The following is a 52,929-nucleotide window of genomic DNA, read 5'->3' on the forward strand; positions in this document are numbered from 1 at the left end:
GATGAAGATCACGTCGCCGTGGTCGATGCCCTGCGCCGCGTCGGTGGTGAAGTCCAGCCGGCCACTCTCGTGGTTGCGCTTGACCATCGGCGAGAGGCCCGGCTCGTAGATCGGCACCTCGCCGTTCCTAAGCCGCAAGACCTTGCCCGCGTCGACGTCCACGCACAGGACGTGGTTGCCCATCTCCGCGAGACAGGTGCCGGTGACCAGGCCCACGTAGCCGGTGCCGAACAGGGTGACATTCATCCGGACGATCGCTCCAGAACAAAACGATCGCGGATTCTAACAGGCGCCATTCGTAACGACTGCAAAAAAGAAAGGGCGCGGATCGCTCCGCGCCCTTCAGATCCAGCCGTGTGACGGGGCTTACTTGCCCGCCTCGTCCTGACCACCGGTCGGGGTCGGGCCGGTCTTCACCAGGGTGACGTCGAAGATGATTGTGGCGTTCGGCGGGAAGCCGTTCTGCGGCTGCGCGCCGTAGGCCAGGTTCGACGGGATGTAGAGCATGTAGTGCGCGCCGGTCTTCATCAGTTCCAGGCCCTCGCGGAAGCCCGGGATCACGCCCTGCAGCGGGATCGAGGCCGGCCCCTTGTCGTGGTCGGCCGAGGCGTCGAACTTCTCGCCATTGATGAAGGTGCCCACGTAGTTCACCTGCACGGTGTCGTTCGGGCCCGGACGCGCGCCGGTACCCTCGCTGATCACCTTGTACTGCAGGCCCGAGGCGGTGGTCTTCACGCCCGGCGCCGTCTTGTTCTTGGCGAGGAAGGCTTCACCCTTGGTCTTGTTCTCGGAGGCGACCTTCTCGTACTGGGCCTTGGCCTTGGCCTGCAGCTTGGCGACAAAGGCGTCGCGCACGGTCTTGGCTTCGGCCTCGCTCATCGTCGGCTTCTGGCCCGACAGCGCCGACTGCACGGCGCGGGCGACCGTCGCCGGATCGACTTCCTCGCGCACCAGCGGCGGCAGCTGGCTGGCGAGGTCCCAACCGACCACATAGCTGGCCTTGGTCTTGTCGACCGTGCCAGCGGCGCCCGACTTGGCGGACTGGGCGTGGACCCCCGCGGTCATGCCCAGCGCAACGGCCAGGGTGGCCGCCGTCAGCGTGGGACGCAGAAAATGCTTCATCGAAGAAACTCCCTCGTGTATGGATATGCCGGCAATGCGGCCGGGCCTCCCCGATGGAGGCAGGCGGGGCATTGTGAGGCGCGTCGAGCGGTCTTGGCAACGACACCGGCTGTCGACCGTCATGGTTTGGAAAGGTTCCCTTCACTCGCCCTGCGACGGCCGCTCCAGCGTGTCGCGCAGGGCGGCCTGCAGCCTGGCGTGCATCTTCACCAGCGCACGCCACAGCACAGCCGACAACAGCACCCCCGCCACCAGCAGCACGATCGCCACGCCTCGCGGCGGCAGGATCGCCGAGCCGAGCACGCTCACCAGCAGACCGAGCGCCAGCAGCGTGCCCAGCGGTATGAGTCGTGCCAGCAAGCTGCGTATGGCGTGCGTGTAGCCACCGGCAAACTGCTCGCGGATGCCCAGCTCCGCCAGCAGCATGCCCAGCGCCTCGGCCTTGCGGTAGATGGCGATCAGCATAGGCAGCGACAGGAACAGCGCCACGGCAAAGATCAGCGAATGCCTCGCTTCCCGCCCGACACCGAAGGTGGAGAACCACGACCAGTTGTGCGCATTGACGTAGGCGCCGATCACGAAAAGCGTGACCACCAGCACCACGTTGACGCCGATGTGCCACAGCAGGCGGCGCAGCATGGCCGCGATCATCGCGTTCTGCTCCACCGGCCGCAGGCTCCCCAGCCAGTTCGCGTAGCTGTTCAGCAGCAACCGCAGCGGGCCGGGCGTGATGCGTCGCATGCCATTGACGATGCCATCGGCGTTGCCGACCAGGTAAGGCGACGCGGCCATGCACACTACCGATACCGCCACCGCGGTGGGATAGACGAAATCGCTGATCACGCCCAGCGAAGCGCCGAGCGTTGCGATGACGAACGAGAACTCGCCGATCTGCGCCATGCTCAGGCCAGTCCGGATGGATGAGCGAACCTCCTGCCCCACCGCGACCATGCCCATGCCGACCGTCAGCGTCTTGCCGGCCATCACCACCACGGCCACGCCCAGCGCGGGCAAAACGTATTGCCAGAGCAGCGCCGGATCGATCTTCAGGCCGATGGCGACGAAGAACAGCGCGGCGAACATGTCCCGCAACGGCTCGACCAGCCGCATCACGCGGTGCGCGTTGCGCGCCTCGGCGATCACCGCGCCGGCCAGGAACGCGCCGAGCGCCACGCTGAAACCCAGCCAGGCGGCGAAGAGGCTGGCACCGAAGCACACGCCCAACGCACTTACCAGCAGCGTCTCGTCCCGACCGAAACCGGCCACGTAGTCGATCAGCCGTGGCAACAGAAGCAGGCCAAGGATCATGCCCGCAACCACGAACAACCCGACCTGTCCCACCACGGTAAGTGCGGTTCCGGCTTCCATGGCGCCGCCGATCGCCACCGCGCTGAGGACCGTGAGGATCACGATCGCCAGCACGTCTTCGGCCACCAGGATGCCGACCACCCGCTGCGCGAAGGGCAAGTGCCGCAGGCCGCCTTCGGCCAGGGTGCGCGTGGCGACCATGGTGGAAGACAGCGAGATCAGCGCACCGAGGAACAGCGCGTCCATCCGGTTCCAGCCGAGCGCCTCGCCTACGCCCGTGCCGATCCAGAGCATCAGGCCGACCTCGATCACCGCGACCATCAGCACGCCCATGCCGACCTCGCGCAGCTTGCGCACGCTGAACTCGAGCCCGAGCGTGAACATCAGAAGCACTACGCCAAGATTGGAAATGTCGTCGATCGCGCGCGGGTCGCCGACCAGCACGCCGGGGGTATGCGGCCCGATCAGCACACCAGCGAGGATGTAGCCGAGCAGCACGGGCTGGCGAAGGCGCTGGAACAGCACCGTGGTGGCGCCCGCGACGATCATCACCATGGCGAGGTCGCGGATGAAACCGATCTCGTGCATGCATGCTCCGGCGAGTGTGGCCGTCCAGCTTACGTCACAACGCGAGCGCGTCCACCGGCGCAAACGCGCGTGACGGACACGCGCAAAATGTTCCAAAAAAAGCTTGACGGATTCGCGAACCCTGCCTATTCTTTCGGGCTTCCAGCGGCGGGGCCATAGCTCAGCTGGGAGAGCGCCTGCATGGCATGCAGGAGGTCGGCGGTTCGATCCCGCCTGGCTCCACCAACCTAATCCGTCCCCATCGTCTAGAGGCCTAGGACATCACCCTTTCACGGTGGCGACCGGGGTTCGAATCCCCGTGGGGACGCCAAGGTTGGTCTCGCACTTTGTGTAGCTGGAAGACAACGCGGAGCGGTAGTTCAGTCGGTTAGAATGCTGGCCTGTCACGCCGGAGGTCGCGGGTTCGAGTCCCGTCCGCTCCGCCATTAATGAGAAACCCGCCACGTGCGGGTTTTTTGTTGGGATTTATTCGTGCGCCCGTCCCTGAGCGCAACAGCAAAAGCGGCCATCCATGCCGCGCTCTCTTCGCAACGGCTTCGCCCTTGCACGGGCTCCGGTCAACCGTCCGTTTCGATTTGCTCGAGCGTTCCGGCGGAATGCCCCTGCTCGGCCAGGTACTCCAGCCAGCGCGACAGGAACCCGTTCATGCGCAGCCGGTGCTGCAGCACCGTGTGCGCCTCCGGGAACGGTCCGAGCACCTGCCACAGATGCCGCCCCGGATGGCAGTGCAACGCCTCGGCCACGTGCGCATCGGTGTACATGCGAAGTTGCGCCGACGGGGTCGGATGGCCGGTGTTCGCATCGACGAAGCCGTAGGTCAGTTCCAGCTCCAGGGTGTACGGATGGCGCTCCTGCACGTGCATGTGCACGTCCAGTCCGTCGTCCACGCTCGAGCGATAGCGCCCAGGCGCCAGCGTCTGCGGCGCGAAAAGGTGCGCCAGGCGGTGGTAGTTCTCCGCGTACAGGCCCATCAGGAACTCGAAGCGTCCCGGGAGCAAGGCGGAGCGGTTGTCCAGTACGGCACTCATTGAGCCTGCATATACCTCAAAACATGGTGCGCTCGATACCGAAGCGCTCGAAGATCTTGCTGGCGATCTCTTCGATCGAGACGTGGGTGGTGTTGAGCGACGAAATGCCCGACTGGCGCATCAGCCGGTCGGCCTGCTCCAGCTCCCAGCGACACTGCTGCACGGTGGCGTAGCGGCTGCCGGGCCGCCGCTGTTCACGGATCTGCGCCAGCCGCTGCGGGTCGATGGTGAGGCCGAACAGGCGATCCTTGTACGGCCTGAGCCGCTTGGGGAGTTCGAGCTTGTCCAGGTCGTCGTCGGTCAGGGGGTAGTTGGCGGCTTTGACGCCGTAATGCAAGGCCATGTACAGGCAGGTCGGCGTCTTGCCCGAGCGCGACACGCCGATGAGGATCAGATCGGCCTGGGCGTAGTCCACGTCCACGCCGTCGTCGTGTGCCAGCGCGTAGTTCGTGGCGTCGATGCGCGCTTCGTACTTGTCCGAGTCCACCATGCCGTGCGAGCGGTTGACCATGCCCGAGCGCTTGGCTCCCAGCTCCTCCTCCAACGGCCCGATGAAGGGGGCGAACACGTCCAGCATCAGCGCACCGCTGGCCGCCACGATCTCGCACAGGCCGCGGTCGGCCATGGTGTTGACCACGATCGGCCGCTCACCGGTTTGCGCGTAGCGGGTCTTGATCCGCAGCGCAGCGGCCTCGGCCTTATGCGGATCGTCCACGAACGGCAGGCGATGCTTGTCGAACTGGATGCCCTCGAACTGCGCAAGGATGGAGTTGCCGATCGTCTCCGCCGTAATACCAGTGGAGTCGGAGATGAAAAAAACCGTACGTTGCATGCCTGCCATCCATTTGTCCTCGGGGCCTGGCCTGGCACCTTAGCGCAAGCGCCAAAGCCTGTCCCTGCTTGACTCCGCGCTGACTGGTATGCAGTTGGCGCGGCATCGTGAACAAATGGTCTTCTTGTGCCGTGCACCATCGAAAGCGGACAATACCAGTCCTTTGCGGCCCGATTTCGGCGCGGCGCAGCGTATTACCCAAGCTTTACTAAGGAGATTCCCTTGAACGACCTGGTGCTTTGGCTGGACAACCTGCGCATGACCGACCTGGGCAAGGTCGGCGGCAAGAACGCCTCCCTCGGCGAGATGATCGGCAACCTCGCCAAGCTCGGCGTATCGGTGCCCGGCGGCTTCGCCACCACGGCCGAGGCGTTCCAGCAATACCTGGACAAGAGCGGCGTCGCCAAGCGCATCCGCGCCCGGCTCGATGGCCTGGACGTGGAAGACGTCGAGGCGCTGACCGCCGCCGGCAAGGAGATCCGCAGCTGGGTCACCGAGACCCCGCTGCCGCAGGACCTCGACCAGGCGATCCGGGATGCCTACGCGAAGCTTTGCAAGGACGCCGGCGCGGACAACATTGCCGTCGCCGTGCGCTCCTCGGCCACCGCCGAGGACCTGCCGGACGCTTCCTTCGCCGGCCAGCAGGAGACCTTCCTCAACGTGGTCGGCATCGACGACGTGCTGCACAAGGTCAAGGAAGTCTTCGCCTCGCTCTACAACGACCGCGCGATCGCCTACCGCGTGCACCAGGGTTTCAAGCACGAGGACGTGTTCCTCTCCGCCGGCGTGCAGCTGATGGTGCGCTCGGACATCGGCGCCTCCGGCGTGCTGTTCACACTCGACACCGAGTCGGGCTTCCGCGACGTGGTGTTCGTCACCGGCTCCTACGGCCTGGGCGAAATGGTCGTGCAGGGCGCGGTCAACCCGGACGAGTTCTATGTCTTCAAGCCCACGCTGAAGGCCGGCAAGCCCGCCCTGCTCCGCCGCAGCCTCGGCGCCAAGCAGCAGCGCATGGTCTATTCGGACCAGCCCGGCGAGCGCGTACGCATCGAGGAGACGCCGGCCGAGCTGCGCAACAAGTTCTGCATCTCCGACGAGGACGTGCAGGAGCTGGCCAAGCAGGCGCTGGTGATCGAGCAGCACTACGGCCGCCCGATGGACATCGAGTGGGCCAAGGACGGCAACACCGGCAAGCTCTACATCGTCCAGGCGCGTCCGGAGACGGTGAAGTCGCGCGCGCACGCTACCCAGCTGGAGCGCTTCCAGCTCAACGAGAAAGGCAAGGTACTGGCCGAGGGCCGCGCCATCGGCCAGAAGATCGGCTCGGGCAAGGCCCGCGTGGTCAAGTCGATCAGCCAGATGCACGAGTTCCAGAACGGCGACGTATTGGTCGCGGACATGACCGATCCCGACTGGGAGCCGATCATGAAGCGCGCCGCGGCCATCGTGACCAACCGCGGTGGCCGTACCTGCCACGCGGCGATCATCGCGCGCGAGCTTGGCGTGCCCGCCGTGGTGGGCACCGGCAACGCGCTGCAGTCGATTCCCGACGGCGCGGAAGTGACCGTGTCCTGTGCCGAGGGCGATACCGGCACGATCTACGAAGGCAAGCTCGCCTTCGACCGCATCACCGCCGACTTGGGCGCCATGCCCGAAGCGCCGCTCAAGATCATGATGAACGTCGCCAACCCCGAGCGGGCGTTCGACTTCGGCATGCTGCCCAACGCCGGCATCGGCCTGGCCCGCCTGGAGATGATCATCGCCAGCCACATCGGCGTGCATCCGAAGGCGCTGCTCGAATACAACCGCCAGGACGCCGAGACCAAGGCGAAGATCGACGAGCGCATGGCCGGCTACGCCGACCCGGTGAGCTTCTATGTCGACCGCCTGGCCGAAGGCATCGCCACCATCGCCGCCTCGGTGTACCCGAAGCCGGTGATCGTGCGCCTGTCCGACTTCAAGTCCAACGAATACGCCGGCCTCATCGGCGGCTCGCGCTACGAGCCGCATGAGGAGAACCCGATGATCGGCTACCGCGGCGCCAGCCGCTACGTCGATGCGGGCTTCGCCGAGTCCTTCGCGCTGGAATGCAAGGCGGTCAAGAAGGTCCGCGAGACCATGGGCCTCACCAACGTGTGGGTGATGATCCCGTTCGTGCGCACCCTGGGCGAAGGTCGCAAGGTGATCGAGGTGCTGGAGAAGAACGGCCTGAAGAAGGGCGAAGGCGAGCTCAAGGTCATCATGATGTGCGAGGTACCGTCCAACGCCCTGCTCGCCGACGAGTTCCTGGAGATCTTCGACGGCTTCTCGATCGGCTCCAACGACCTGACCCAGCTCACCCTCGGCCTGGACCGCGACTCGGGCATCGTCGCCAGCCTGTTCGACGAGCGCGACCCGGCAGTCAAGAAGCTGCTCGCCATGGCGATCAAGACCGCCCGCGAGAAGGGCAAGTACGTCGGTATCTGCGGCCAGGGTCCGAGCGACCACCCGGACCTGGCCGAATGGCTGATGGACCAGGGCATCGAATCGGTCTCGCTCAACCCTGACACCGTGGTGGATACCTGGCTGCGGCTGGCCAAGAAGAAAGCCGGCTGAGGTCGGAGCAGGCGTGCCGGGAGCGCTTGTCAGGACTCCCGGCTCCACGTAAAATCGCCGGCTCGCGTCGACCCGCGGACCTTTTCGGAGAGGTGGCAGAGTGGTCGAATGTACCTGACTCGAAATCAGGCGTACGTGTAAGCGTACCGTGGGTTCGAATCCCACCCTCTCCGCCAGTAAAGACAAACGCCCCCCTCGTGGGGCGTTTTGTTTTTCCGGCGTTGCTTTTGCGAAGCGCGGGGCCGTGGCATGCTGCGTGGCGCTCGCACCTTCAGGCACCCCATGATCGAGTTCGGACACGGTACCCACGTCGGCCTGCGCCGCGCGCGCAACGAGGACACCTATTACGCCGATCCGGCGCTGGGCCTGTTCCTGGTCGCCGACGGCATGGGCGGGCACCAGCATGGCGAGGTCGCCTCGGCGCTCGTGCGCGATGCCATCGTCGAGCAGGTCGTGCGCGGGCGTGGACTGGTGGAGGCAGTGCGCGGCGCGGGCGAGCGGTTGTTCCGGCACTCCAGCGCCACGGCGGACCAGTTCCCGATGGGCACGACGGTGGCGGCGCTGTGGCTGGCTGGCGGCCGCTACGAGGTGGCCTGGGTCGGCGACAGCCGCATCTATCTGTGGCAGGGCGGCGCGCTGCGCCAGGTCAGCCACGACCATTCGCTGGTGCAGGAACTGGTCGCGGCCGGCCAGCTCGACCCTGCGCTGGCCGATAGACATCCGCAGCGCAACGTGCTGACGCAGGCGCTGGGCGTGACCGCGACCGGGCAACTCCATATCGGCATGGCGAGAGGATCGGCCGAGCCAGGCAGCCGCTTCGTGCTGTGTAGCGACGGATTGACCGAAAGCCTGACCGACGCCGCCATCGCCCGCATCGTGGGGCGTACCGACCTGGCTGCACAGGAATGTGTCGATCACCTGCTGCTGGCCGCGCTGGATGGCAGCGCGGACGACAACATTACGGTGATCCTGGCGCGCGTCAGCTAGCGCCGCGCGCAAACACCCCGGTAGCGACATCGCGCGCGCCTGCGGCCATGCGACTGGTCTTGGCCAGTCCATCTGGACACGTTCGTTGCAGGAGCGCCCGTGGCGCGAACGCCATGCTGCATCGGAATGCCGAGATCACGCCCAAGCGCTCCCGCGAAAAAGGCGGCTTTCCCATACGCCCCGGAAGAGCGGACAAGACGCGCGGCGACGATCAAGCTTCGGCCAGCGCCGGCTCGGGCTGCTCCAGGCGACGCCACACGCTGCCGCCCTGGGCGGCCTTGTCCAGCGCATCCAGCCGGCTTTCGTGGGCGGCCACTTCTTCGGCATCCGCGCGCAGCACGCGCGGGCGACGCAGCAAGGTGACCGGCGCCAGCACGGCCGCGCCGGCTTCCTCGTTGGCGCCTTCGAACGCCAGATCGAGCGCGACCTGGCCGGAGGTCATGTACAGGTAGACGTCGGCCAGCAGCTGGGCGTCGATCAGGCCGCCGTGCAGGTCGCGCGCGGAGTTGTCCACGCCCAGGCGCTTGCACAGCGCATCCAGGCTGTTGCGCTGGCCGGGGTAGCGCTCGCGCGCCATCGCCAGCGTGTCGATCACGCGGCAGCGGTCGGCAATGCAGCCCAGGTGTGCGCCCACGCGCGCCAGCTCTGCATCGAGAAAGCCGACGTCGAAGCTCGCATTGTGGATGATCAGCTCGGCATCGCCGATGAACTCGAGGAACTCGTGCACGACCTCGGCAAAACGCGGCTTGTCCAGCAGGAACTCGTCCTCGATGCCGGTGACCTGCCGCGCGCCCTCGTCGATCGCACGCTCGGGGTTGAGGTAGGTCTGCCAGTGCCGGCCGCTGGGGCGGCGCTCGATGAGTTCCACGCAGGCGATTTCGATCAACCGGTGACCCTGTCGCACTTCCAGGCCGGTGGTCTCGGTATCCAGAACGATCTGTCTCATGCCCTGCCCCTGTGGCGCTCGGCCTGCTCGCGCGCGGCGCTGTCGACGCGTTCGTTTTCCACGTGGCCCGTGTGGCCGCGCACCCACGCCCAGCGTACCTGATGCGGCGCCTTGGCCGCTGCCAACCGCTCCCACAGATCCTGGTTCTTCACCGGCTTCTTGTCGGACGTGCGCCAGCCGTTGGCCACCCACTTCGGCAGCCACTGCTCGATCCCCTGCATCACGTAGCGCGAGTCGGTCGTGAGCACGACCTTGCAGGGACGCGTGAGCGCCTCCAGCGCACTGATCGCGGCCATCAGTTCCATGCGGTTGTTGGTGGTGTCCGGCTCGCCGCCGGAGAACAGGCGTTCGACGCCCTTGGCGCGCAGCAGGGCGGCCCAGCCGCCGGGCCCGGGGTTGCCCAGGCACGCGCCGTCGGTAAACGCTTCGACTTCAGTCATCGTCACTCACGAGAAAATCAGGCGGCGGCGCTGCGGCGCGCGCCCGGCGCCAGCCCGGCGACCGGCGCCGCGGCGATCGCGCGTGGACGCAACCGGATCGGCGCGGCCGCCAGGCGGCGCTTGCGCGCGATCAGCAGGTAGCCGCCGCCGAGCGGGCCGCCGTGGTGCGGCACCACGGCCGAGCTCGGCCACATCGGGCCGACGCGCTGCACGCGTTCGACATTGAGTTCCGCGCCACGCAGCCAATGGCCGATGCGCAGCGGGGATTCGAGGTTCACCCCGCGCTGGCCGCGCCACAGCAGCCAGGGCAGCCAGCCGCTGGCTGGATGCATGCCGGTGAGCGCAAGCATGCCGCCCGGCGCAAGCACGCGGGCCGCCTCGCGCAGCAGAAACTGCGCATCGGGTGCCACTTCCAGTGCATGGCTCAGCAGCACCAGGCCGAAGGCATCGTCGAGGAACGGCAGCGGCTCGTCCAGGCGGGTATGCAGGTCGCCGGTGCCGTGGCCGCCGTTCAGATGCAGGTGGACCCAGCGGTCGAGCATCGGCGCGGCGGGCGGCCGCTCGCGCGCGACGGCCGACACCTGCAATGCGTACGCGCCGGCGCAACGCTGCAGCTCAGGAGCCAGCGCCTGCGCTTCTGCGGCAAGCAGGCCGCGCATCGGCTTGCTTGCGTAGATGTCTTGAGTGCGCTCGGCCATGTCGCGCCCGTCTTGCGGCAAAACCGAAGTGTAGCCGCTGGCGGTCGCAAGCGCGTCACAGGTCGCGGTACCGGCCACCTGTCTGAACACAAATCACACATTTAACGACTCACTAACGAGCCACCCGGATACCGCACTTATAGTCGGGCGGTTCGCGCAAGCCGGATGCCTGCGCCAGTCGATACGAAGACTGCGGAGACCCTCCTTGCACGTCGTACCGTTACCGGCGCTTGCCGACAACTACATCTGGCTGGTGCACGACGACGCCGGTCAGGCGATCGTCGTCGATCCCGGCGAGGCGGGGCCCGTCGAGGCCGCGCTGTCCGCCCGTACGCTGCAGTTGCGGGCGATTCTGCTGACCCATCACCACGGCGACCATGTCGCCGGCGCCGCGGCGCTGCGGGAGCGCCACGGCGCGACCGTCTACGCGCCCCGGGACGAGCGCATCGGTGCCGTCGACCGCCGCGTCGGCGAGGGCGACGTCGTCACGCTGGACCGGCCGCAGGCGCGTTTCCACGTACTCGACGTCCCCGGCCACACCCGCAGCCATATCGCCTATGCCGGCGAGGGCCTGCTGTTCTGCGGCGACACCCTGTTCAGCCTCGGCTGTGGCCACCTGTTCGAAGGCACGCCGGCGCAGATGCTCGCTTCGCTCGAACGGCTGGCCGCGTTGCCGGGCGAGCTGAAGGTCTGCTGCGGACACGAGTACACCCAGGCCAACGGCCGCTTCGCGCGCGAGGTCGACCCGGCCAATCCGGCGTTGGCCGCCCGCTGCGACGAGGCTGCGAAGGCCCGCGCGCAAGGCCGCCCCACGCTTCCCGTGCCGCTGGCCAGCGAACTGGCGTGCAACCCCTTCCTGCGCATCGACAGCGAGCCGCTGACCGACTGGGCCAGCCGGCGGCATGCCGCTGGCAGCCGGGTCGAACGCTTCGCTGCGCTGCGCGCCGCAAAGGATGTCTTCCAAGGATGAAACACGTACTGCGCCCCCTGCCGCTCGCTTTGTCGCTGCTGGTCGCCGCCTGCGCCACCGCGCCGGTCCCCACGACCCCGCCACCCCGCGTGGAGGCGCCCCAGGCCCAGGTACCCGACGTGGCCGCCACACCCGGTGCGGCGCAAGCGCCGGTGACTACTACCAACGTCTGGGAGCGCCTGCGCGGCAGCTTCGCCATGACCGATTGCGCAGCCGACCCGGCGATCGACACCTGGGCCCGCCGCTATACCCGCTCGCCCAAGCGCTTCGAGGCGCAGATGCAGCGCATCCTGCCCCGGCTGGTCTACGTCGAGCAAAGCGCCATGCGTCACGGCGTGCCGGGCGAATTCGCCCTGCTGCCCTGGGTGGAGAGCCACTTCAATCCGGTCGCGCCGCAGAAGAACCGCGCCGCCGGCATGTGGCAGATCATGCCGGGCACGGCACGCCACATGGGTCTGAGCGTCGAGCGCGGTTACGACGCCCGGCTCGACCTGACCGAGTCGACCGACAAGGTCATGGCGTTGCTCAGCCACTACCACGACTATTTCCAGGACTGGCGACTGGCCGACTACGCCTACAACGCCGGCCGCTACGGCATCGATCGCCTGGTCAACCGCGAAGGCGCCCCCGCGGCCGAGCCGGCGGTGCCCACGCTGCCGGTGCGCGCGAGCACCCGCGCGCACCTGGTCAAGCTGATGGCGATCGCCTGTGTCGTGCAGGAGCCCGAGCGCTTCCACGTCACCCTGCCCACGCTCGACACCGATCAACAACTGGTCGCTGTCGAAGTGAACCGGCGGCTATCCCTGAAGACGGTGGCACGCCAGGCAGGGCTGCCGCTGGAGGCGCTGGCCATCATCAACGCCGGCTACCGCAATGGCGTCATCGATACCCGCCACGGCGGCCGTGTACTGTTGCCGCGCCGGCAAGCCAACCAGTTGCGCGCGACGCTGCTGGCGCAGGCCGTCGGCGACCCGAGCGAACGGGTCGCGAGCGTGAGCGCGAAGCCCGCGCTGCCGGACCTGGGCGACGACGACACCCCTGCCACCGGCAAGGCCGAACACATCCCCGGCGCGCCTGCGGCGGATGCCGTGGACCGACCGACCGTGCACGTGGTCCACCGCGGCGACACACTGTTCGACCTGGCCCATCGCTACCATGTGCAGGTCGCGCAGCTGAAGCGCTGGAACCACCTGCGTGGCAATGCGATCCGCATCGGGCAGAAGCTCAAGGTCAGCGCGCCGGATTGAGGCGCGCCACGAGCTAGCGGCGCACTGCGGCGCGGCTCTGCCGCCAGTAGTCCTGCCAGGCCTGGAACATCAGTACGTTCCACAGGTGGGTGTGCCACTTGCGCTCACCCGCGCCGAAGCGCTGCCACACGCGGGCGATCGCCGCCGCGTCGAAGACGCCGTCGGCGGCCAGGCGCTGTGGCGACAGCAGGTCGCCAGCCCATGACTTCAGGTCGCCACGCAGCCACTCTGTCACCGGCGCGCCGAACCCGCGCTTGCCCCGGTAGACCATCGAGGCCGGCAGGTAGCGCAGCAGCACCTTCTTGAGCAGGAACTTGCTGACCCCGTCGCGCAGCTTCAAGTCCAGCGGCAGCGACCAGGCGAACTCCGCCACGCGCCAGTCCAGCAGCGGCGCACGCGCCTCCAGGCTCACCGCCATGCTGGTGCGGTCGACCTTGCACAGCAGGTCGTCGGGCAGGTAGCTGACGAAGTCGGCCAGCATCATCGCATCGGCCGGCGTGCCGGCGCCGTCGAGCGGATCGGCCAGGTGATAGAACGATTCCAGCGCCCGCGCGCCAGGCACCACCGCGGCCGGATCGCGCCAGCGGGCGACGCGGTTGCGATAGACATCGCCGATGCCGCGCGCTCCCATCTCCGCCAGCAAGGCCGCCAGGCCACCGCTGCGTGAGGCTTCGCCCTGCCCTTCGGCGACCCGCGCCAGCGGGCGGCGCAGCGCGGAAGGCACGCGCGACAGCAGGCGCCAGTTGCGCAGCGCGCGCTGGTAACGGCTGTAGCCGAAGAACAGCTCGTCCCCACCATCGCCGGACAGCGCCACGGTGACGCCACCGCGGGCCAGCCTGGCCACCAGCGCGGTCGGTACCTGCGACGCATCGGCAAACGGCTCGTCGAACATCGCGGGCAACCGCGGCACCACTGCCAACGCGTCGGCACCGCTCACGTAAAGCTCGGTGTGGTCGGTGTGCAGGTGTCCGGCCACCTCGCGCGCCAGCGGCGCCTCGTCGTGGTGCGAACCTTCGAAGCCGATACTGAAACTGTGCACGGGCCGCGTGCTCTGGGCCTGCATCATCGAGGTGACGATGGACGAGTCGGTGCCGCCGGAGAGGAACACGCCGACCGGCACGTCCGCGACCATGCGCAGGCCGACCGCATCGCGCAACAACGTATCCAGGCGTTCCTCCGCCTCGGCAGCGGTGCCGCCGAACGGCGCGGCCAGCGCGGCCTGCATGCGCTCGCGCGCATTCCAGAACGGTCGCTGCGCCAGTTCAGGCTGGTGCGCTGCCGCGCCGGCGGCCACGGCCGCGGCGTCAAGACGCAGCAGGCGGCCGGGCATCAGCTTGAACGCGCGTTCGTGGATGCAATGCGGCGCGGGGATGTAGTCCAGCCGCAGCAGCAGCGTCAGCGCATCGCGGTCGACGCCGTTGTCGAAATCCGGGTGGCGCCAGAGCGCCTTCAGCTCCGAACCGAACACCAGCGTATCGCCCGCCCAGCCGTAGTAGAGCGGCTTCTTGCCGACGCGGTCGCGGGCCAGCCACAGGCAGCGCTCGTGGCGATCCCACAGCGCCAGCGCGAACATGCCGTTGCAGCGGCGCAGGCTTTCCTCCACGCCCCAGGCAAGGAAGGCCGCCAGCAGCACCTCGGTGTCGGAGTGGCCGCGGAAGCTCGCGCCGCGCGCCTCCAGTTCGGCGCGCAGCTCGCTGAAGTTGTAGATCTCGCCGTTGTAGGCCAGCACGTAGCGGCCATCGACGGAAGTCATGGGCTGATGCCCCAGCGGCGACAGATCCAGGATACTCAACCGCTGGTGCGCCAGCGCGATGCCGACCTGCGCGTCCACCCAGGTGCCGCTGTCATCCGGCCCGCGGTGCTCAAGCGCCCCGCCCATCGCGCCGGCCAGCGCCGCGAGTTCTTGTTCCTGCCGCGCCGGCGAAGGCAGCAGCAGGCCCGCCAATCCACACATGGTTCCCGCTTCCCGACCGCAAACGCGTCTTATACCGCATCCTCCGCCGCCCCGAAGAACGACGGCTTTCTGCCGGTAAGCCATGGGCGCGAACCGCATCGCACGATCGCGCCCAGGGCGCTCATGACGAGCAGGCCGCCTACCCGGGTTCCTGCCGAGGCAGGCGGGTCGGTGATAAAACAGGCAGTCAGGCCTACTGGAAGGAACACGCCCATGCGATTGCCGCGCCCCTACCGCTTCCTTGCCGCGCTGTTCGGCGGCGTCCTGCTCGCGGGCGCCGCCAGCGCTGCAACGCCCAAACTCGCCGGCCACCCCTGGCTGCTCAAGGCTGACCGCGTGTTCGACGCCCGCAGCGAACAGGCGCACGCGGGCTGGGTGGTGCTCGTGCAAGGCGACAGCATCGCGGCGGTCGGTCCGGCGTCACAGGTGCAGCTGCCGCCCGGCACGCAAACCATCGATCTCCCCGGCACCACCCTGCTGCCCGGGCTGATCGACGCGCACTCGCACATCTTCCTGCACCCGTACAACGAGACCCTGTGGAACGATCAGGTGCTCAAGGAGACCCTGCCCTACCGCACCATCGAGGCGGTCCAGCACGCACACGACACGCTGATGGCCGGCTTCACCGCGCTGCGCGACCTGGGCACCGAAGGCGCCGGCTACGCCGACGTGGATGTCCAGCACGCCATCGATCAGGGCCTGATCCCCGGCCCGCATCTGTTCGTCGCCACCCGCGCGACCATCGCCAGCCACTGCTACGGCCCTGGGCCGATCGGTTTCCGCAGCGACCTGGACCTGCCACAGGGCGGCATCCCGGTCAGTGGCGTGCCGCAGATGATCGACGCCGTGCGTGACCAGGCGGGCCATGGCGCCGACTGGATCAAGATCTACGCCGACTACCACTGCGGCAAGAGCCACGGCTCGGTGCCGACCTTCAGAGAGGAAGAGCTGAAGGCCGGCGTGGAGACCGCCCACTCGCTCGGGCTGCCGGTGTCGGTGCACTCGACCACGCCCGAAGGCATGCGCCGCGCCGTGCTGGCCGGCGTCGACACCATCGAGCACGGCTACGGCGGCACCCGCGAGGTGTTCGAACTGATGAAGCAGCACGGCGTCGCCTACCTGCCCACGCTGGAGGCCGAAGCCGCCTACGCCCAATACTTCCGCGGCTGGAAGCCTGGCCAGCCGCTCGATGCCGACATGCAGCAGTCCGCTCATGCCTTCAGGCTCGCATTGGAGGCCGGCGTCACCATCGGCAACGGCAGCGACGTGGGCGTGTTCAGCCACGGCGACAACTACAAGGAACTTCAGTGGATGGTGCGCGACGGCATGCGCCCGGCGCAGGCCCTGCTCGCTGCCACCGCCGTGGACGCGAAGATCCTTCGCCAACAGGACCGCCTCGGCCAGCTCAAGCCCGGGCTCGAGGCCGACATCATTGCCGTGCAGGGCGACCCTACCGCTGACATCGGCGCCGTTGCCCACGTACCGTTCGTCATGAAGGACGGCGTGATCTACAAGCAGCCCGAATGACGGAAGCGCAGAGCACACGAACCCGAGCAGGCGCTTGAAGGGGCTGGGGTGGGCCATGTTCGCGATCACCGCGACCGGTCCGCTGGCCGCCAGCGCTGCGCCGCCGGCGTTGCGGGCCCATTACGAAGTCACACTCGAAAAGGGACGCAGCACCTGGACCGTCGGCTCGGGATCGAACGTGTCCTCCGGCGTTCCGATCAGCCACGACATCGGCCCCTACCGGGTGGCGCTGCTCCCTCGCCTGGAGGCCACGGGCCGGTACACGCTCAAGGTGTCGGTCGGCCTGATCCCGCGTGGCGCCGATGCCGTTTACGCCCCGGACAGCCGCAGTTTCGCGGGACAGCTGGCGTTCCCCCTCGAGTTCACCACCACATTGGCGGGGACCAAGGTCACCGGGGGGATCATGATCTCCCCAGCGAGGAACGCGGCAACACCTCTGCATTCCCGCTAATGACCGGGCAAAGAAACTTCGGACTGACCTGCGCTTTGTCTTGTCCCTTGGGCTACACGTGGAACACCGGTCGTCCCGGGTTGACTTTGGTCGCCGTCTCGACCTGCCGGTTCGGCTACTGCGTCGCCCCGCCATGGGCCGCGCAAGGTCGCCTCCGCGCGCCCTTGAAGCGGCGTGACCTTCCCGGCGTCTGGGCTGTCCATCGCCTCGCCGGTCAGCTGGGACGGCCGCCTGAAGGGCCGCTATATTCAAGCCCTGATGAGCACGCTCAGGGCTCATTCGAGGCACAAGCGCTCGGCGACCGACCGCCGGGGAATGTGGTTACCGGGACAAGTACGTGAACAAAGCAACGCCTGACCGTTCCCAGCCGCGCTCTGGTCGGACCTATGCAGCGTTCGGTCTGGCGCTCGCAACAACCGTTGTCGCCCTCGTCACCTTGGGCTGGTTGGGAGGCAGGCTGCCGCCGCCTGAGTCGCAGGTGAAATCAGGTGGCCTTGAATTTCTCCACTACCCGCTCTGGCGTAAGGCCAGCGACTGGATCGCCGGACGCAAATACATCCTGCTGACCTTTGACGATGGCCCCTATGGCCATGGGGTCGACGAGAAAATCCTCGCCGTACTGTCCCGGCATGGCGCGCACGCCATTTTTTTCGAAGTTTGCTCGCATGTAACACCGGTCTCCCTGGGTGTGCCCGGAAAGATCGTTGCAACCGGCAACCTGCTAGGCAATCACAGCTACGATCACGCGAATCTCAAACAACTGACCAGTGAGTCTCTTGCTCATGAGGTCCGTGATTGCAGCGACCGGCTGGAAGCAACCTCAGGCGTGCGGCCGACATTCTTTCGCCCTCCGTGGGGAAAAACCTCGGCAGCGGTGGCAGAGGCGGCCAAGCAAAGCGGGATGGTCCAGGTGCTCTGGAATACGAACAGCGGTGACACCTGGCTCAACTCGCCCCGGAAGATCAACGACCTTGCGCTCGACGAAGTCGATCTCGGAGGCAGCGGCTCGATCTTGCTGATGCATTCGAAGCCGTCCACAGCCGAAGCACTCGACGGACTGCTTACCGAAATGCAGCGTCGCGGCTTTATTTTTATCCTGCCCAAAAGCCACCTGGAAACCGCCATCCAAGCGGGATCCCTTGATCGCCCGTCCGGAGCGACTGAAATCCATCCGCAGCAGAGGGCCGGCAGCCTTTGGCGAACCGGCATCCCAACAGGGCAGGTCATTGCGGAGCACCCGAGCGAGGGCGCAGCTATTTGATCCCGACCACCATCGAGTCGGGCCCGACCAGGTGTTCCGTGCGGGTGCTGCGGAAGCCGGCCTCGGTCATCCAGCCCTGGCAGTCGGCGCCGGTGTAGTCGAACCCGCCGGGGGTTTCGATCAGCATGTTCAGGCTCATCAGCAGGCCGAATGCGTTTTCCCGGCGATCGTCGTCGATGATGGACTCGTACACTACCAGCGCGCCGCCCTCGGGCAACGCGTCGTAGGCCTTGCCGATCAGCATGCGTTTGGTCGGCAGGTCCCAGTCGTGCAGGATGTGGCCCATCAACACCACGTCCGCCTTCGGCAACTCCTGGTCGAAAAAGCTGCCCTCCGCGAATGCCACGCGCTGGTCGGCGCCGACCGCGCGCACGTAGTCCTCGAAGATCGGGCGCACTTCCGGCAAGTCGAAGCCGGTGCCGCGCAGGTGCGGGTTGGCTAGCGCGGTCTGCGCGGCGAGGTCGCCCTGCGCGGTGCCGACGTCCACGAAACTGCGGTACTCCTTCCACGGGAACTGTCGGGCGATCGCCAGGTTGGCGCCGCGGCTGATGCCGGTCATGGCGGCGAGGAACTGTTCCAGCCGGGCGGGATCGGCGTAGAGCGTGTCGAAAAGGTTGGGACCGCCGTGCGCGACCTCGTTCTGCGGCAGGCCGGTGCGCAGCGCCAGGGTCAGGCCGCGCCAGAATGGATACAGGCGGGTGTTGGCCATCTCCAGGATGCCGCCCACATACGACGGCTTGGCCCGGTCGAGGAACAGCTCGGTCTCGGCGGTGTTCGCGTACATGCCGTCGGTGCGCGCGAGGAACCCGAGCGCGACCAGCGCGTCGAGGAAGTCGCGCGCCGAGCGCGGGTGCAGGCCCAGCGCCTCGCGCAGTCCCACCAGATCGGTCGGCCCGCGCGCAAGCTGGGTGAACACCCCGAGCTCGATCGCGCTCAGCAGGGTCTTGGAAGCCCAGAACGCCAGGCCGGTCTGCAGGATGGCATCGGGAGAAGGTTGCGCTTGCATGGGCTCGCTCCGTCCGTACCCGCGTTGGCGGTGGTGGCTGGTGCGTCGGCCCGGGGGCATGCGTAACCGGAACCGGGGGGCCGGCGAAGCATCAGTGACCCCTCACCGCTGCGCGGTCGGGGCGCCACATCATGCCACCGCTCGCCCTGGAGTGTTCACCCGCGCCACCGCCACCGGACTCAACCGCAGGTCTCGCTTTGATGCGCCTTGCCTGGTTGAATCTTCGTGTCGCCCCTTGACGTCCGTATGCCGCATCCTTGTTTTTGGCCGCCTAAACGTCTGTTGAATCCGGCCCCTTGAAAGCATCCGCGGCAACCCTACCTGCCGATCGCCAGCCAGCGGCTGGCGCCACCGGGCCTTTGGCCGGTGGCTTTTCATCCATGTTGCTCTTGAGGAGGATATGGCCATGCGCACGATGTTCGATCTGGCCCCGCTGCACCGGTCCAGCATTGGTTTCGACCGCATCTTCGACATGCTCGAGAACGCCGCCCGGGCCCAGGCCGCGGACAACTGGCCGCCCTACGACACCGTCAAGCTGAGCGAGGACCGCTACCGCATCACCATGGCGGTCGCCGGCTTCCGGCGCGAGGACCTGGACATATCGGTGCAACCCAACCTGCTGGTCGTCACCGGCGAACGCCGCAACGGCGAGCAGGAGGGCGATTATCTGTACCGCGGCATCGCCAGCCGCGCATTCTCCCGCCGCTTCGAACTCGCCGACCACGTGAAGGTGACCGGCGCCACCCTGGCCGACGGCCTGCTTGCCATCGAGCTGGAGCGTGAGATCCCCGAGGCGATGCGGCCCCGCCGCATCACCATCGGCACCCCGGGCACGGAGCCCGCGCTCGAGTCGACCGGCCAGCGGAAGCTCGAGGCGCAGGCGGCCTGATCTCCGCCCGGCTCCGATCCCCGGGGCCAATGCGGCACGCAAGCGGCCCGCCCACGGCGGGCCGCTTCTCCCTTTGGCGGTCGGAACTTGGATGGACACGGCACGCCCCCATGTCCTTCCATTGCACCGCCACCATCTCTCAGAGGCCGCCATGCCCGACTACCGCAAGACGCCCGAGGCGCTCGCGCGCCTCACGCCCGAACAGTTCCGCGTGACCCAGCAGAACGGCACCGAGCGGCCGTTCGACAACGTCTTCAACGACCACCACGAGCCCGGCCTGTACGTCGACGTGGTCTCGGGCGAGCCGCTGTTCACCTCGCTGGACAAGTTCGACAGCCACTGCGGCTGGCCGAGCTTCAGCCGCCCGGTCGAACCCGCGCACGTGCTGGAGAAGCGTGACACGAGCCACGGCATGATCCGCACCGAAGTGCGCTCCAGCCACGGCGACAGCCACCTGGGCCACGTCTTCCCGGACGGTCCGCGCGAAGCCGGCGGCCTGCGCTATTGCATCAACTCGGCCTCGCTGCGTTTCGTCCCGCTGGACGCACTCGAGCGCGAGGGCTACGGCGAATACCGCAAGCTGTTCGACACGACAAAGGAGGCCCATCGATGAGCACCGAACGCGCCGTCCTCGCCGGCGGCTGTTTCTGGGGCATGCAGGAACTGCTGCGCCACCAGCCGGGCGTGATTTCCACCCGCGTGGGTTATGCCGGTGGCGACATGGCCCACGCCACCTACCGCAACCACGGCAGCCACGCCGAGGCGGTGGAGATCCTGTTCGACCCGCAGAAGATCAGCTACCGCCGCCTGCTGGAGTTCTTCTTCCAGATCCACGATCCGACCACGCTCAACCGCCAGGGCAACGATCGCGGCACCAGCTACCGCTCGGCGATCTACTACACCACCGAGGAGCAGGAGCGCGTGGCCGAGGAAACCCTGGCCGATGTCGACGCCTCCGGCCTGTGGCCGGGCAAGGCGGTGACCGAGATCGAGCCGGCCGGCGATTTCTGGGAGGCCGAGCCGGAGCACCAGGACTATCTGCAGCATTACCCCACTGGCTATACCTGTCACTTCGTGCGGCCGGAATGGAAACTGCCGCGCCGCGCCGAGGCTGGCTGACGACACGACAGGCATGGCGGTTGCGCGCAGGGCGCGCTCCTGTGCGCGACCGCCCTCCCCTGTAGGAGCGCACCCTGTGCGCGACCCCGGACCACCCAGCACGACCCGTTCACAGCGCCTTGAACTCGCGCCCGGTATCACGCGCAGGCCCTTCCCGCACGCAAGGGCAGCCAAGAACCCCGGAAGCCAACCGGGCCCAGCCTGACGATCGAGGAAGCCATCCACGCCGCGGCCTGGCGCGTCACCAGCAAGCATCTGCCGCCTGCCCCGAGCGCTCGACCGGACACGGCCGCTTCCCTTACCGACACCGCTGCGGCCTCTGCTGCAGCGCCTTTCGTTGTTCCCGCCGAGGAACCGAACGCCGATGTCCCTGTTCCCCAAGTCACTGAAGAAGACCAGCCTGGCCGCTGCCAGGCGCCTGTACACCGAGCTGCAGCAGACGCAGCGCCAGGCGCACTACAACCAGCAGGCGCAAGCGGTGCTGCGCGCGGTGGAAAGCCAGCGCGGGCCCACCGACCGCTCGGCCGTGCGGCAGGCGGACGAGTACGCGCGGGAGGTGCTGGGCAGCACCCGCTACGCGCCCTGGCTGCACGTCTACGCTGCGGTGAGCGGCAGCTTCCGCGAAGGCTGGATTCCCGACAACTACTACGGGCTGGTGGTCGATCCGCACAAGAGCGGCGAAGTGGCCAAGGTCGCACTGATCAAGTCCTTTACCAACCGCATCCTCAACACCGAGGCGCTGCCGGACCTCGCCTACGTCATCGACGGCCTCTACTACGCGCGCGACTACCGCCCGGTGTCGCAGCGCGAACTGGCCGACATCCTCTTCGCGCGCGACGACCGCGCCGTGTTCAAGGCCGACAACTCCTACCAGGGCCGCAGCGTGAGTTTCATGACGCGCGAGGACTTCCCCGCGGAGGGCCATCTGCCACTGCCCGACGGCGTCTTCCAGGCACCGATCCACCAGCACGGCTTCTTCGCCGCGCTGAGCCCGAGCGCCACCGCCACGTTGCGCATCACCACCGCCCGCGAGCTCGACGGCAGCATTGCAGTGAAGGCCGCCTACCTGCGCCTGGGCCGCGTCGATGACGACATCGTGCGCAGCCGCAGCCACGTGCGCGTGGCGGTCGACCCGGCCAGCGGCGCGCTGGACGAAACCGGCTTCCTGCACGACTGGCGCACCATCGACGCGCACCCGGACACCGGCCTGCGCTTCGGCGGCCGGGTGATTCCGCACTTCGCCACGGCCACGCAGCTGTGCCGCTCGCTGCACCAGGGCTGCCCGCACATGCCGTGCCTGGGCTGGGACCTGTGCATCGACGAGGACGACCAGCCGCGGCTGATGGAGTGGAACGCGCGCTACAACGACATCAAGTTCTCCGAGGCCACCCGCGGCCCCTGCTTCCGCGGCCTGGGCTGGGAGAACCTGTGGAGGCAGCACGCGGCCGCCTGAGTCCGCTCGTCCCGGCAGCCGATGCGCATCGTTTCCTGGAACGTCGAGAACCTCGCCCCCTGGCTGTCCGAAGGCACCTCCGGCTTGCCAGACCTGCATGCCCGGCTGGGCTCGCCCGACGTGCTCTGCCTGCAGGAGGTGCGCATCCGCCCGCAGGACCAGGCGCTGGTCGCGCGCATGCAAGCCGCCCTGCCCGGCTTCACCTGCCACGCCTCGCTCAACCGCGATCCGCACAACGGCCGTTTCCGGGGCGGTCGTGCCTATGGCGTGGCGACCTGGCTACGTGACGGGCTCGAGGCTACGCCCCTGCGTTTTCCCTGGGACACCGAGGGGCGCGTGATCGTCACGGGCGTGCCCGCGCTGGGCATGGCGATCGCCAACGCCTACGCGGTCAACGGCACCGGCCGCCCGCACTGGGACGCCGCGCGCGACGCTCCGCACGGCGACCGCCACCAGTTCAAGCAACGCTTCATCGAGCGCCTGGGCGAGGCGATGCGGGTGCTGCAGGCCGGCGGCATGGATCTTGTGCTGGTCGGGGACTGGAATGTCTCGCGCACGCGCCAGGACACCACGCCGCGCCTGCGCACGGAGGAGCCGCACGCAACCGCGCGGCGCCGCTTCAACGAGGAGTTCGTCGCCGGGCTGGGGCTCATCGATGCCTTCCGCAAGCTGCATCCGGACGCACGCGCGTACACCTGGTTCCACCCGCGCAGCCGGCATCGGCTGGATGCGGCGCGGGTCGATTTCGCGCTACTGGGCGAGGGGCTGCTGCCGCGCCTTGCCGGCGCCGGTATCGAGGACGACCCGGCCCTGCGCCCTGGCAGCGACCATGCGCCATTGTGGGTCGAGCTTTGCGGGTGATTCGTCGCGACGACCGGCACAGCCTCCACTTCCCGCAAGCCTTGGCCCCTCACCCCAACCCTCTCCCCGGAGGGGAGAGGGAGCAGAGGCGCGCGACGAGCCCTGCCGCGACCCAGAGCAGAGGCGCGAGACGAGTCTTCCACCCCCGGGGCGGAGGCGCGCAACAAGCTCGCTCGCCCGGGGCAGAAGCGCGCAACAAGCTCCCTCGCCCGGGGCAGAAGCGCGCAACAAGCTCCCTCGCCCGGGGCAGAGGCGCGGAACAAGCTCCCTCTCCCCTCCGGGGAGAGGGTTGGGGTGAGGGGCCGGGGCTCGCCTCGAACTGCCCTGTGCGCACCCATGTCGATTTTCCACGCCCTCGATCGTCTACAAGGGGCAACCCCGCCAGAGGAGCCCATGCCATGTCCTACATCGACGGTTTCGTGATCGCCGTACCCACGGCCCACCGGGAGAAATTCATCGAGCACGCCCGCAGCTTCGATACCTGCTTCGTCGAATACGGCGCCACGCGCGTGATCGAGTGCTGGGGCGACGACGTGCCCGAGGGCAAGCTCACCGACTTCCGCCGCGCCGTGCAGGCGACGCCGGAGGAAGCGGTGGTGTTCTCCTGGATCGAATGGCCCGACAAGGCCACGCGCGATGCCGGCATGGAAAAGATCATGAAGGACCCCCGCCTGAGCCCGGAGAAGACCCCGATGCCGTTCGACGGCAAGCGGATGATCTTTGGCGGGTTCCGGCCCGTCGTCACCGTCGGCCAATAACCTTGCAGGAGCCGAGGGAACGCGGTCAGCCCACCCGGTAGTAGTCCCGCTCCCGATAGCTGCGCGCGTACAGGCCGAACGCCAGCGCCGCCAGCAGCGCGAACGCGGCGAAAAAGAACATCTGGAACGCCACCGTGCTCATCCCGGTGCGCGCGATCGAATCGGTCACCGCGTCATTGCGCACGGCCGCGTTCGCCAGCAGCACCCAAAGGTTGCCGATGGTGGTGGTGAGGTTCCAGAAACTCATCACCACACCCTTCATCGACGCCGGCGCCTGGCTGTAGGCAAACTCCAGCCCGGTCGCGGAAACCAGCACTTCGCCGAAGGTGAGCAAGGCATACGGCAGCACCTGCCACACGATCGACAGTGCATCGCCGCCGTCGATCGCCAGCTGCAATCCGCCCACCACGATCCACGCCAGTCCGCTGAAGGCGATGCCCGCGGTCATCCGGCGCAGTGCGGTCGGCGCATATCCCCATCGGCGCAGCAGGGGGTAGAGCACCAGGTTGTTGAACGGGATCAGCAGCATCACCAGCATCGGGTTCAGCGCCTGCATCTGCGCCGGGTGGAACCAGTCGGGCATGCTCATGCGCCCGCCCTGCACCACCCAGGTCGACGCCTTCTGGTCGAACAGCGAGAAGAACGGCGTGGTCAGCGCGAAGATCACCAGCACGCGCAGCACGTTGCGCGCGCCATCCACCGCCGGGTCCGGGTGTGCGCCGCGGGCGCGGTCCATCTGCATCCAGGCACCGCCACCGACCCCGGCGATCGCCGCGACCAGCGCGATGCAGGCGACAATGACGAAGCCCAGGCCCGGGATCAACGCAAGGGAAGCCAGCGCCGCGGCCACGCCGGCGCCCGCCACCCACAAGCCAGGCCGCGCCTGCCCCGGCTGCCGGCTGAGCAGCGCCGTGCGCACGACCTGCGAGAACGCGTCCGGCTCCGGCGGCGCGGGCGGCACCATCACGTACTGGCGGCGTCCCAGCCAGAACACCACCGTGGCGACGAACATCAGCGCGCCGGGAATGCCGAACGCTACTGCCGCGCCGAACTGCCGCAGGAAGATCGGCATCAGCAACGAAGCGAAGAACGAGCCGAAGTTGATGATCCAGTAGAACGCGTCGAACACCACCTTGGCCAGGTGCTTGTTCGACTGGTCGAACTGGTCGCCCACGAACGACGCCACCAGCGGCTTGATACCCCCGGCACCCAGCGCGATCAGGCCCAGCCCGACGAAGAAGCCCACGCGGTGGTCCTCGAACATCGCCAGGCAGGCGTGGCCCAGGCAATAGACCAGGCTCATCCACAGCACCGTGTGGTACTTGCCGAAGAAGCGGTCGGCGATCCAGCCGCCCAGCAACGGGAAGAAATACACGCCGATGACGAAGCTGTGGAACACGTCCTTGGCTGCGAGCGTGCGCTCGGCCTCCGGCATGTAGGCCAGCAGGCTGCTGATCAGGAACGGCGTGAGGATGTTGCGCATCCCGTAGAAGGAGAAGCGCTCGCAACCCTCGTTGCCGATGATGTAGCCGATCTGCCGCGGCAGGCGGCCGCTCGGGTCGTGGGGGGTGGTGCTCATCCGGACTCCCGTGGATCGGGAGGGCCACCGCCGGCGCCTCCCCAGCGCCCGACTGTAGCAAGAAGCCCCGGCGGCCCGGGCGCCGCCTGCCGGCGCCCGGGACACTGGCGCGGATTACTTGCCCGGCGCCATCACGGCCTTGAGCTTGTCGTTGTCCAGGTACCTGGCGAAGCCGGCAAAACCGGCTGTCACGTGCGGGTCGGACATCAGGCCACGCATCGCCACCTGGCCCAGCGTGCCGAAACTGGTTTCGATCGCCTGCGGGCCTTCGTACTGCACGGCGTCGTGGGTCTGCTTGCCGCAGCTGTCGGTCATCAGCCGCACCATCAGCTCGGCCATGCCGCGGTCGGCCTTGTCGCGCTCGGCGGCGCTGACCTGGGAGATGTCGCTGACCGCCGGATGCAGCGCGGCCACCAGGAAGATCCAGCGCACGAGCTGGATGCGGTCCTGCTCGGACGTGTGCGCCACGAGGCAGCGCCCGAGGTCGTCCGTGTAGATGCCCGCGTGGCCGGCCTGGCTGGCCATCAGGCCCACGCTGAGGGCAAGCGCCTTGACGAAATGACGGTTCATTGGTTCCCCTGTGGCTCGGCGGCCAGCGTGGTTGACGGCGCGGCCATCGCGCCGTTCATCTCCAGCGGCCGCGATTATGCGGCAAGCGGGCGCGGCCTTCGGCTAGGTGCCTTCGTCGTTACCGACGACGCCCTCGATCCGCCGGTCGGGCACCAGCCACATCACGGCCACCGCCGTATACAGCGCCTGCGCGATCCAGGCTGCCCAGAGGGTGGAAACGATGCCCAGCGCATACAGCACCGGGGAAAGCTTGCCCTTCCAGTCGCTGCCGATCGCACGCAGCAGCACCGAACCGGCGCCCTGCACGCGGATGAGCGCCCGCTGCAGGAGCCAGTACGCGATCGCCGCCATCAGCAGCACCACGCCGTAGGCGGCCGTGGGCGCGGCGGCGAAGTGGTTCTCGCCCATCCAGGCGGTGGCGAAGGGAAGCAGCGACAGCCAGAACAGCAGGTGCAGGTTCGCCCACAGCGCGCCGCCGGACACGCGCCCGGAGACCGCCAGCATGTGGTGATGGTTGTTCCAGTAGATGCCCACGTACACGAAGCTCAGCACATAGCTCAGCAGCACCGGCAGCAGCGGCGCCAGCGCCGCGGGCGAGCTGCCGTGCGGCACCTTCAGCTCCAGCACCATGATCGTGATGATGATCGCGATCACGCCATCGCTGAAGGCTTCCAGGCGGCCCTTGCCCATGCCGGGCCGGCGACCCGGGTGTCTGCTGGCGTCCATCCGATCCCCTCGCCTCTGGCCGGCCGCCACGAGCGGCGCCGGATGCTGGCGGACTCTATCAAGAAGGACCTAGCGGCATGGTGCGCATCTGACGCGACCCTCACGGCCCTTTCAGCCCCCCACGCGGGACGCTCGTTCGCCCACGTCGGCCCGTCGGCGTCCATCACTGCGAGGAGGCGCCGCCATGTCGCTCATCGATCTTGTCATGCAACACGTCGGCACCCCGGCGCTGGAGAAAATCGCCGCGCGCCTCGACCTTTCGCCGGCGATGGTGGAACGTGCTGCGCAGGCGCTGCTGCCGGCCCTGGCTGGCGGGCTGATGAAGCATGCGCAGGCCGGCTCCCTGCCTGCCGCGCCGCCGGCCGGGACACCACCCGGCAGCGACGAGGCACAGGCACACGGCAATGACGTGCTGGGCGCGGTCCTCGGTTCCAGGGAGGCGAGCCGGTCGCTGGCGCAGGAAGCCAGCACGCAGACCGGCATCAATGTCGACACGCTCAAGAAGCTGCTTCCCCAGTTCGCCAGTCTTGCCGCGAAGGCCACCTCGAACGCGCATGCGCAGGGAGGCATCGGTGGCCTCGCTTCCCGGCTCGGCGGCCTGCTCTGACCCCACCCGACTGAAGGAGATCCCGTGAGCATCTTCGGCACCATCCTCAACAAGATCTTCCACCACGCCTCGGCGCCGGCCCCCGCTCCCGCGCCGACAGCCGCGCCGACGACAGGCCACGCAGCGGCGCCAGCGCCAGCCCCCACTCCCACTCCCTCGCCTACCCCGGCGTCCACGCCCCAGCAGCCGGTGGACGTGGAAGCCGTGCTGACGAAGATGGCGGCGTCCAAGGGCAACGCGGGCAACTGGCGGCAATCCATTGTCGACCTGCTCAAGCTGCTGGACATGGACTCCAGCCTTGCCGCGCGCAAGGAACTGGCCAACGAGCTCAACGTACACGTGGGCGCCGACGGCAGTGCGGAGGAGAACATCGCCCTCCACAAGGCCGTGATGAAGAAGCTCGCCGAAAACGGCGGCAAGGTGCCGGACAGCCTCAAGCACTGACCGCCCCGCCGAAGCGGTTCGCCGTGCGGGCCGCTTCGTGCGCATCAAGGACCGACGCTTACGCCCGCTTCAGTTTCCCGTTGGGCCCGATGGCCGGCGCGGCGGGTGGCATGCCACGCCACCGCTGCGCGGAACCTCGCCACCACGCGACCTCCGGTCATACCAGCCAGGCGCCTGTCTGCCTGTCCTGCGCCTGCTCCGTCCCTGCGTCTGCTTGCGCCCCCCCGTGACGCGGGATGAAGCGCATTTAGACGGGCCTGTCATCGCGACTGCTTCATCCTGTTCGAGTCATGCAAATGACGGGATAGACGGCCAAACAGGTGACGGCACCAGCCTCGCCACCGGCCACAGGCGGCGGAGGCCGCCTCAGACCAACCCATGGACACCACCGACACCCGTTGCGCGGCAGGGACGCAGGGAGGTTCCGCGCTCGGGCGCCGCCGGTCCATACCGAGGAGGCGCAGATGAACACACCCCAGGACAGCAACCGCCCGTCTGCCCGCGGGCAGGCCACGGGCCCTGGCGTCGGCGATGGCGCCGAAGACATGGCCGAGAAAGTACGCACCGAGGGCCAGGAGCAGGTGCAGCACTACCGCAACGCCGCCGCCGACAAGGTCGACACGCTGGCCGACAGCGTCAGGGCGGCCGCGGCGCAGATGCGCGACGACGACGTCGCCCATCTGTCGCAGCACGTCTCGGACATGGCCGGCAGTCTCGGCCGCATGGCTGACGGACTGCGTGAGAAGAGCGCCGACGAGATCCTGCACGACGTCCGCCGGATCGCACGCGAGAACCCCACGCTGTTCATCGCCGGCAGCATCGCGATCGGCTTCGGGCTGACCCGCTTCGCGCGCGCCTCGGCCAGCAGCGCCACGGACCGCGAGCGGCGTTCTTTCCCGGCCACCAGCGAACGCACGGGCACCACCCGCTGGACCGATGCCGACGCGGCCGTCCCCGGCACCACCGCGCGCCCGGCGACCGGCAACGACACGATCGACACCACCGCGCCGGGCGGCCTGACCGGCGCCATCCCCGCGGTGCCCGGTCCGTCCGCTACCACGGCTGACGCCATCTCGGCCCGTGCCGGCGGGGCCGCAAGCGACGACATCGACGGCGGGCAAGACAGCCTGTCATCCACCGACACATTGCGCGGGAGGAACCAGCCATGAGCACGTCTTTCGAACAACCGCAAAACTTCGAGAACCGGCCGGCGCTGCGCGCGGTCCCCTCGCGCGAGGACGACAACTCGATCGGCGGCCTGCTCAAGCAGCTCGCGCGCGAGATCCCGGCGCTGTTTACCAAGGAACTGGCGCTGGCCAAGGCCGAGATGCGCGAGAACCTGCGCGCGACCAAGGCGGGCGTGGCGGCGGTGGCGACCGGCGGCGCCGTGATGCTGGCCGGACTGGTCATCCTGCTGATGGCCGGCGTGTACGGACTGAGCACCGTGCTGGCGCCGTGGCTGTCCGCACTGATCGTCGGCGCGGCGGCCCTCGTCGTGGGCTGGGTCATGGTCACGGCCGGCAAGAAGCAGTTCGAGCCCGGCGCGCTCAAGCCCGATCACACCATCCACTCGTTGCAGAAGGATGCCGATGCCATCCGTGGGAGGACGCCATGAGCACCGCAGAACGGATCGACGCCGAATCGCACAAGGACCCAGCGCGCCTGGAGCGCGAGATCGACCAGCAGCGCGCGGACATCAACCACATCGTCGATGCGCTGGAGAACAAGCTCTCGCCCGGCCAGCTGTTCGACCGGATGGTGCACTTCGGCAAGGGCACCGGCAGCGAGTTCGCGCAGAACATCGGCAATGCGGTGAAGGCCAATCCGGTGCCCGCGCTGCTGACCACCGTCGGGCTGGTGTGGCTGTATGCCAGCCGCAACGAGCCGGCACCGCTGCGCAGCCCCTATGCGGGCACCGGCACCGACGACGGGACCGGCATCATGGACCGCGCGCGGGAGATGGGCAGCGACGTGTCCGACACGGTGTCTAGCACGTGGAACCAGGCCAGGTCGCGCGTGGCCGACACCACCGCGCGGATGGCCGACACGGCCCATGGCGCGCGCGACACGCTGATGCACCAGAAGGACCGCGCCGTGCAGGGCTACAACACCCTGCTGCACGAAAACCCGCTGGCGCTCGGTGCCATCGGCGTCGCCATCGGCGCGCTGCTCGGTGCGGCGCTGCCCACCACCGAGCCGGAGAACCGGCTGATGGGCGAGGCCAGCGATCATCTTGCCGACAAGGCGAAGGAAGCCGTGCAGACCGGCGCCGACAAGGCGCGCGACGTCATGCACGACATGGGCGAACCGAAGGACAACGTGCGGCACTGAGCGTGACGGGCGGAGCCGCTGCACCCGGCTCCGCCCGGGCCCTCACCCGCCTGTCGGTTCGCCCTCTCGCAGGGAAAGGCACTGGTGCCCGGGACCTGAGGCAGGTACTCGCCTTTCGCCCTGCGCGGCGTGCTCAGCGCGAACGAGGTCGAGCCGAAGCGCCGCGCGCATGGTCCTTCCCCGACGGCGCCTCCTGCAGCCCCCGCCAGATCGCGTCGACCAGTTGCCCGTCCGGATCGTGCTTCTGCTCCCAGTACATCAACCCGCCAAGCCCATGGGACTTGACGTATGCGGTCTTCGCGGCGATCGACTGCGGATCGTCATACGTGATGAACACATGCCGGCTCCGGTTCCACAGCCAGGGCGCCATGGCCTGTGCGTCCCAGTGGCGCGCGAAACCGTCCTGGCCGATGTATGACCGCGCCAGTTCCGGCCAGGGGTGTTCGCCCTGGTAATGGCCATAGGGCTGGTACAGCCCTTCGTGGTCGCCACCCACGTCGGCGAACTCGCGTCCGTAGAAGGCGACGCCGGGCAGCAGTTTGCGGGGCGGCACGCCGGCAGCGAGGAACTGGCGCACCGCACCGTCGGCCGTGCGTGCGCCAGCCGGCGCCAGGCGCGAGCGGTACAGCCCCGCGTGGTGCCCGGTCGTCGGCGTCATCCGGTTGACGAAGTCGTAGGTCATCAGGTTGAACCAATCGACCAGGGGCGCGACCGCGGCGATGTCGATGCCGTCGACAAACGGCCCGTCCGCGACCGCGATGCTGAGGGCGTAATGCCGCCCCTTGCCCGCCTGCCGGTCGAGCGCCTGGCGCAGCGCTTTCAGCAACAGGGTGAAGTGGGCGCGGTCGTCGGGACGGGACGCGATGCCCGAGTCCCCATGGCCGGGGTATTCCCAGTCCACGTCCAGCCCGTCGGCTCCCTGCGCAGCAACCAGGGCCGCCGCGCTCCGGGCGAACGCCTGCCGGCCTTCAGCCGTCGCGGCCGCCTCGGAGAAGCCGCCTGCGCCCCAACCGCCTACGGCGATGGTCACCTTGAGCGAAGGCTTGATGCGCTTGAGCGCAAGCAACCGGCGCAGGCGCTCGGCCGCGTCGCCATCGAGCACCACGCGTCCTTGTTCGACGTGGGCGAAGGCGAAGATCAGCGTATCGATGCGCTCGAGCGTGCGCGCCTGCGTGGCGTTCCAGTCGGTGGCATAGCCGACCACGCGGTAGCGGGCTGCCTGTGCCGCGCCGGCGAGCATGGCCAGCGCGCAGGTCAAAACGATGAGGGCGAACCCCGATAAGCGCAGGCGCATGGGTACCGATCTCCGGGGGGACGTGGAAGTTCCTGACGAGTTCGTGAGCCGACGTGAAAGATCTAGCTGGAATGGTCCAGGATGATCTTCCAGCCCGCGGCCGTCTTCTGCCACAGGAGCGAATAGACGCCGTCGTCCTGCGCCACCTCGCCATGTTCGTTGCGGTCGAGATGGAAGCGCCCGGTGACCACGGCGTAACGCACCTCGCCCTGTGCACAGGGCAGCAGCCGCACGTCCACATCCGAGAAGGTCAACCGGCCCATCTGGGCCTCGTTCGCGTAGTGCTTGCGGTAGCTCGCCAGGATCGCCTGGTAACCCTTGCGCACCGTGCTGCCCACGAACGTGGTGTCGGGCGCGTCCTTGTAGCCATGCATGAACGTGTCCACGTCACCGTGGTTCCACGCGGCCTGCTGGTCGGCCAGCACCTGGCGAATGGCCGCGGCATCGTCGGTGGCGGCCATCGCGGGTGAGGTGACGACCAACGAGAGGAGGACTACCCAGCGTGACAGTTTCATCGCGTGCTCCGTGGTGGCGAAGATCCTCGCAGCTTAATCGTTGCGGGGCCCCGCGGCCTGGAAGACCGCCACCCGGTCCGCCCTCAGCGGTTCGTCCGTGCACAGCCAGGTTTCACCCGCGACGAGGCGTGTGCAGGGGCCGAAGGTACACACCTTGATCGGGCGTCGCGTGCCTTCGTCACGCAGCGCATCCAGCACCGTGCGAAGCACCGATCCCACGAACGGGGTATAGAGGAAGAACACCGTGCCGCCGGACAGGTCCGCATCGCGCGCGTCCTGCCCGCGGAACTCGACGTCGTGAAGCCCCAGCGCACGCGCTGTGCGCCGCGCCACCTGGACATGCGACGGCTGCCACTCCACGCCTACGGCACGGGCACCGGTGCAGATCGAGGCCAGCATCGGCACGTGCCCTAGCCCCGAACCCAGGTCGACCAGGACGTCGCGCGGACCGAGGCGGCTGCGCGCGAGCATGTCCAGCGCGTGGCGCGCGGGCGTCGGCTGGTAGAACACCATCTCCGGTTCCAGCGGGCGCGATGCGGCGCCCGGGTCCGCCAACCGCAGGATGCCCGCCAGCAGTTCGTCGAGTGCGTCGTAGTGCTCGCCCTCGATCGGGCCCCGGCTTTCCTGTTGCCAGCGCCGGAAGAGCGCGGGGCCATGCCCGCCGCGAATGGCCGCACGCAGGCGCCGGCCGAGCGTGGCATCGGCCCGCTCCAGTCGTGCGCGCAGCGCCTGCGCGCGGTCGGCGACGCCACCTGCGTCAGCCCACGAGAGAACGGGCGAGAGGCTGTCGAGCCAGTCCAGGGCTTCGGCGCGCGAGCGCCAGCGATCCGCGGCCTCGAGCGTGCCATCGCGGGCCAGGGCATCGAGCCTGTCATGGAGGCGGTTGGCAATCATGGCCCCAGCATGGCAGCGGACGCGATGCGCCGCGAGGCCGGGCGCGCCCCGGAAACCCTGTCTAGCCGGCCAAGCGAAGAAGCACCACCCAGGCCTCGCCCGCCAGGTACAGGCCCAGCCCGAACACCAGATGGGTCACCAGGCTGCGCCGCCGGGCCACGCCGGGGCGCGGCGTGCGCGACGCGCCGATACCCGCACCGAGCGCCGGCTGCAGCACCAGGAAGGGCGCCAGCACGCTGACCAGCCCCACCGCCAGCGCGGGACCGGGCGTCGGTGCGTGCGCCCACTCGACGCCGGCCACCGCGAGCAGCATGGCGGCGATGCCGATCCCGATCGCGTAGTGCGCCGCCCAGCCGATCGCGCGCTCGCCCGCCACGCGCGGTGCAGCCTTGATCGCTTCATGGCGCAGGCGTCCGCGGACCAGATGGCCGAGCCAGCGACCGACCATCGCATAGTCGAGCACCGGCACGCCGAAGAGGCGCTTCTGGCCCAGCCACCAGGCGTCCATGACGAGGGTGGCGCCGATGCCGACGACGCCGGCGTGGAAAAGGAAGTGCGCAAGTTCAGCCATGGCCGGGCCCCGGCAGGTGCTGTTGCGTCGTCATCTGGCTTGTCTCCCGATCGCGATTGGGAGAGCCTACGAACTCAAGTCCGCTTGAGGTCAAGCATGAAACTGCTCGATATCGCGGAGGTCGCCCGGCGCACCGGCCTGCCGCCTTCCACGTTGCGCTTCTACGAGGAGAAGGGGCTGATCGCCTCGGTCGGCCGGCACGGCCTGCGGCGCCTGTTCGGGCCCGACGTGCTGGAACGGCTGGCGCTGGTCACGCTGGGGCGTAGCGCCGGCTTCGCGCTGGACGACCTGGCCGGACTCTTCGAATCCGGCGACAAGCCGCGCATCGACCGCCAGCAGCTCGCGGCACGGGCCGACGAGCTGGACCGGACCATCCGGCAGCTCGCCGCGGTGCGCGAGGGCCTTCGCCACGCGGCGACCTGCCCCGCACCGAGCCATCTCGAATGCCCCAGGTTCCAGCGCCTGTTGCGCGTCGCCACGGCCAACCAGGTGCGTCGCCCGTCCAAGGCGCCGCCCCGCCGCAAGGCGCCACCGCGTCAGTGACGCGCGCTTGATCGGCCGGTAACACGCGCGGGCACAGGATGCCGCCGGGAAAACCGGGCTGGCCGAGCTGTCCACCTGCGGGAGGCCCCTCATGCCTGCCTCGATCGCTCCACTTGTTCTTGCCGCGACCCTGTTCGCCATACCCATGGCGCAGGCCGACAACCCCAAACAACCGTCCGATGCCCAGCTCATCGCCAGTGCCATGCGCGCGGCGCCCGCCGGTGTCGGTCGCCACGCCACCGTCATGGCGATGCAGCCGGACGGCACCATGCGCACGCTGCGCCAGGGCAGCAACGGCTTCACCTGTATCCCCGACGCGCCGGCCACGCCCGGGCCGGACCCGATGTGCGCGGACAAGGCGGCCATGGGCTGGGTGCACGCGTGGCTGACCCACGCCACGCCGCCGGCCGGCAAGGTCGGCCTGATGTACATGCTCGAAGGCGGCACCGACGCCAGCAACACCGATCCCTACGCGAGCAAGCCGCAGGGCAAGCACTGGATCAAGACCGGCCCGCACGTGATGGTGGTCGGCGCCGACCCGGCCTTCTACGACCAGTACCCGAAAGCGGTGGATCCCGATACGGACGCGCCCTACGTGATGTGGGCCGACACGCCCTACCGGCACCTGATGGCACCGATCCGTTGACGCGCGAGCCCGTAGGGTGGGCTTCAGCCCACCGTGGGAGTACGGGCAAGGACGGAAGGTGGGCTGAAGCCCACCCTACGGGCTGCGGGCACGGTTACAACTGGGAGGCGAATTCGGCCCAGAAGCGGTCGGTGACCTGCTGCGTCCACGGCCGCTGCTGCAGCTGGGCGATCGTCACCGGCTCGGACACCGCAAGGTCGCGATCGAACACGTCCGCCATCTTGCGCGCGAACGCGCCGTCGTAGATCGCGATGTTGGCTTCGTCGTTGAGGTGGAACGAGCGGCTGTCGAAATTGGCCGAGCCGGCAAGGGTCAGGTAATCGTCCACCACCATCAGCTTGTTGTGGAACAGCGACGGCGCGTAGCGCGCGATCTGCGCACCCGCTGCAAGGAAGTCGGCCCAGTAGGTGCGCGAGGCATCGCCGACCATGTGGCCATCGACATGGTCGCCCTCGACGATGATGCGCACGCGCACCCCGCGTGCCAGCGCATGGAGCAGCGCCTGCCGGACCGCCGCGTCCGGCACGAAGTAGGACGCCTCCAGGTCGATCGAGCGCCGTGACCCGGCAATCGCCAGCAGGAACATCCGCTGCGAGTTGTACTCGCCCACGCGGTCCGTGCTGGCGATCACCTGCACCGGCAGCGAGCCCGGCGCCGCGGAAGGTGACGCCTCAGGCGGCGGCAGGCGCTGGCCGCCGGTGGCCAGCCAGTGTTCCTCGAACACGCCGCGCATCCGCGCCACGGCCGGGCCCTGCAGGCGGAACATCATGTCGCGCTTCTGCCGGCCGTTGCTGGCATTGCCCAGCCAGGCGTCGTCGATGCCCATGCCGCCGGTCCAGGCCACGCGGTCGTCGACCACCATCAGCTTGCGGTGGGTGCGCTTGTTGAGGCTCGCCAGCTGGTCCAGCCGGATCGGACGATAGAAATGGAAATCGACGCCCGCGGCGCGCAGCCGCTCGGCATCGGCGACGTTGCCGCGCGAACCCATCCAGTCGATGACCACGCGCACCTTCACGCCCGCGCGTGCACGCTCGGACAGCGCCGCGACGAACACGTCCGCGATGTGTCCCCGACGCAGGATGTAGCTCTCCAGCTCGATGCTTTTCCGCGCCGAGCGGATGTCGGCCAGCATGGCCGGGAAGTAGGCATCGCCGTTCTGCAGGTCCACCGCCGCATTGCCCTGCGTGACGGGACTACCGAGCAGGGCTTCCGCCCGCTGCCGGAACGCCGGACTGTCGACCGGCGCCACGTGCGCCGGTGCCTGCGCCAGCCCCGGCCCCTCGGGCAGCACGTTGGCCGCGGTCAGGCCCGCCAGACCGACCGAGCCGGCAGCGACCAGCAACAGGCCGACCCTGCGCCAGGTCCTGCGCAGATGCGCGCCGACCCGCCGCACGCCCCATCGGCCGAAGGCGTTGCCGGTCGGGCCGAGTGCGCCGGGGATGGGGTGGCCGGGACCATGGCACGTGTGCGCGTTGCGCACGTCGGTTGTTGCACGCGCGGATGACCGGCTGGCGGCCGACGGCGCGCGGGGGAATGACTGCATGCGTATTTTCTGGTCAAACTGTCACCGAATCATGGGGTTGTACCGATGAACCCCAAGCAAGCACGGCCATTGCACACCCGCCCGCCGCGGAGAGAGACATGCACGGCATTCCCACGCGCTGCACGCTCGTTTCGGTGATCCCCATCCGGGGCGGTGGCGACAACGCACGCACCCTGCTCCTGCATCGCGCAGAGGCCCACCTGCACGGGCTGTGGACCTACGCCGCCGGACACCTGGAGGCAGGCGAGAAAGCGTGGCAGGCCGCCGTGCGCGAGCTGGCCGAAGAGACCGGCCTGCGTCCGACGGCGCTCTATTCGGCCGACCAGTGCGAGACCTATTACGACGCGCGCGAGGAATGCATCGCGGTCGTGCCCGCGTTCGTCGCCTACGTGGAAGCCGACGCCATCGTGCGTCTCGACGACGAGCATGACGACCACGTCTGGCTGCCCTTCCCCGAGGCCATCGCGCGCCTTCCGTTCGGCGGCCAGCGCACGCTCTACGCGCACGTCCACCGGGAGTTCGTCCTGCGCCCGCCAGCGCCGGCGTTGCGGATGCCGCTCTAGTTGCCAGCGGGCGCCTGGGCGCCGGCACCACAGGCCGTTCACGCCCAGCAGGCAGCACGCGTCGTATCACGGGCCTGTCGAAATGAAGGCATGCCCCTGGTGCAAGCGAGAGACGACGGCCTCCAGATCGAAGTGGATCGCCCCCACTCGCGGCGCGAGTGGCGCATCGAGCGCGTCGGTTGGGCGGTGATGGCGATCCTGCTCGCCGCCGGACTGCTCGGACTGTTCGGTTACGGCCCGCTGAGCCAGACCATTGCCGGCGAGCCGGGCAAGCTCACGGTGACCTACGACCGCCTGCAGCGCGCCAGCGCCCCGAGCGAATACCACTTCACGGTCGCGCCCTCGCTGGCGCGCGACGGCATGTTCCGGCTGCGCTTCGACAACGTGCTGCTCGAAGAGGTGGAGATCCAGTCGATCATCCCCGCGCCGGAACACGCGCGCTCGGGGCCGGGCTATACCGAATACGAGTTCGCCATGGCACCCGCCGAAGGGCCATCCGCGCGCATCCAGTTCCAGTTTCAGCAGGCCACCTTCGGCCACGTGCGCGGCAACGTCAGTGCCGACGGCGCCGCTCCCCTGGTCATCGACCAGTTCATCCTTCCCTGAGGGCGGCCCATGGAATCGGTCATTCGCGGCGTCATCGTCTACACCTTCCTGTTCCTGATCTTCCGCATCGCCGGCAAGCGCACGCTCGCGCAGACCTCTCCGTTCGAGCTGATCCTGCTGCTGATCATCTCGGAGACCACCCAGCAGGCCATGGTCGATAGCGATCATTCGATCACCAACGCCTTCCTGCTGATCATGACGCTGGTCGGCCTGAGCATCGTCCTGTCCGTCATCAAGCATCATTCCCGGACCGCCAGCCGCTGGCTTGAAGGCCTGCCTGTGCTGGTGCTTCGCGATGGCGCATGGGACAAGGAGGCGGGCGACAGGACGCGCGTGGACCCGTCGGAAGTGGTCGCCGCGGCGCGCTCCAAGCAGGGATTGGAGCGGCTGGACGAGGTGAAGCATGCCGCGATCGAAAACGACGGCACGATCTCGGTGGTGCCGCGCAAGGGGCACTGAGCCCGCGGCGTGCTGCGCACCGGGCGACAGCGGGTAGCTCAGTGCCTGCTTTCGCTGGACGGCGCCGAGGGCGCCGCGTCCATCCGGTTGTCGACCCGCTCCACGCCCAGCATGTCCGATACCGCGGCCACCAGTGCGTCCACTTCGGAAAGCCGCGCCGAGCCGCTGAGCGTCACCAGGCCGTCCGCCACATGGACCTCGACCCTGCCCGGCTGCGCCACCAGGTGTCCCAGCTTCGAGCGGATGCGGTCGTGTAGTTGCCGGTCGCCCGAGGGCGCGTGCTGGTGCAGATGGGCCGATGCGCGGTGCAGTCGATCGGCCGCGTGCCTGGCCTTGTCCTGGGCGAACTCCTGGATGTCCTGGCCCGCGGCACGCACCGTGTCGCGCGCCGTGGCCCGGCGGCGGCGCCCCGCCACCGGGTCGAGCAGATACATCGCCGCCGCGCCCGCCGCAAACGCGGCGGCAAGTTTCAGTAGCTGTGCCACGACTGCCTCCTGGGCTTGCCGATCCGAGGCGGTCGATGCTGCGCGAGGCCGTGGCAACGGCACGCGAAAATCAGCTCCCGCCTGCGCCCGCCGGCGTGTCCGCACCGAACGGCCCGCGCAGGAGCAGTGCGCCGTAGACCAGCGTCAGCGCCGCGAACAGCACGGTGAGCAACAGCAGCAGCGGCGACGCGCCACCGGCCATCGCCGGGTGGCCCAGGCTGGACGCGCTGACCAGGTAGAGCATGAAGTTGGCAAGCACGGTCGGACGTCCGTAGATACCGCCGACGATCATCCGGCGCTGGTTCCAGTTGAGCCAGGCCATGGCCAGCCAGCCCGCCGAGATCAACTGGCCGAGTACCGTCCCGCTGGCCGGCGTCCCGGGCATCAGCCGCGGAAGCAGTTCGTCGGAAGCGAACAGAAGGGCGATGCCGCCGAGCGCCAGGACGACGGCACTGACGGTCGTGATGAAGGAAGAGGTGCGTGCAGCGTTCATTCCATGGACTCCACTTCGCTGTTGATGGGTAATCAGGCTCGCAGCCGATCGATGGCATGGGCCAGGTTGGCCCTCGCCTGCCCTTCCCGCAGCGCGAAAGGCAGGTTGGCGTAGATCCGGGGGCGCGCCAGGAACTGCGCCAGCAGGCGCGACCTGCCCGCACGATAGAGCGGGCCCGGCACGTGCCGGTATTCGCGCCGGATGGCCTTTTCGAAGGTGTCGTACACGGCCGGCTCGGCGCCGAGGATCGACAGGTCGATGTCGACCAGGAACGACTCGTCGTTGGTGCGCGTGGGTGCCTCGTGCCGCGTGACCATGATCAGCGCGACCACCCGCGCGACGACCTGGTCCGGCGCACCGCAGCGGGTAAGAAAGTCCTGTGCCCAGTCGGCGCTCTTGCGTTCGTTCTTCGACGACAGCGGGTTGTAGACCGCGTCGTGGAACCACAGCGCCAGTTCGACCTCGTGCGGCTGGTCGAGCGCCGACGCACACGCATCCAGATGACGCAGGCAGGCGTCGATGTGCGCGCCGGTGTGGTAATGCCGGTGGGTCTGTCCATAGGCGGCCACCAGCTCGCGCCATGTCTCCTCGCTCGGCGGCAGATCCCAGGCATGCATCAGGGCGAGCCAGCGCGCGCGGGACATGTCCCCGCGAACCGGCGCTTCTTCTTTTCCGCGAGCGTCGGACAGGTCCGCGCTTTCGATCTCCCGATTCATCGGCGCCCCTCTATGCGCGTAGAGAGCCAGAAGCCCGGTCCGCTCGCCCGATGGCGAAGTCGAAAGCCCGGCGCGCCTAGCTTAGGCAGAAGCCGGCCCGGCCGCCTATCCGCCTATCCGCCAATGCGCGGCAGGGTGGCAAGCCAGGGCGGCCCGGCCGCGCCGGTGCCGGCAGCCAGGCCACGCACGTAGTTTCGGAAACTGCCATGGCGCGTCGGACGCAACCGGTCCGGGGCAGGACGTCTCCCTGACCGGCACCAGTCGCTCGCAGGCCGATGCCATGAAACCACTCATGCCCTTCCTCGCCGCCATCGCCATGGCGCTCGCCCAGCCGGCATGCGCCGACAGTTCCGAGCCCGACTTCAGCGCGCTCGCCAAGCTCGTGGCGAACGCCAATGCGGCGATCGACCACCCGACCGGCATGGCGATCGCGGTGGTGCACGATGGCAAGGTCGTCTACCAGGGCTACTTCGGCCTGGCCGACATCGCGCGCGGCGCGCCCGTCACCGCGCGCACCGACTTCTACATCGCCTCGGCCACCAAGCCGTTCACCGCCCTGGACGTGTTGCTGAAAGTGCAGCAGGGAAACGCGGATCCGGCGATGCCCATGGAGGCGATGTTTCCGGGACTGCATTTCGCCGGCATCGACGCCGGCGACGTCACCCTGCGCGACCTGCTCGTCCACACCTCGGGCATCGACAACGAACCGCTGGTATGGGCCACCGCCTTCAGCGGCCTGCACGATCCCGGGACGCTGCGCGCGCTCGTGGCGCGGTCGGGCAACGACGCCGACGCCGCGCACGGCACGTTCAAATACACGAACGTGGGCTACAACATCGCCAGCGTCTGGCTGGATGCGCGCTTCAAGCGCCCCTGGCAGGAACAGCTGCAGCACGACCTCTTCGATCCGCTGGGCATGCGGCAGACCTCCGCCTACATCAGCCAGGCCCGGGCACGCGGTTGGCCGATGGCCTTGCCCTATTCACTGGCGTCGACCGATCCGCAGGCGCCGCTGTACCTCACCAAGTCCGACGACACCATGCAGGCAGCCGGCGGCATGGTGTCCACCGCGCCGGACCTGGCGCGGTTCCTGATCGCGCAACTGCAGCCGCCCGCCAGAAGCCGTCCCCTGCTGGCCCGTGCCATCGCGCGCTCGCACGAAACCCAGGCAAGCCTCCAGGCCCACTACCTCGACTTCGTGCGCACCGGTTATGCATGGGGCTGGTACACCGGCCAGTACAAGGGCCACCGCATGCTCCACCACTTCGGCGGCTTTGCCGGGTTCCACGCGCACCTGTCGCTCATGCCGGACCAAGACGCCGGCCTGGTGGTCCTGTGCAACGAAGACATGCTCTGCCCGCGCGTGACCAGCCTGGTCGCCGATTACGTGTACGGCGCGCTGCTCGGACAGACCGGCAACGAAGCGACGGTCGAAGAACGTTTCGCTGCGCTGCCAGGCTTAGCCGCCGAATTGCGTCGGCAAGTACGCAGGCAGCGTGCCGCGATCCTTGCCCGTCTGTGGCACCTCACGCTGCCGCGCGAGGCTTATGCCGGCACCTACGCGAACCCCCTGCTCGGCACGATGCGGATCGACGTCGATCACCACGGCACGCTGGCCGTCCACTGGGGCTGCCTGCACGCCATCGCCACGGGCTATACCAGGGACGACCAGGTCCGCGTGGAGCTGGTGCCCAACAGTGGCAACGTGCTGGCCTTCAAGGTCGACCGTGGCAAGGTGGTCGCGGTCCGGCTCGAGGACATGGTTTTCGCAAGACAGGTCGACACCGCGACCCCACGCTGATCAGCGAACCCTGCGCACGATCGCGTCCGATGCCGCGCTCGCCGCTGCGTCCACTTGCGCGATGCGGCGCTGATGGTCACGCCGCCGCTGGCGGGCTAGACATCCGACAAGCCAAAACGCGCGACGCCCCTGTTGCGACCGGGCGGATCGAGCGTGCCCAGGTCAAGTGCCAACGGCGTGCCGATCCATTCGGCCAGTCGCGTGTGATCGGCGAAGTCGTCGTTGGTAAGCGGATGGATCAGTGCGGTGAAACCGGACGCCCGGATGATCTCGCGCACCACCGTCAGCCCGTCCGCAGTGAAGTGGATCTCGAACTGCGGCAAGGGATGCGGCCCGGCCTGGCCATCCCGCAGGCGGCCGACGAAGCGCAACGGCGCAAGTTTGCCAGCAGCCATCCGGTCGCTCAGTACGCAACGCATGGTCTCGGCGAGCGCGCGGCTGGCCGCGTCGTAATAGATGTGCGCGTGGTACGGCGCGTGTGCCTTGCCCATGGGCTGCGTCCTCCAGGAAAACCTCGTCGATGCGACGGGGCGTATCTGCGGCGTATCGGCCCGGGCCTGCCTTGTATCCGTATCGGCACGGATCGACCTCATGCCATCGCTCCGGCCGGCCGACCGGGCGGCTGGATTGGCTGCCGGACGTTACCCACCGGCCGCTCGCGCGGTATCGCCGGGGTCGCAGGCATCGGTGCGTTCCGGGCAGGGCGGGCCTTGCCGCCGCCGGGCTTTTCGCCGCGCGGGGGAAGCGCGATCCAGTCGATGCTGGGGATGTCCAGATGAAGGCTCGGCATGGCGACGCTCCGTGCTGCGGAAGGGGTGCGCGGCATGTTGAGGCCACACCACGGCGCGATAAACGTGCCAGACTTTGCTTGATAACCAACCCCACGGTTTTGAATCATGAACAAGCTGGCTGGCATGGAAATGTTCGTGCGTGTGGTGGACTGCGGCAGCTTCGCGGCCGCAGCCGAAGCCAGTGGCGTCTCCGCGACCATGGTCGCCAAGCACGTCGCGGCGATCGAGCAACGGCTGGGCGCCCGCCTGCTCCACCGCACCACCCGCAAACAGCAGCTTTCCGACGTGGGGCGGCTCTACTACGAGCGCTGCAAACAGGCGCTGGCCGAAGTCGCACTGGCCGAAGCGAGCGCGCTGGAACTGCAGGCCGCGCCGCGCGGACGGCTGCGGCTGGTGGCGCCGGTGGGTTTCGGCAGCCACATGGTCCCGGCGCTGGCCGAATACATGGCATGCCATCCGGAGGTCAGCGTCGAACTCACGCTGGACAATCGGCCGCCGAACCTGGCCGACGGGGGTTTCGAGCTTGGCATCCTGGTCGGGGACCCTACCGAACCGGGCGTAGTGGCGCGGCCATTGCGCCCCTATCGGCGCATCCTGGCCGCCTCGCCCGATTACCTGGCGCGCCGCGGCCATCCCGTGCAGCCGGCCGATTTGGCACACCACGAATGCCTTGGGCTGTCCTACTGGCGGCGCTCCGACGTCTGGCCACTGGTCGGGCCCGATGGCGTCACCTGTGCCGTCACCGTGCATGGCCGCTTCACCGCCAACCAGGGCAACGCCCTGCGCATCGCCGCGCTCGGCGGCATCGGCATCGCGTTGCAGCCGGAGCCGCTGCTTGCCGACGACCTCGCCTCCGGGCGGTTGCAGCAGGTGCTGCCTGACTGGTCGCTTGCGCCATCGCCGATGCATCTGATCTACGCACAAGACCGCCACCCCACAGCCAAGCTCCGTAGCGCGATCGACTTCCTGCTCGCGCGCTACGGCCAGCACCCGGCGGCCGGCCCAGCGAACGCCGGCATGACGCTCGCGGCGGCCCCTCCAGCCGGCCCGTGATATCGCAAGAACCTGCTTGCTGAACTGCCCGCAACGGCGGTCCTAAACGGAGCCTGTCATTCGGTGGCGGTTGTCCATAATCAGCCGCTTGGGGACGGGGTTTTGACAGGTGCTGGACTGGCCTGCAGGACTAATGACGCACTGGTTGGACAGCTTACGGGACATACCATGCTCGATAGCGCGGAACATCTCGGCCAGGCCCTGGGCGACTGGTCGGGCCACCCCAACAAGGCCTATGTGGGAAAGATCGATCGCGTGCTGGCCTCCCCCACGCAGGCGTGGACGCCGGAGTACTACATCGACCACTACCTGCAGTCGCACAACCGGCCGGTCACCCACTGGAACCGCAACGTCGTGTCGGCCGCGCTCGGCAAGTTCAAGGGACGGGCGCCGTTCAAGCGGTGGGAGCTGGACGAGTTCCTCGACGCCACCTGGCGCTTCGCGCCGGACTGATGCCGGCCCCCTCCAGGGAACACGCGCGGGCGATTGGCATGCACGAGGCGACTGTCGATCTGCCTGCCGTTCGTTCGTCGGTGGAATGAAGCCCCCGCCTGGAGAACGAAATGACCCACAAGAACACCCTCTGCCTCTGGTATGACGGCACCGCGCTGGACGCCGCGCAGTTCTACGCCGCGACCTTTCCCGACAGCGCCGTGGGGGCCGTCCACCGGGCGCCGGGCGACTATCCCGCCGGCAGGCAGGGGGACGTGCTGATGGTGGAATTCACCGTCATGGGCATCCCCTGCCTGGGCTTGAACGGTGGGCCGGGGTGTCCCCACACCGAGGCGTTTTCCTTCCAGGTGGCGACCGACGACCAGGCCGAAACCGACCGCCTCTGGAACGCGATCATCGACAACGGCGGCAGCCCGAGCGCCTGCGGCTGGTGCAGGGACAAGTGGGGCCTGTCCTGGCAGATCACCCCCCGCGCCCTGACCGCCGCGGTCACCGATCCGGATCCGGCCGCGGCCAAGCGCGCGTTCGACGTCATGATGGGGATGGGAAAGATCGATATCGCGGCCATCGAGGCCGCGCGCCGCGGCTGACCGGGAGGGCCTGTGGGCGCGGCCCGGCCCCCCTGCGATGGGCGAAACGCGCCGCGGCCGGTAACCGTGCGTTCACGAAAGCATTTGCTTCGCAGGCCGACAGTCACTACTGTGCGCAGGCTGGGTTTCAAGGGTCACGCGAACTGTGGCCCGATGCTGTAGAGAGCAGTTCCACTACACCGTTGCACTCGTTCCTCCTTGTGACCAGCAGCCCGCCGCGCCAAGCGGCACATCCATCCGCTCCAGGGAGATACAACGATGTCGCAACCAGAAACCGGTACCGTCAAGTGGTTCAACGATGCCAAGGGCTTCGGCTTCATCAGCCGCGCCAGCGGCGATGACGTGTTCGTGCACTTCCGCTCGATCGTGTCCTCGGGCTTCAAGAGCCTGCAGGAAGGCCAGAAGGTGTCCTTCGTCGTGACGCAGGGCCCGAAGGGCCTGCAGGCCGACCAGGTCCAGCCGCTCTAAGCGCCTGCACCCCGTTCGACCCAAGCCCGGCCCCGTGCCGGGCTTTTTCTTTGGCTTGCGTCCACCCGACGCCGCACCCGCGCCCAGCCTCCCACCCCATCTCGCGCCATGTAGGAGCGCACCCTGTGCGCGACCGACGGAGCGGAGGACCGCGGTCGCGCACAGAGTGCGCTCCGACGGGAAAGCCACCGGTTTCCCCGCGGCGCCCTACAGGCCCGCAGGTTTGATGCGATCATGCCCAATGACTGACTTCACCACGCTCCCCCTCAAGCCCGCCCTGCTCGCCAGCCTGGAAACACACGGCTACGCCGCCATGACGCCGGTGCAGGCGCAGAGCCTGCCGCCGATCCTTGCCGGCCGCGACGTGATCGCCCAGGCACGTACCGGCAGCGGCAAGACCGCCGCCTTCGGGCTGGGCCTGCTGCAGGCGCTGGACGTCGACACCATCCGGCTGCAGGTGCTGGTGCTGTGCCCCACACGCGAACTGGCCGACCAGGTGAGCAAGGCGATACGCCGGCTCGCCGCCAGCCTGCCCAACGTCAAGCTCCTGACCCTGTGCGGCGGCATGCCGCTGGGCCCGCAGCTGGCCTCGCTCACGCACGATCCGCACATCGTGGTGGGCACGCCCGGGCGCGTGCAGGAACACCTCAAGCGCGGCAGCCTGCACGGCGGCGGCATCAAGGTACTTGTCCTGGACGAGGCCGACCGCATGCTCGACATGGGCTTTGGCGAGGCCATCGATGACATCGTCCGGCGCATCGCCAGGCACCATCAGACCCTGCTGTTCTCGGCCACTTACCCCGAGGCCATCCGCGCCGCCAGCCGCCGCCTGCAAAAAGACCCGGTGGAGGTCACCGTGGAAACGCCGGCCGAGGCCACGCCGGCCATCGAGCAGCAGTTCATCGAGGTGGAGCCGGCGCAGAAGATCGACGCGCTGGCCCAGCTGCTGGCCCGCGACCGCGACCAGCACGCGCTGGTGTTCTGCAACATGCGCCGCGACGTGGACACGGTGGCGCAGGAGCTGGATCGCCGCGGGTTCTCGGCCCTCGCCCTGCACGGCGACATGGAGCAGCGCGACCGCGACGAGGTGCTGGTGCGCTTCGCCAACCGCAGTTGCAGCGTGCTGGTAGCCACCGACGTCGCCGCGCGCGGCCTGGACATTGCCGCGCTGCCGCTGGTGGTCAGCCATGACATCGCGCACGACCCGGATACCCACACCCACCGCATCGGGCGCACTGGCCGCGCCGGGCAGTCGGGCGTGGCGATCACGCTGTGCACGCCGCGCGAGCGGCCCAAGGCCCAGAACATCGAAGAAGCCCTGGGCGAACCACTGCCCTGGCGGGCCTTCAAGCTGGCCCCGCCACGCGGCAAGACGCTGCACCTGGCGCCGATGAAGACGCTGGTGATCGACGCCGGCCGCCAGGACAAGCTGCGACCCGGCGACATCCTCGGCGCGCTCACCGGCGAGGCCGGCCTCAAGGCCGAGGACATCGGCAAGATCGACGTCTACGCCACGCGCGCCTATGTCGCGATCACCCGCGCACTGGCGAACAACGCGCTCGAGCGCCTGCGCACCGGACGCATCAAGGGGCGCAACTTCCGGGTGAGGCCGCTCGGCTGAGGTGCCACCCGGTCCACGGCCGAGTCGGCTTGCTTGCTGAAGGAACGCAAAGACGCTTGACCGTCTCCTCACCGCAACATAAGGCGGGTGGTCGGATGGTGGGCACGGCACGGCGACCACCGTGCCATTCCCACCTCCCCCGGAGATCCAAGATGGCCAACAGCGACAACACCCGTGGCGGCTCGCACGAGCAGCACGTCAAGGCAGGCGAGCAGAGCCACAAGAACGACGACAAGTCCAAGTCGGCCGGCAGCTCGTCCGGCAATCACGGCAGCCAGGGCGGAAGCCACGAGCAACACGTCAAGGCCGGCCAGCAGAGCCACAAGAACGACTGACCGCCTCCGCACGGATGGCATGAGGGGCGCTTCGGCGCCCCTCGGCGCGTGGATGGGCCAGCTTGCCTGGTGCACGATCGCCACGCCGGCCAGCGCCGGGCGGCTTCCGACTCACCCGCGCCGCTGCGCCACCGACAGGCCAATCAGCCGCGAGACCACCAGCGCCAGGTACATCACGCCGGTGAACATCTCCAGGCTGGCGATGGCTCGGGCCAGCGGGCTGAGCGGGATCACGTCGCCGATGCCCGTGCTGGTGAACAGCGCGAAACTCAGGAACACCAGGTCGGTCCACGCGCGCGGTGCCCCGACATCCACTGCGCCGCCGAACGCACCGGGCTGCCAGGCCTGGCACAGCACCAGCAGGTAGCTGAAGGCCCACACCAGCAGGGTCAGCGTGGCGCCGGCGGCGTAGAGCTCATCGGTGGTGGCGCGCTGGTCGGCCAGCATGTACGACACCAGGCTACCGGCCGCATAGAAATAGAACGCCGCCTCGAGCGCGGCCTGCCAGGGCAGCAACTGCTCGATCCCCAGGCCGATGTACAGCGCGTTCAGCACCACCGCGGCTGCCGCCAGGCACAGACCCGGCCACAGGCGCGCCGAGGTGTGACCGATCATGCGCAACGCCAGCAGCAGGATCAGCACGCCGAAAGCGCCGACCAGGATGCGCGCGGCATGGGTCTGCTCCACGAACGGATACAGCATCACGCACGCCAGCTGTGCCAACAGCAACAACGCCGAAGGGTGGCGGCGCAGCAGCACCCGCCATCGTAGCGACCGGCTGCGGGTGGATGCTTGGGAAGCTGGCATGCTCGACTCCGGTGGGGAACGGGAATGGCTCCCGGCCCGCTAGGCTACTTCGCCAGCGCGATCCACAGCAGACACTGTTGCCTCGGAACCTGTGGGCTGGACGCCTTGAACAGGCGCAGCCCGGGTTGCCACCGCCATGCACCGCGGTCGCGCACAGGGTGCGCTCCTACATGCGGGAGCCGCAACGCCGGCCGTCGCGACTCGCGAGAGATTGCGCGTCGGACCAGGCACAGCAGCCCGCCATCCCGCAGGAGCGCACCTGTGCGCGACCGGGGACACGATAGTCGCGCACAGGTGCGCTCCTACATGCGCCAGGTGTTTCCATCACCCACGGTTTGGTGGCCGCCGGCTGCAGCCGCGGTGCGTTACTGCCCGATCCGCGGTCGCCGCGCCCTGAGCGGGATGACATTGTCCGGCGGCGCCGTCCGATGTGGCTCGGCTTCGGACAAAGGCGTCGCTGCCTTGGGCAGGCTCACCCCTGCAAGCCGGTCGCCATGCATCCACAGACGCCCGTCCAGGCGGTCGTCGCCATGCGCGCTGACCTCGAATACGTAACCGAGCTCAAGCTGGCGCCTGCCGTCCACCCGGCGCCAGCGCAGGCTCCTCAGGCCAACCGTCTCATCAAGCAGCTGCAGGCCGTGTTGCGAACACTGCCGGCGCGCTTCGTCCACCGCACGCTCGCGGGCGCGGGTGAACTTGAGCCACGCGCCCGCCACGGCAGCAAGCGCCGTCAGGGCAATCAGGTCAGAAACTTGGCTCATGGGTGGAGTGTGTGGGTGCCGCCGGCCAAGGGCAAGGTACAGCCCCATGGCAGAGGCTTCCTGCGCGCGATCACGGATCGCGCGCGCACCAGCCCACGAGCAGCGCCCGCCACGTCCGCACGGTGACGTCCGTAGCGCTCTCAGCTTCCCAGTTGCAAACGCAGTGAAAGATCGATCGCGCGCACGTGCTTGGTCAGCGCACCGACCGAAATGAAGTCCACGCCGGTGCGTGCATAGCTGCCGATGCTGCCGAGGTCCACGTTGCCGGAGATTTCGAGGGAAACACGGCCAGCAGCCAAGGCGACTGCTTCGGTCATCATCGCCGGCGTGAAGTTGTCGAGCATGATGCGATCCGCGCCCGCGTCGATGGCGCGTTGCAGCTCGTCGAGGGTCTCGACCTCGATTTCCAGCAGCAGCGAGGGGTGCAGCCGGCGTGCCTCCGTCACCGCGGGCTCGATGCCGCCGGCGGCCGCGATGTGGTTTTCCTTGATCAGGATCGCATCGAACAGGCCGATACGGTGATTGTGGCCCCCGCCGCAACGCACTGCGTATTTCTGCGCCAGCCGGAGGCCGGGCACGGTCTTGCGCGTGTCCAGCACGCGCACCGCGGTGCCGGCGACCGCTGCCACGTAGGCAGCCGTGATAGTGGCGGTACCGGAGAGCAGCTGCAGGAAATTGAGTGCCGAGCGTTCCGCGCTGACCAGCGCGCGAGCGCGTCCGCGCAGGTGGCAGATCACGCTGCCGGCGGCCACTCGCTCGCCGTCGCGTACCCGCCAGTCGATCATCACGCCAGGGTCGAGCTTGCGGAAGCACGCGTCGAACCAGGGGATGCCGGCCATCACCGCGTCCTCGCGGCAGGTCAGCGCGGCACTGGCATGGGCATCGGCCGGCAGCAGGTCCGCGGTCGCGTCACCGCTGCCGAAGTCTTCGGCAAAGGCGCGTTCGACATCGGCGTCGATCAGGCGGGCGTCGGGCGGATCGAGGGGACTCGCGTCAGGCATGCAGCATCCATTCGGTGGAGAGGGGCGGCGGTGCAGGGGAAGCATGTCCCCGGTCCGCCGACCGCCAAGGATAACCGAGGCGCTGGCTGGCCCGTTGCAGGGCGCCGGCAGCAAGGCCGGGAGCATCACACGCATGGGCGTCTGGATGGAATGCGGGGTCGTGCGCGGGCCGCGCATGAGCCAGCTCGGGTCCTTCCAGGAGCGACCCCGGGGCTGTCGTGCTCGGGCCAGACGCCGGCGCACCCTTGGGTGCGGCGCCCGGAAACCGCCATCGCGCTCAGGTCAGGTCGTCGGTTCCGGCCGTGGCCGCCTGGCTCAAGCGATCCACGATGGCACCCATCGCGCGGTCGAACAGTGGCTCCGACGGCAGGATGCGTGCGCTGCCGGCGGCCAGCGCCGCGGCAAGCTCCTGCGGTGCGTAGTCGCCCACCTTCAGGCCGCGCCGATTGACGAACAGGTAGCGCCCGCTCATCGGGCTGATCCACGACAACTTGGCGCGGGTGACCGCATCGCCGGTTGGACAGAATTCCAGCCAGGTCCCGGGCTTGAGCTGTTCGACTTCGATCGTCTCGCCGTTGTCCAGGGCAACCGCCGTCGGCTGGTCCTGTACCGGCTCGGGCTCGGCCGAGTCGGCATCGAGCAGGGGCTGGATGCTTTCGGGTATCGGCAGTACCACGTCCTCGGTGGTGCTGTCGGGCGCCATTTCGCCCAGTTGCTGCCGGTAGTAGGCGTGCAACTGGCCGAGCAGCCGCTCGATGTCGCTTTCCTGGAACGCCACGTTGGCCAGGCCGCGGCGCAGGGCCCGCTCGATACCCGGCAGCATGCGCAGCAGGGTGCGGCGGTCATCCGTGGTGTGCACGGGCCGAGCGCTGGCGATGAACTCGTTGACGAATCGCAAGGCATCGGAAAAAGCCGGTGAGTCCTCACCCTGGCGCAGGATCGTCAAGACCAGGTGGTTCGCCCAGGCGCGGGCCAGCACGCCGTGGATCAGCGGCGGCAGGCTCTGGCTGCCGATGCGGTCGAGGATCTCGCGGGCCGCCCGTCGGCGCGCCAGTTCCAGCTTCTCGCGTCCGCGCGCCGACTCGGCCACGCGCTGCTCGGCCAGTTCCGCGCGTTTGCGGCTCTGTTCCTGGAAAGCCTGCAGTTCGTCACCCAGACGCTCGAACAGGCCCATGTCGTCGTCGAAATCGTGCAGCAGCCGCTCGACGATGGACTTGATCTTCTCGTGGACGCGATGGTCGCGGTCGGACTCCTCCGACCAGCCCTTGGCCAGTTCCGCCAGGCCGTCGAGCAGGCGGCGTGCCGGATGATGGCGGTGGGCAAACAGCTTGCGGTCGAGGATCGCGGCCTTGAGGTAGGGGATCTGCAGGCGCGCCAGCAGCACCTGCATTTCGGCGGGCAGGGTGCTGTCGGCAAGGATGAACTCGAACAGCATGCCGACCAGGTCGATGGTGTCCTCGTCGATGGCCGAGACCTGGCTCGGGCGTTCGCCGCGCAGGGCGCCGATCTGGCCCAGCAACTGTTCCTTGAGCTGGGCGACCTCGCGGCCGAGCGTGGCCGGGTCCATCGCCTGCGCGGTCGGGATCGGACCGGCCGCGAGCTGGCTCTGCAGCACGCTGAGCGCGCCGAGCAGCTCGTTCGCCGTGGGGACTGCCAGGGAAGAACTCCGGGCGCCTGCGCCGGCCACTCCGCCGACCATCGCTGCGCCCCCAGCGGCCTGTGCCCGGCGTGCGCTGAACAATGCACGCACGGTATGCAGCAATTCGCTGGCCAGCTCGGCTTCCGTGTCGGTGTCGCCAGCGGTATCGGTGCCGGCGACGGCGCCGGTGGCGGCCGACGTGCCGGCCGGCCCCTCGCCGCGCACCACCTCGTGGCGCAGCTGCGGCAACACGCCGGCGCGCACCAGTTCGGCGTTGATTTCCTGGTACAGCTCTTCCAGCGCGGACAGCACGTAGCGGTCGAACAGCTTGTAGATGATGAGCTTGACGCGCATCTCCGCGGCCAGCTCGCGCATGGCCTGGCGGAACGCCTGCGCCAAGGCGGCCGGTGCGACCGGGTTGGTGCTGTCGTCGATCTTGATGCCGCCGCAGATCACCGACAGCCGCTGGTTCACGGCGAACAGGTCGCGTGCCAGGCGCGATTCGTTCTTGGCCGTCATGCTGGTGATGGCGAGCGATTCCTCCAGCTCGTTCTCCGCCACCAGCGACAGCTCCACCGGACCGGACGACGGGCTGGCCGAGGGCGCCGGAGCGGGGCGGGTGGTGATGCCGGTGAGCTCCCGGCCGACCTGCGTGAGGAAGCTGCGCTCGACCATCGGGCGGCGCTTGCGCACTTCGCGCATGCCGTCGAAGTAGTGCATCTGGGCGGCGTTGTTCTCGGCCTTCTCGGCCAGGTCGAACAGCGCGTCGTCGACGTGCTCGAACATGTTGCCCAGGAGAAGCTGGAGGCGGCGGCCGGCGATGGTGCGGACGGCACCCAGCAGGTCGCCCACGCGCTCGGCCGGCTCCTGCCGCTGGCTCAGGCTGACGACCTTGTTAGGTTCATTGGCTTCTTTCATCGCCACACCCCTGAAGCATCCCTTCCTGACGTCCATGGCCGCCCCGGCCACGCGAGCTTCGACCTTAAGCGAGGAAACGTGAACGACTCATGCACTGGCGTACACATTAGTCCACGCCATGTATAAAAGGATGGCGCCGTTCACTTTTTCGAAAGGACGCTTCAGGCAGTCGCGGGAAAATCCATCATCTGCACCGTACCGATGCCTTCCTCGGGGAGCATGACCGGAATGCCGTCATCGACCCGGTACACCACCTTGCGGTCCACCGTGATGAGGCCTTCGCCCAGTGTCTCCTGGACCCGGGCGCCGGCGACCGTATCGATTTCACCGCGCTCGATGGCGGCGTTGAGCGCCTCCAGCTCTGCGCGCGCGAGCTGGCGAACGGGCGTCTTGCTGACCGGGCAGCACAGGATGTCGAGCAGGCGCTTGTCCATGGCGGTGGGGTGTCGTGCGGAAAGCCCGTACAATAGCCCTTTTGGGATGGCAGAACCATGATTTCGACCGCCAGGCCAGCCCGCGTGGGCGTGGTGATGGGTTCCCGTTCGGACTGGGAAACCATGGAGCACGCCGCCGCCGTTCTTGACCAACTGGGCGTGCCGCACGAGGTGCGCGTGGTGTCCGCCCATCGCACGCCGGACCTGCTGTTCCGCTACGCCGAGGAAGCGGTCGGGCGCGGTATCGAGGTGATCGTCGCCGGCGCTGGCGGCGCCGCCCACCTGCCGGGCATGCTGGCCGCCAAGACGCGGCTGCCGGTGTTCGGCGTGCCGGTCCAGTCCAAGGCGCTCAATGGCATGGATTCGCTGCTTTCCATCGCCCAGATGCCCGCCGGCATCCCGGTGGGGACGCTGGCGATCGGCCGTGCAGGTGCGGTGAACGCGGGCCTTCTCGCCGCATCGGTACTGGCGCTGCATGATCCGGCCGTCGCGCAGGCGCTGGACGCCTATCGCGCGAAGCAGACCCAGAGCGTGCTCGACCAGCCGGACCCGCGCGCATGAGCGCCCGTCGCCAACCTGTGCTCGGCATCCTCGGCGGCGGCCAGCTCGCGCGCATGCTGGCGCTTGCCGCT

The 52,929-nt window shown here is 68.5% G+C and carries 58 protein-coding genes, 4 tRNA genes and 1 pseudogene (1 of these 63 only partly in view); 36 read left to right on the top strand and 27 right to left on the bottom strand.

Annotated features, from left to right (window positions below):
* The 3 genes and pseudogenes from ACFWZU_RS14340 to ACFWZU_RS14350 form a co-directional block, all read right to left on the bottom strand.
* Positions 1-246, bottom strand: a pseudogene (locus ACFWZU_RS14340) (UDP-glucose 6-dehydrogenase); the annotation flags it as partial.
* 120 nt (positions 247-366) lie between these two features.
* Positions 367-1,122: an FKBP-type peptidyl-prolyl cis-trans isomerase N-terminal domain-containing protein gene (locus tag ACFWZU_RS14345; protein WP_439702207.1), complete on the bottom strand. Its 756-nt coding sequence runs from the start codon at positions 1,120-1,122 to the stop codon at positions 367-369.
* 141 nt (positions 1,123-1,263) lie between these two features.
* On the bottom strand, positions 1,264-3,018 hold the full coding sequence (locus ACFWZU_RS14350) for a cation:proton antiporter (protein ID WP_439702208.1): 1,755 nt from the start codon (positions 3,016-3,018) through the stop codon (positions 1,264-1,266).
* A gap of 149 nt (positions 3,019-3,167) precedes the next feature.
* On the opposite strand from ACFWZU_RS14350, the gene ACFWZU_RS14355 reads away from it, so the two are divergent.
* The 3 genes from ACFWZU_RS14355 to ACFWZU_RS14365 all read left to right on the top strand — a co-directional run bounded on the left by ACFWZU_RS14355 (position 3,168) and on the right by ACFWZU_RS14365 (position 3,443).
* Positions 3,168-3,243: transfer RNA gene (locus ACFWZU_RS14355), tRNA-Ala, on the top strand.
* A gap of 9 nt (positions 3,244-3,252) precedes the next feature.
* A tRNA-Glu gene (locus tag ACFWZU_RS14360) sits at positions 3,253-3,328 on the top strand.
* A 38-nt stretch (positions 3,329-3,366) separates the two neighbouring features.
* Positions 3,367-3,443: transfer RNA gene (locus tag ACFWZU_RS14365), tRNA-Asp, on the top strand.
* Between the two features lie 132 nt (positions 3,444-3,575).
* Here ACFWZU_RS14365 and ACFWZU_RS14370 read toward each other — a convergent pair.
* Both ACFWZU_RS14370 and ppsR read right to left on the bottom strand, forming a co-directional pair.
* Positions 3,576-4,046 (bottom strand): DUF1249 domain-containing protein, encoded by a 471-nt coding sequence (locus ACFWZU_RS14370; protein WP_439702209.1) that lies wholly within the window; start codon positions 4,044-4,046, stop codon positions 3,576-3,578.
* A 16-nt stretch (positions 4,047-4,062) separates the two neighbouring features.
* Positions 4,063-4,878 (bottom strand): posphoenolpyruvate synthetase regulatory kinase/phosphorylase PpsR, encoded by an 816-nt coding sequence (gene ppsR, locus ACFWZU_RS14375; RefSeq protein WP_439702210.1) that lies wholly within the window; start codon positions 4,876-4,878, stop codon positions 4,063-4,065.
* A 222-nt stretch (positions 4,879-5,100) separates the two neighbouring features.
* On the opposite strand from ppsR, the gene ppsA reads away from it, so the two are divergent.
* The 3 genes from ppsA to ACFWZU_RS14390 all read left to right on the top strand — a co-directional run bounded on the left by ppsA (position 5,101) and on the right by ACFWZU_RS14390 (position 8,460).
* Entirely contained in the window at positions 5,101-7,473 is a 2,373-nt protein-coding gene (gene ppsA / locus ACFWZU_RS14380; protein WP_439702211.1) for a phosphoenolpyruvate synthase, read from the top strand.
* An 86-nt stretch (positions 7,474-7,559) separates the two neighbouring features.
* Positions 7,560-7,649: transfer RNA gene (locus tag ACFWZU_RS14385), tRNA-Ser, on the top strand.
* 106 nt (positions 7,650-7,755) lie between these two features.
* Positions 7,756-8,460 carry a PP2C family protein-serine/threonine phosphatase gene (locus ACFWZU_RS14390; protein ID WP_439702212.1) on the top strand — a complete coding sequence of 235 codons (705 nt, stop codon included), beginning with the start codon at positions 7,756-7,758 and terminating at the stop codon, positions 8,458-8,460.
* Between the two features lie 211 nt (positions 8,461-8,671).
* Here the strand turns inward: ACFWZU_RS14390 and dnaQ are convergent, their stop codons facing one another.
* The 3 genes from dnaQ to ACFWZU_RS14405 are packed head-to-tail and all read right to left on the bottom strand — an operon-like array spanning position 8,672 to position 10,544.
* Entirely contained in the window at positions 8,672-9,406 is a 735-nt protein-coding gene (gene dnaQ / locus ACFWZU_RS14395) for a DNA polymerase III subunit epsilon (RefSeq protein WP_439702213.1), read from the bottom strand.
* The gene (gene rnhA, locus ACFWZU_RS14400; RefSeq protein WP_439702214.1) at positions 9,403-9,846 is read right to left on the bottom strand and encodes a ribonuclease HI; all 444 of its coding nucleotides are present in this window, start codon (positions 9,844-9,846) and stop codon (positions 9,403-9,405) included. The genes dnaQ and rnhA overlap by 4 nt, the downstream gene beginning before the upstream one ends.
* Before the next feature lie 17 nt (positions 9,847-9,863).
* On the bottom strand, positions 9,864-10,544 hold the full coding sequence (locus ACFWZU_RS14405) for a methyltransferase domain-containing protein (protein ID WP_439702215.1): 681 nt from the start codon (positions 10,542-10,544) through the stop codon (positions 9,864-9,866).
* A gap of 205 nt (positions 10,545-10,749) precedes the next feature.
* On the opposite strand from ACFWZU_RS14405, the gene gloB reads away from it, so the two are divergent.
* Together gloB and ACFWZU_RS14415 are read left to right on the top strand one after the other, a co-directional pair.
* Positions 10,750-11,514 carry a hydroxyacylglutathione hydrolase gene (gene gloB / locus ACFWZU_RS14410; RefSeq protein WP_439702216.1) on the top strand — a complete coding sequence of 255 codons (765 nt, stop codon included), beginning with the start codon at positions 10,750-10,752 and terminating at the stop codon, positions 11,512-11,514.
* Positions 11,511-12,761 (top strand): transglycosylase SLT domain-containing protein, encoded by a 1,251-nt coding sequence (locus tag ACFWZU_RS14415; protein WP_439702217.1) that lies wholly within the window; start codon positions 11,511-11,513, stop codon positions 12,759-12,761. Before gloB ends, ACFWZU_RS14415 begins: the two co-directional genes overlap by 4 nt.
* 13 nt (positions 12,762-12,774) lie before the next feature.
* Here the strand turns inward: ACFWZU_RS14415 and asnB are convergent, their stop codons facing one another.
* Positions 12,775-14,715, bottom strand: coding sequence for an asparagine synthase (glutamine-hydrolyzing) (gene asnB / locus ACFWZU_RS14420; RefSeq protein ID WP_439702218.1), 1,941 nt, complete (start codon positions 14,713-14,715; stop codon positions 12,775-12,777).
* A gap of 213 nt (positions 14,716-14,928) precedes the next feature.
* Here asnB and ACFWZU_RS14425 point away from each other — a divergent pair, with 213 nt between their 5' ends.
* The 3 genes from ACFWZU_RS14425 (at position 14,929) to ACFWZU_RS14435 (ending at position 17,954) form a co-directional block, all read left to right on the top strand.
* Entirely contained in the window at positions 14,929-16,242 is a 1,314-nt protein-coding gene (locus ACFWZU_RS14425; RefSeq protein ID WP_439702219.1) for an amidohydrolase family protein, read from the top strand.
* Positions 16,243-16,297: 55 nt separating this feature from the next.
* Complete coding sequence (locus tag ACFWZU_RS14430; protein ID WP_439702220.1) at positions 16,298-16,693, top strand: hypothetical protein; 396 nt, start codon at positions 16,298-16,300, stop codon at positions 16,691-16,693.
* A gap of 337 nt (positions 16,694-17,030) precedes the next feature.
* Positions 17,031-17,954, top strand: a complete 924-nt coding sequence (locus tag ACFWZU_RS14435) for a polysaccharide deacetylase family protein (protein WP_439702221.1) — start codon at positions 17,031-17,033, stop codon at positions 17,952-17,954.
* Here ACFWZU_RS14435 and ACFWZU_RS14440 read toward each other — a convergent pair.
* Positions 17,947-18,960, bottom strand: a complete 1,014-nt coding sequence (locus tag ACFWZU_RS14440) for a methyltransferase (RefSeq protein ID WP_439702222.1) — start codon at positions 18,958-18,960, stop codon at positions 17,947-17,949. The two genes, ACFWZU_RS14435 and ACFWZU_RS14440, sit on opposite strands and share 8 nt — an antisense overlap.
* A 406-nt stretch (positions 18,961-19,366) precedes the next feature.
* On the opposite strand from ACFWZU_RS14440, the gene ACFWZU_RS14445 reads away from it, so the two are divergent.
* From ACFWZU_RS14445 to ACFWZU_RS14470, 6 genes are all read left to right on the top strand, one after another.
* Positions 19,367-19,849, top strand: coding sequence for an Hsp20 family protein (locus ACFWZU_RS14445; protein ID WP_439702223.1), 483 nt, complete (start codon positions 19,367-19,369; stop codon positions 19,847-19,849).
* Positions 19,850-20,000: 151 nt separating this feature from the next.
* Positions 20,001-20,462: a peptide-methionine (R)-S-oxide reductase MsrB gene (msrB, locus tag ACFWZU_RS14450; protein WP_439702225.1), complete on the top strand. Its 462-nt coding sequence runs from the start codon at positions 20,001-20,003 to the stop codon at positions 20,460-20,462.
* A complete protein-coding gene (gene msrA, locus ACFWZU_RS14455) occupies positions 20,459-20,968 on the top strand; it encodes a peptide-methionine (S)-S-oxide reductase MsrA (RefSeq protein ID WP_439702226.1) in 510 nt (169 codons plus the stop codon). The genes msrB and msrA overlap by 4 nt, the downstream gene beginning before the upstream one ends.
* 364 nt (positions 20,969-21,332) lie before the next feature.
* Positions 21,333-22,421 carry a sugar-transfer associated ATP-grasp domain-containing protein gene (locus ACFWZU_RS14460; RefSeq protein ID WP_439702228.1) on the top strand — a complete coding sequence of 363 codons (1,089 nt, stop codon included), beginning with the start codon at positions 21,333-21,335 and terminating at the stop codon, positions 22,419-22,421.
* A gap of 21 nt (positions 22,422-22,442) precedes the next feature.
* Positions 22,443-23,282 (top strand): exodeoxyribonuclease III, encoded by an 840-nt coding sequence (locus ACFWZU_RS14465; RefSeq protein WP_439702229.1) that lies wholly within the window; start codon positions 22,443-22,445, stop codon positions 23,280-23,282.
* 398 nt (positions 23,283-23,680) lie between these two features.
* Positions 23,681-24,040, top strand: a complete 360-nt coding sequence (locus ACFWZU_RS14470) for a DUF1428 domain-containing protein (RefSeq protein ID WP_439702231.1) — start codon at positions 23,681-23,683, stop codon at positions 24,038-24,040.
* Positions 24,041-24,065: 25 nt separating this feature from the next.
* Here ACFWZU_RS14470 and ACFWZU_RS14475 read toward each other — a convergent pair whose 3' ends face one another.
* The 3 genes from ACFWZU_RS14475 to ACFWZU_RS14485 all read right to left on the bottom strand — a co-directional run bounded on the left by ACFWZU_RS14475 (position 24,066) and on the right by ACFWZU_RS14485 (position 26,915).
* A complete protein-coding gene (locus ACFWZU_RS14475) occupies positions 24,066-25,619 on the bottom strand; it encodes a POT-type proton-dependent oligopeptide transporter (protein WP_439702232.1) in 1,554 nt (517 codons plus the stop codon).
* A 114-nt stretch (positions 25,620-25,733) separates the two neighbouring features.
* Positions 25,734-26,189, bottom strand: a complete 456-nt coding sequence (locus ACFWZU_RS14480; protein ID WP_439702233.1) for a hypothetical protein — start codon at positions 26,187-26,189, stop codon at positions 25,734-25,736.
* 102 nt (positions 26,190-26,291) lie between these two features.
* Entirely contained in the window at positions 26,292-26,915 is a 624-nt protein-coding gene (locus ACFWZU_RS14485) for a TMEM175 family protein (protein WP_439702234.1), read from the bottom strand.
* 184 nt (positions 26,916-27,099) lie between these two features.
* Here ACFWZU_RS14485 and ACFWZU_RS14490 point away from each other — a divergent pair, with 184 nt between their 5' ends.
* The 5 genes from ACFWZU_RS14490 (at position 27,100) to ACFWZU_RS14510 (ending at position 30,297) form a co-directional block, all read left to right on the top strand.
* Entirely contained in the window at positions 27,100-27,522 is a 423-nt protein-coding gene (locus ACFWZU_RS14490) for a DUF937 domain-containing protein (RefSeq protein ID WP_439702235.1), read from the top strand.
* A 24-nt stretch (positions 27,523-27,546) separates the two neighbouring features.
* Entirely contained in the window at positions 27,547-27,966 is a 420-nt protein-coding gene (locus ACFWZU_RS14495; protein ID WP_439702237.1) for a DUF3597 domain-containing protein, read from the top strand.
* 464 nt (positions 27,967-28,430) lie between these two features.
* Entirely contained in the window at positions 28,431-29,135 is a 705-nt protein-coding gene (locus tag ACFWZU_RS14500; protein WP_439702239.1) for a hypothetical protein, read from the top strand.
* Complete coding sequence (locus ACFWZU_RS14505) at positions 29,132-29,581, top strand: phage holin family protein (RefSeq protein ID WP_439702240.1); 450 nt, start codon at positions 29,132-29,134, stop codon at positions 29,579-29,581. The genes ACFWZU_RS14500 and ACFWZU_RS14505 overlap by 4 nt, the downstream gene beginning before the upstream one ends.
* The gene (locus ACFWZU_RS14510; protein ID WP_439702241.1) at positions 29,578-30,297 is read left to right on the top strand and encodes a DUF3618 domain-containing protein; all 720 of its coding nucleotides are present in this window, start codon (positions 29,578-29,580) and stop codon (positions 30,295-30,297) included. The genes ACFWZU_RS14505 and ACFWZU_RS14510 overlap by 4 nt, the downstream gene beginning before the upstream one ends.
* A 133-nt stretch (positions 30,298-30,430) precedes the next feature.
* Here ACFWZU_RS14510 and ACFWZU_RS14515 read toward each other — a convergent pair whose 3' ends face one another.
* The 4 genes from ACFWZU_RS14515 to ACFWZU_RS14530 all read right to left on the bottom strand — a co-directional run bounded on the left by ACFWZU_RS14515 (position 30,431) and on the right by ACFWZU_RS14530 (position 33,571).
* On the bottom strand, positions 30,431-31,591 hold the full coding sequence (locus ACFWZU_RS14515) for a glycoside hydrolase family 18 protein (RefSeq protein ID WP_439702242.1): 1,161 nt from the start codon (positions 31,589-31,591) through the stop codon (positions 30,431-30,433).
* 62 nt (positions 31,592-31,653) lie between these two features.
* The gene (locus ACFWZU_RS14520; protein ID WP_439702244.1) at positions 31,654-32,106 is read right to left on the bottom strand and encodes a YybH family protein; all 453 of its coding nucleotides are present in this window, start codon (positions 32,104-32,106) and stop codon (positions 31,654-31,656) included.
* Between the two features lie 33 nt (positions 32,107-32,139).
* The gene (locus ACFWZU_RS14525) at positions 32,140-33,000 is read right to left on the bottom strand and encodes an SAM-dependent methyltransferase (protein WP_439702245.1); all 861 of its coding nucleotides are present in this window, start codon (positions 32,998-33,000) and stop codon (positions 32,140-32,142) included.
* Between the two features lie 61 nt (positions 33,001-33,061).
* Positions 33,062-33,571: a DUF2938 domain-containing protein gene (locus ACFWZU_RS14530; protein WP_439702246.1), complete on the bottom strand. Its 510-nt coding sequence runs from the start codon at positions 33,569-33,571 to the stop codon at positions 33,062-33,064.
* 96 nt (positions 33,572-33,667) lie between these two features.
* On the opposite strand from ACFWZU_RS14530, the gene ACFWZU_RS14535 reads away from it, so the two are divergent.
* Together ACFWZU_RS14535 and ACFWZU_RS14540 are read left to right on the top strand one after the other, a co-directional pair.
* Entirely contained in the window at positions 33,668-34,114 is a 447-nt protein-coding gene (locus ACFWZU_RS14535) for a helix-turn-helix domain-containing protein (RefSeq protein WP_439702247.1), read from the top strand.
* Between the two features lie 91 nt (positions 34,115-34,205).
* Positions 34,206-34,760: a hypothetical protein gene (locus tag ACFWZU_RS14540; RefSeq protein WP_439702248.1), complete on the top strand. Its 555-nt coding sequence runs from the start codon at positions 34,206-34,208 to the stop codon at positions 34,758-34,760.
* A 94-nt stretch (positions 34,761-34,854) separates the two neighbouring features.
* Here the strand turns inward: ACFWZU_RS14540 and ACFWZU_RS14545 are convergent, their stop codons facing one another.
* Positions 34,855-36,303, bottom strand: a complete 1,449-nt coding sequence (locus tag ACFWZU_RS14545) for a phospholipase D-like domain-containing protein (RefSeq protein ID WP_439702249.1) — start codon at positions 36,301-36,303, stop codon at positions 34,855-34,857.
* A 98-nt stretch (positions 36,304-36,401) separates the two neighbouring features.
* Here ACFWZU_RS14545 and ACFWZU_RS14550 point away from each other — a divergent pair, with 98 nt between their 5' ends.
* The 3 genes from ACFWZU_RS14550 to ACFWZU_RS14560 all read left to right on the top strand — a co-directional run bounded on the left by ACFWZU_RS14550 (position 36,402) and on the right by ACFWZU_RS14560 (position 37,931).
* Positions 36,402-36,866 carry an NUDIX hydrolase gene (locus ACFWZU_RS14550; RefSeq protein ID WP_439702250.1) on the top strand — a complete coding sequence of 155 codons (465 nt, stop codon included), beginning with the start codon at positions 36,402-36,404 and terminating at the stop codon, positions 36,864-36,866.
* A 90-nt stretch (positions 36,867-36,956) separates the two neighbouring features.
* Positions 36,957-37,472 carry a hypothetical protein gene (locus ACFWZU_RS14555; protein ID WP_439702251.1) on the top strand — a complete coding sequence of 172 codons (516 nt, stop codon included), beginning with the start codon at positions 36,957-36,959 and terminating at the stop codon, positions 37,470-37,472.
* A gap of 9 nt (positions 37,473-37,481) precedes the next feature.
* On the top strand, positions 37,482-37,931 hold the full coding sequence (locus tag ACFWZU_RS14560) for a DUF421 domain-containing protein (RefSeq protein ID WP_439702252.1): 450 nt from the start codon (positions 37,482-37,484) through the stop codon (positions 37,929-37,931).
* A 38-nt stretch (positions 37,932-37,969) separates the two neighbouring features.
* On the opposite strand, the gene ACFWZU_RS14565 is transcribed toward ACFWZU_RS14560, so the two are convergent.
* The 3 genes from ACFWZU_RS14565 to ACFWZU_RS14575 all read right to left on the bottom strand — a co-directional run bounded on the left by ACFWZU_RS14565 (position 37,970) and on the right by ACFWZU_RS14575 (position 39,553).
* A complete protein-coding gene (locus ACFWZU_RS14565) occupies positions 37,970-38,416 on the bottom strand; it encodes a BON domain-containing protein (protein WP_439702253.1) in 447 nt (148 codons plus the stop codon).
* Between the two features lie 70 nt (positions 38,417-38,486).
* The gene (locus tag ACFWZU_RS14570; protein WP_439702254.1) at positions 38,487-38,909 is read right to left on the bottom strand and encodes a hypothetical protein; all 423 of its coding nucleotides are present in this window, start codon (positions 38,907-38,909) and stop codon (positions 38,487-38,489) included.
* A gap of 32 nt (positions 38,910-38,941) precedes the next feature.
* Complete coding sequence (locus ACFWZU_RS14575) at positions 38,942-39,553, bottom strand: HD domain-containing protein (protein WP_439702255.1); 612 nt, start codon at positions 39,551-39,553, stop codon at positions 38,942-38,944.
* 352 nt (positions 39,554-39,905) lie between these two features.
* Here ACFWZU_RS14575 and ACFWZU_RS14580 point away from each other — a divergent pair, with 352 nt between their 5' ends.
* Positions 39,906-41,426 (top strand): serine hydrolase domain-containing protein, encoded by a 1,521-nt coding sequence (locus tag ACFWZU_RS14580; RefSeq protein ID WP_439702256.1) that lies wholly within the window; start codon positions 39,906-39,908, stop codon positions 41,424-41,426.
* 95 nt (positions 41,427-41,521) lie between these two features.
* Here the strand turns inward: ACFWZU_RS14580 and ACFWZU_RS14585 are convergent, their stop codons facing one another.
* A complete protein-coding gene (locus ACFWZU_RS14585) occupies positions 41,522-41,917 on the bottom strand; it encodes a DOPA 4,5-dioxygenase family protein (RefSeq protein ID WP_439702257.1) in 396 nt (131 codons plus the stop codon).
* A 405-nt stretch (positions 41,918-42,322) separates the two neighbouring features.
* On the opposite strand from ACFWZU_RS14585, the gene ACFWZU_RS14590 reads away from it, so the two are divergent.
* The 6 genes from ACFWZU_RS14590 (at position 42,323) to ACFWZU_RS14615 (ending at position 46,737) form a co-directional block, all read left to right on the top strand.
* Positions 42,323-43,270, top strand: a complete 948-nt coding sequence (locus ACFWZU_RS14590) for a LysR family transcriptional regulator (RefSeq protein ID WP_439702258.1) — start codon at positions 42,323-42,325, stop codon at positions 43,268-43,270.
* A 168-nt stretch (positions 43,271-43,438) separates the two neighbouring features.
* Positions 43,439-43,723 carry a hypothetical protein gene (locus ACFWZU_RS14595; protein ID WP_325165452.1) on the top strand — a complete coding sequence of 95 codons (285 nt, stop codon included), beginning with the start codon at positions 43,439-43,441 and terminating at the stop codon, positions 43,721-43,723.
* Positions 43,724-43,833: 110 nt separating this feature from the next.
* Complete coding sequence (locus tag ACFWZU_RS14600) at positions 43,834-44,313, top strand: VOC family protein (RefSeq protein WP_439702259.1); 480 nt, start codon at positions 43,834-43,836, stop codon at positions 44,311-44,313.
* Between the two features lie 258 nt (positions 44,314-44,571).
* Complete coding sequence (locus tag ACFWZU_RS14605; protein ID WP_209614505.1) at positions 44,572-44,781, top strand: cold-shock protein; 210 nt, start codon at positions 44,572-44,574, stop codon at positions 44,779-44,781.
* A 241-nt stretch (positions 44,782-45,022) separates the two neighbouring features.
* The gene (gene dbpA / locus ACFWZU_RS14610; RefSeq protein WP_439702260.1) at positions 45,023-46,402 is read left to right on the top strand and encodes an ATP-dependent RNA helicase DbpA; all 1,380 of its coding nucleotides are present in this window, start codon (positions 45,023-45,025) and stop codon (positions 46,400-46,402) included.
* A gap of 152 nt (positions 46,403-46,554) precedes the next feature.
* Entirely contained in the window at positions 46,555-46,737 is a 183-nt protein-coding gene (locus ACFWZU_RS14615; RefSeq protein WP_439702261.1) for a hypothetical protein, read from the top strand.
* 111 nt (positions 46,738-46,848) lie between these two features.
* On the opposite strand, the gene ACFWZU_RS14620 is transcribed toward ACFWZU_RS14615, so the two are convergent.
* From ACFWZU_RS14620 to ACFWZU_RS14640, 5 genes are all read right to left on the bottom strand, one after another.
* Positions 46,849-47,544: an ion channel gene (locus ACFWZU_RS14620; protein ID WP_439702262.1), complete on the bottom strand. Its 696-nt coding sequence runs from the start codon at positions 47,542-47,544 to the stop codon at positions 46,849-46,851.
* Positions 47,545-47,909: 365 nt separating this feature from the next.
* Positions 47,910-48,305, bottom strand: a complete 396-nt coding sequence (locus ACFWZU_RS14625; RefSeq protein WP_439702263.1) for a DUF3301 domain-containing protein — start codon at positions 48,303-48,305, stop codon at positions 47,910-47,912.
* Between the two features lie 140 nt (positions 48,306-48,445).
* A complete protein-coding gene (gene nadC / locus ACFWZU_RS14630; RefSeq protein WP_439702264.1) occupies positions 48,446-49,306 on the bottom strand; it encodes a carboxylating nicotinate-nucleotide diphosphorylase in 861 nt (286 codons plus the stop codon).
* A 277-nt stretch (positions 49,307-49,583) separates the two neighbouring features.
* Entirely contained in the window at positions 49,584-51,863 is a 2,280-nt protein-coding gene (locus ACFWZU_RS14635; protein ID WP_439702265.1) for a DUF1631 domain-containing protein, read from the bottom strand.
* Between the two features lie 161 nt (positions 51,864-52,024).
* A complete protein-coding gene (locus ACFWZU_RS14640) occupies positions 52,025-52,297 on the bottom strand; it encodes a Trm112 family protein (protein ID WP_439702266.1) in 273 nt (90 codons plus the stop codon).
* A gap of 57 nt (positions 52,298-52,354) precedes the next feature.
* Here ACFWZU_RS14640 and purE point away from each other — a divergent pair, with 57 nt between their 5' ends.
* Positions 52,355-52,858: a 5-(carboxyamino)imidazole ribonucleotide mutase gene (purE, locus tag ACFWZU_RS14645; protein WP_439702267.1), complete on the top strand. Its 504-nt coding sequence runs from the start codon at positions 52,355-52,357 to the stop codon at positions 52,856-52,858.
* Positions 52,855-52,929, top strand: partial view of a 5-(carboxyamino)imidazole ribonucleotide synthase gene (locus ACFWZU_RS14650; protein ID WP_439702268.1) — the start only. Its footprint extends 1,089 nt past the window's final position; the window shows 75 of its 1,164 coding nt (coding positions 1-75); its start codon is at positions 52,855-52,857; its stop codon lies beyond the right edge, outside the window. Before purE ends, ACFWZU_RS14650 begins: the two co-directional genes overlap by 4 nt.

It is taken from the genome of Frateuria sp. GZRR33 (assembly GCF_051900425.1).
Lineage (GTDB): Bacteria > Pseudomonadota > Gammaproteobacteria > Xanthomonadales > Rhodanobacteraceae > Frateuria_A.

What these genes read in the sequence shown, in the direction of transcription:
- ACFWZU_RS14515 (WP_439702242.1), bottom strand. Translation starts at nt 31,591, where the DNA reads ATGCGCCTGCGCTTATCGGGGTTCGCCCTCATCGTTTTGACCTGCGCG.
- ACFWZU_RS14545 (WP_439702249.1), bottom strand. Translation starts at nt 36,303, where the DNA reads ATGCAGTCATTCCCCCGCGCGCCGTCGGCCGCCAGCCGGTCATCCGCG.
- ACFWZU_RS14475 (WP_439702232.1), bottom strand. Translation starts at nt 25,619, where the DNA reads ATGAGCACCACCCCCCACGACCCGAGCGGCCGCCTGCCGCGGCAGATC.
- ACFWZU_RS14555 (WP_439702251.1), top strand. Translation starts at nt 36,957, where the DNA reads ATGCCCCTGGTGCAAGCGAGAGACGACGGCCTCCAGATCGAAGTGGAT.
- ACFWZU_RS14390 (WP_439702212.1), top strand. Translation starts at nt 7,756, where the DNA reads ATGATCGAGTTCGGACACGGTACCCACGTCGGCCTGCGCCGCGCGCGC.
- ACFWZU_RS14525 (WP_439702245.1), bottom strand. Translation starts at nt 33,000, where the DNA reads ATGATTGCCAACCGCCTCCATGACAGGCTCGATGCCCTGGCCCGCGAT.
- ACFWZU_RS14560 (WP_439702252.1), top strand. Translation starts at nt 37,482, where the DNA reads ATGGAATCGGTCATTCGCGGCGTCATCGTCTACACCTTCCTGTTCCTG.
- ACFWZU_RS14350 (WP_439702208.1), bottom strand. Translation starts at nt 3,018, where the DNA reads ATGCACGAGATCGGTTTCATCCGCGACCTCGCCATGGTGATGATCGTC.
- ACFWZU_RS14415 (WP_439702217.1), top strand. Translation starts at nt 11,511, where the DNA reads ATGAAACACGTACTGCGCCCCCTGCCGCTCGCTTTGTCGCTGCTGGTC.
- ACFWZU_RS14615 (WP_439702261.1), top strand. Translation starts at nt 46,555, where the DNA reads ATGGCCAACAGCGACAACACCCGTGGCGGCTCGCACGAGCAGCACGTC.
- ACFWZU_RS14490 (WP_439702235.1), top strand. Translation starts at nt 27,100, where the DNA reads ATGTCGCTCATCGATCTTGTCATGCAACACGTCGGCACCCCGGCGCTG.
- msrB (WP_439702225.1), top strand. Translation starts at nt 20,001, where the DNA reads ATGCCCGACTACCGCAAGACGCCCGAGGCGCTCGCGCGCCTCACGCCC.
- ACFWZU_RS14505 (WP_439702240.1), top strand. Translation starts at nt 29,132, where the DNA reads ATGAGCACGTCTTTCGAACAACCGCAAAACTTCGAGAACCGGCCGGCG.
- ACFWZU_RS14625 (WP_439702263.1), bottom strand. Translation starts at nt 48,305, where the DNA reads ATGAGCCAAGTTTCTGACCTGATTGCCCTGACGGCGCTTGCTGCCGTG.
- ACFWZU_RS14605 (WP_209614505.1), top strand. Translation starts at nt 44,572, where the DNA reads ATGTCGCAACCAGAAACCGGTACCGTCAAGTGGTTCAACGATGCCAAG.
- purE (WP_439702267.1), top strand. Translation starts at nt 52,355, where the DNA reads ATGATTTCGACCGCCAGGCCAGCCCGCGTGGGCGTGGTGATGGGTTCC.
- ACFWZU_RS14425 (WP_439702219.1), top strand. Translation starts at nt 14,929, where the DNA reads ATGCGATTGCCGCGCCCCTACCGCTTCCTTGCCGCGCTGTTCGGCGGC.
- ACFWZU_RS14640 (WP_439702266.1), bottom strand. Translation starts at nt 52,297, where the DNA reads ATGGACAAGCGCCTGCTCGACATCCTGTGCTGCCCGGTCAGCAAGACG.
- ACFWZU_RS14595 (WP_325165452.1), top strand. Translation starts at nt 43,439, where the DNA reads ATGCTCGATAGCGCGGAACATCTCGGCCAGGCCCTGGGCGACTGGTCG.
- ACFWZU_RS14520 (WP_439702244.1), bottom strand. Translation starts at nt 32,106, where the DNA reads ATGAAACTGTCACGCTGGGTAGTCCTCCTCTCGTTGGTCGTCACCTCA.
- asnB (WP_439702218.1), bottom strand. Translation starts at nt 14,715, where the DNA reads ATGTGTGGATTGGCGGGCCTGCTGCTGCCTTCGCCGGCGCGGCAGGAA.
- ACFWZU_RS14600 (WP_439702259.1), top strand. Translation starts at nt 43,834, where the DNA reads ATGACCCACAAGAACACCCTCTGCCTCTGGTATGACGGCACCGCGCTG.
- ACFWZU_RS14510 (WP_439702241.1), top strand. Translation starts at nt 29,578, where the DNA reads ATGAGCACCGCAGAACGGATCGACGCCGAATCGCACAAGGACCCAGCG.
- ACFWZU_RS14345 (WP_439702207.1), bottom strand. Translation starts at nt 1,122, where the DNA reads ATGAAGCATTTTCTGCGTCCCACGCTGACGGCGGCCACCCTGGCCGTT.
- ACFWZU_RS14460 (WP_439702228.1), top strand. Translation starts at nt 21,333, where the DNA reads ATGTCCCTGTTCCCCAAGTCACTGAAGAAGACCAGCCTGGCCGCTGCC.
- ACFWZU_RS14485 (WP_439702234.1), bottom strand. Translation starts at nt 26,915, where the DNA reads ATGGACGCCAGCAGACACCCGGGTCGCCGGCCCGGCATGGGCAAGGGC.
- nadC (WP_439702264.1), bottom strand. Translation starts at nt 49,306, where the DNA reads ATGCCTGACGCGAGTCCCCTCGATCCGCCCGACGCCCGCCTGATCGAC.
- ACFWZU_RS14440 (WP_439702222.1), bottom strand. Translation starts at nt 18,960, where the DNA reads ATGCAAGCGCAACCTTCTCCCGATGCCATCCTGCAGACCGGCCTGGCG.
- dnaQ (WP_439702213.1), bottom strand. Translation starts at nt 9,406, where the DNA reads ATGAGACAGATCGTTCTGGATACCGAGACCACCGGCCTGGAAGTGCGA.
- ACFWZU_RS14405 (WP_439702215.1), bottom strand. Translation starts at nt 10,544, where the DNA reads ATGGCCGAGCGCACTCAAGACATCTACGCAAGCAAGCCGATGCGCGGC.
- ACFWZU_RS14580 (WP_439702256.1), top strand. Translation starts at nt 39,906, where the DNA reads ATGAAACCACTCATGCCCTTCCTCGCCGCCATCGCCATGGCGCTCGCC.
- ACFWZU_RS14620 (WP_439702262.1), bottom strand. Translation starts at nt 47,544, where the DNA reads ATGCCAGCTTCCCAAGCATCCACCCGCAGCCGGTCGCTACGATGGCGG.
- ACFWZU_RS14470 (WP_439702231.1), top strand. Translation starts at nt 23,681, where the DNA reads ATGTCCTACATCGACGGTTTCGTGATCGCCGTACCCACGGCCCACCGG.
- ACFWZU_RS14590 (WP_439702258.1), top strand. Translation starts at nt 42,323, where the DNA reads ATGAACAAGCTGGCTGGCATGGAAATGTTCGTGCGTGTGGTGGACTGC.
- ACFWZU_RS14585 (WP_439702257.1), bottom strand. Translation starts at nt 41,917, where the DNA reads ATGGGCAAGGCACACGCGCCGTACCACGCGCACATCTATTACGACGCG.
- ppsR (WP_439702210.1), bottom strand. Translation starts at nt 4,878, where the DNA reads ATGCAACGTACGGTTTTTTTCATCTCCGACTCCACTGGTATTACGGCG.
- ACFWZU_RS14635 (WP_439702265.1), bottom strand. Translation starts at nt 51,863, where the DNA reads ATGAAAGAAGCCAATGAACCTAACAAGGTCGTCAGCCTGAGCCAGCGG.
- ACFWZU_RS14430 (WP_439702220.1), top strand. Translation starts at nt 16,298, where the DNA reads ATGTTCGCGATCACCGCGACCGGTCCGCTGGCCGCCAGCGCTGCGCCG.
- rnhA (WP_439702214.1), bottom strand. Translation starts at nt 9,846, where the DNA reads ATGACTGAAGTCGAAGCGTTTACCGACGGCGCGTGCCTGGGCAACCCC.
- dbpA (WP_439702260.1), top strand. Translation starts at nt 45,023, where the DNA reads ATGACTGACTTCACCACGCTCCCCCTCAAGCCCGCCCTGCTCGCCAGC.
- ACFWZU_RS14500 (WP_439702239.1), top strand. Translation starts at nt 28,431, where the DNA reads ATGAACACACCCCAGGACAGCAACCGCCCGTCTGCCCGCGGGCAGGCC.
- ACFWZU_RS14570 (WP_439702254.1), bottom strand. Translation starts at nt 38,909, where the DNA reads ATGAACGCTGCACGCACCTCTTCCTTCATCACGACCGTCAGTGCCGTC.
- ACFWZU_RS14550 (WP_439702250.1), top strand. Translation starts at nt 36,402, where the DNA reads ATGCACGGCATTCCCACGCGCTGCACGCTCGTTTCGGTGATCCCCATC.
- ACFWZU_RS14530 (WP_439702246.1), bottom strand. Translation starts at nt 33,571, where the DNA reads ATGGCTGAACTTGCGCACTTCCTTTTCCACGCCGGCGTCGTCGGCATC.
- ACFWZU_RS14445 (WP_439702223.1), top strand. Translation starts at nt 19,367, where the DNA reads ATGCGCACGATGTTCGATCTGGCCCCGCTGCACCGGTCCAGCATTGGT.
- ACFWZU_RS14465 (WP_439702229.1), top strand. Translation starts at nt 22,443, where the DNA reads ATGCGCATCGTTTCCTGGAACGTCGAGAACCTCGCCCCCTGGCTGTCC.
- ACFWZU_RS14480 (WP_439702233.1), bottom strand. Translation starts at nt 26,189, where the DNA reads ATGAACCGTCATTTCGTCAAGGCGCTTGCCCTCAGCGTGGGCCTGATG.
- ACFWZU_RS14540 (WP_439702248.1), top strand. Translation starts at nt 34,206, where the DNA reads ATGCCTGCCTCGATCGCTCCACTTGTTCTTGCCGCGACCCTGTTCGCC.
- ACFWZU_RS14575 (WP_439702255.1), bottom strand. Translation starts at nt 39,553, where the DNA reads ATGTCCCGCGCGCGCTGGCTCGCCCTGATGCATGCCTGGGATCTGCCG.
- ACFWZU_RS14535 (WP_439702247.1), top strand. Translation starts at nt 33,668, where the DNA reads ATGAAACTGCTCGATATCGCGGAGGTCGCCCGGCGCACCGGCCTGCCG.
- ACFWZU_RS14370 (WP_439702209.1), bottom strand. Translation starts at nt 4,046, where the DNA reads ATGAGTGCCGTACTGGACAACCGCTCCGCCTTGCTCCCGGGACGCTTC.
- msrA (WP_439702226.1), top strand. Translation starts at nt 20,459, where the DNA reads ATGAGCACCGAACGCGCCGTCCTCGCCGGCGGCTGTTTCTGGGGCATG.